Source organism: Mesorhizobium sp. B2-7-1 (genome assembly GCF_006440735.1).
Classification (GTDB): domain Bacteria; phylum Pseudomonadota; class Alphaproteobacteria; order Rhizobiales; family Rhizobiaceae; genus Mesorhizobium.
In genome coordinates, this window is record NZ_VFUA01000006.1 from 56,515 (window position 1) to 114,185 (window position 57,671).

General features: G+C 64.7%; 48 protein-coding genes (1 of these 48 running past the window's edge). 27 read left to right on the top strand and 21 right to left on the bottom strand.

Annotated elements, in window-relative coordinates; all coding sequences use genetic code 11:
* Nucleotides 1-1,319: the 5' portion of a S9 family peptidase gene (locus FJ471_RS04305; protein ID WP_140801918.1), read on the bottom strand. 712 nt of this gene lie to the left of the window's left edge; 1,319 of the gene's 2,031 nt are visible here — the first part of the coding sequence; the start codon lies at nt 1,317-1,319; the stop codon falls past the left edge of the window.
* Nucleotides 1,320-1,524: 205 nt separating this feature from the next.
* On the opposite strand from FJ471_RS04305, the gene FJ471_RS04310 reads away from it, so the two are divergent.
* The 7 genes from FJ471_RS04310 (at nt 1,525) to FJ471_RS04340 (ending at nt 10,154) form a co-directional block, all read left to right on the top strand.
* Nucleotides 1,525-2,517 (top strand): membrane dipeptidase, encoded by a 993-nt coding sequence (locus tag FJ471_RS04310; protein WP_140801919.1) that lies wholly within the window; start codon nt 1,525-1,527, stop codon nt 2,515-2,517.
* A gap of 188 nt (nt 2,518-2,705) precedes the next feature.
* Nucleotides 2,706-4,265 (top strand): ABC transporter substrate-binding protein, encoded by a 1,560-nt coding sequence (locus FJ471_RS04315; protein WP_140801920.1) that lies wholly within the window; start codon nt 2,706-2,708, stop codon nt 4,263-4,265.
* Between the two features lie 50 nt (nt 4,266-4,315).
* Nucleotides 4,316-5,263 (top strand): ABC transporter permease, encoded by a 948-nt coding sequence (locus tag FJ471_RS04320; protein WP_140801921.1) that lies wholly within the window; start codon nt 4,316-4,318, stop codon nt 5,261-5,263.
* Nucleotides 5,264-5,300: 37 nt separating this feature from the next.
* Nucleotides 5,301-6,128, top strand: a complete 828-nt coding sequence (locus tag FJ471_RS04325; protein WP_224666539.1) for an ABC transporter permease — start codon at nt 5,301-5,303, stop codon at nt 6,126-6,128.
* Nucleotides 6,125-7,105 (top strand): ABC transporter ATP-binding protein, encoded by a 981-nt coding sequence (locus FJ471_RS04330; RefSeq protein ID WP_140801922.1) that lies wholly within the window; start codon nt 6,125-6,127, stop codon nt 7,103-7,105. The genes FJ471_RS04325 and FJ471_RS04330 overlap by 4 nt, the downstream gene beginning before the upstream one ends.
* Entirely contained in the window at nt 7,102-8,112 is a 1,011-nt protein-coding gene (locus FJ471_RS04335; RefSeq protein WP_140801923.1) for an ABC transporter ATP-binding protein, read from the top strand. Before FJ471_RS04330 ends, FJ471_RS04335 begins: the two co-directional genes overlap by 4 nt.
* A 14-nt stretch (nt 8,113-8,126) precedes the next feature.
* Nucleotides 8,127-10,154 (top strand): CocE/NonD family hydrolase, encoded by a 2,028-nt coding sequence (locus tag FJ471_RS04340; protein ID WP_140801924.1) that lies wholly within the window; start codon nt 8,127-8,129, stop codon nt 10,152-10,154.
* Nucleotides 10,155-10,177: 23 nt separating this feature from the next.
* Here FJ471_RS04340 and FJ471_RS04345 read toward each other — a convergent pair whose 3' ends face one another.
* The 16 genes from FJ471_RS04345 to FJ471_RS04420 all read right to left on the bottom strand — a co-directional run bounded on the left by FJ471_RS04345 (nt 10,178) and on the right by FJ471_RS04420 (nt 28,108).
* Complete coding sequence (locus FJ471_RS04345) at nt 10,178-10,810, bottom strand: TetR/AcrR family transcriptional regulator (RefSeq protein ID WP_140801925.1); 633 nt, start codon at nt 10,808-10,810, stop codon at nt 10,178-10,180.
* Between the two features lie 81 nt (nt 10,811-10,891).
* A complete protein-coding gene (locus tag FJ471_RS04350) occupies nt 10,892-11,416 on the bottom strand; it encodes a hypothetical protein (protein ID WP_140801926.1) in 525 nt (174 codons plus the stop codon).
* The gene (locus tag FJ471_RS04355) at nt 11,409-14,288 is read right to left on the bottom strand and encodes a sarcosine oxidase subunit alpha family protein (protein ID WP_140801927.1); all 2,880 of its coding nucleotides are present in this window, start codon (nt 14,286-14,288) and stop codon (nt 11,409-11,411) included. The genes FJ471_RS04350 and FJ471_RS04355 overlap by 8 nt, the downstream gene beginning before the upstream one ends.
* Nucleotides 14,285-14,554 (bottom strand): sarcosine oxidase subunit delta, encoded by a 270-nt coding sequence (locus FJ471_RS04360; RefSeq protein WP_140801928.1) that lies wholly within the window; start codon nt 14,552-14,554, stop codon nt 14,285-14,287. Before FJ471_RS04360 ends, FJ471_RS04355 begins: the two co-directional genes overlap by 4 nt.
* Nucleotides 14,555-14,567: 13 nt before the next feature.
* Entirely contained in the window at nt 14,568-15,821 is a 1,254-nt protein-coding gene (locus FJ471_RS04365) for a sarcosine oxidase subunit beta family protein (protein WP_140801929.1), read from the bottom strand.
* Nucleotides 15,822-16,198: 377 nt separating this feature from the next.
* Nucleotides 16,199-18,073 carry an alpha/beta fold hydrolase gene (locus FJ471_RS04370; protein ID WP_140801930.1) on the bottom strand — a complete coding sequence of 625 codons (1,875 nt, stop codon included), beginning with the start codon at nt 18,071-18,073 and terminating at the stop codon, nt 16,199-16,201.
* Nucleotides 18,073-18,960 carry a branched-chain amino acid ABC transporter permease gene (locus FJ471_RS04375; protein WP_140801931.1) on the bottom strand — a complete coding sequence of 296 codons (888 nt, stop codon included), beginning with the start codon at nt 18,958-18,960 and terminating at the stop codon, nt 18,073-18,075. Before FJ471_RS04375 ends, FJ471_RS04370 begins: the two co-directional genes overlap by 1 nt.
* The gene (locus FJ471_RS04380; protein ID WP_140801932.1) at nt 18,957-19,748 is read right to left on the bottom strand and encodes an ATP-binding cassette domain-containing protein; all 792 of its coding nucleotides are present in this window, start codon (nt 19,746-19,748) and stop codon (nt 18,957-18,959) included. The genes FJ471_RS04375 and FJ471_RS04380 overlap by 4 nt, the downstream gene beginning before the upstream one ends.
* Nucleotides 19,745-20,470 (bottom strand): ABC transporter ATP-binding protein, encoded by a 726-nt coding sequence (locus FJ471_RS04385; protein ID WP_140801933.1) that lies wholly within the window; start codon nt 20,468-20,470, stop codon nt 19,745-19,747. Before FJ471_RS04385 ends, FJ471_RS04380 begins: the two co-directional genes overlap by 4 nt.
* A gap of 117 nt (nt 20,471-20,587) precedes the next feature.
* Nucleotides 20,588-21,835 (bottom strand): ABC transporter substrate-binding protein, encoded by a 1,248-nt coding sequence (locus tag FJ471_RS04390; RefSeq protein WP_140801934.1) that lies wholly within the window; start codon nt 21,833-21,835, stop codon nt 20,588-20,590.
* 47 nt (nt 21,836-21,882) lie between these two features.
* Nucleotides 21,883-23,043 (bottom strand): acetylornithine deacetylase, encoded by a 1,161-nt coding sequence (gene argE / locus FJ471_RS04395; protein ID WP_140801935.1) that lies wholly within the window; start codon nt 23,041-23,043, stop codon nt 21,883-21,885.
* A 41-nt stretch (nt 23,044-23,084) separates the two neighbouring features.
* Nucleotides 23,085-23,981, bottom strand: coding sequence for an amidohydrolase family protein (locus FJ471_RS04400; protein WP_140801936.1), 897 nt, complete (start codon nt 23,979-23,981; stop codon nt 23,085-23,087).
* Between the two features lie 185 nt (nt 23,982-24,166).
* Nucleotides 24,167-25,234 (bottom strand): branched-chain amino acid aminotransferase, encoded by a 1,068-nt coding sequence (locus FJ471_RS04405; protein WP_140801937.1) that lies wholly within the window; start codon nt 25,232-25,234, stop codon nt 24,167-24,169.
* 65 nt (nt 25,235-25,299) lie between these two features.
* Complete coding sequence (locus FJ471_RS04410; protein ID WP_140801938.1) at nt 25,300-26,319, bottom strand: succinylglutamate desuccinylase/aspartoacylase family protein; 1,020 nt, start codon at nt 26,317-26,319, stop codon at nt 25,300-25,302.
* Nucleotides 26,320-26,567: 248 nt separating this feature from the next.
* The gene (locus FJ471_RS04415) at nt 26,568-27,485 is read right to left on the bottom strand and encodes an AraC family transcriptional regulator (RefSeq protein ID WP_140801939.1); all 918 of its coding nucleotides are present in this window, start codon (nt 27,483-27,485) and stop codon (nt 26,568-26,570) included.
* Nucleotides 27,486-27,787: 302 nt separating this feature from the next.
* A complete protein-coding gene (locus tag FJ471_RS04420; protein ID WP_140801940.1) occupies nt 27,788-28,108 on the bottom strand; it encodes a DUF1330 domain-containing protein in 321 nt (106 codons plus the stop codon).
* Between the two features lie 128 nt (nt 28,109-28,236).
* Here FJ471_RS04420 and FJ471_RS04425 point away from each other — a divergent pair, with 128 nt between their 5' ends.
* The 3 genes from FJ471_RS04425 to FJ471_RS04435 all read left to right on the top strand — a co-directional run bounded on the left by FJ471_RS04425 (nt 28,237) and on the right by FJ471_RS04435 (nt 30,331).
* A complete protein-coding gene (locus tag FJ471_RS04425; RefSeq protein WP_140801941.1) occupies nt 28,237-28,686 on the top strand; it encodes an Lrp/AsnC family transcriptional regulator in 450 nt (149 codons plus the stop codon).
* Nucleotides 28,687-28,800: 114 nt separating this feature from the next.
* Entirely contained in the window at nt 28,801-29,571 is a 771-nt protein-coding gene (locus tag FJ471_RS04430; RefSeq protein WP_181179151.1) for a fumarylacetoacetate hydrolase family protein, read from the top strand.
* Between the two features lie 25 nt (nt 29,572-29,596).
* Nucleotides 29,597-30,331, top strand: coding sequence for an SDR family oxidoreductase (locus FJ471_RS04435; protein WP_140801943.1), 735 nt, complete (start codon nt 29,597-29,599; stop codon nt 30,329-30,331).
* A gap of 25 nt (nt 30,332-30,356) precedes the next feature.
* On the opposite strand, the gene tssH is transcribed toward FJ471_RS04435, so the two are convergent.
* A complete protein-coding gene (gene tssH / locus FJ471_RS04440) occupies nt 30,357-33,170 on the bottom strand; it encodes a type VI secretion system ATPase TssH (RefSeq protein WP_140801944.1) in 2,814 nt (937 codons plus the stop codon).
* A 334-nt stretch (nt 33,171-33,504) separates the two neighbouring features.
* Here tssH and tssA point away from each other — a divergent pair, with 334 nt between their 5' ends.
* The 17 genes from tssA (at nt 33,505) to FJ471_RS04525 (ending at nt 53,761) form a co-directional block, all read left to right on the top strand.
* A complete protein-coding gene (gene tssA / locus FJ471_RS04445; RefSeq protein WP_140801945.1) occupies nt 33,505-34,680 on the top strand; it encodes a type VI secretion system protein TssA in 1,176 nt (391 codons plus the stop codon).
* Between the two features lie 6 nt (nt 34,681-34,686).
* Complete coding sequence (tssB, locus tag FJ471_RS04450) at nt 34,687-35,223, top strand: type VI secretion system contractile sheath small subunit (RefSeq protein ID WP_112095031.1); 537 nt, start codon at nt 34,687-34,689, stop codon at nt 35,221-35,223.
* Nucleotides 35,224-35,226: 3 nt separating this feature from the next.
* Nucleotides 35,227-36,732, top strand: coding sequence for a type VI secretion system contractile sheath large subunit (gene tssC, locus FJ471_RS04455; protein ID WP_140801946.1), 1,506 nt, complete (start codon nt 35,227-35,229; stop codon nt 36,730-36,732).
* A gap of 78 nt (nt 36,733-36,810) precedes the next feature.
* Nucleotides 36,811-37,260, top strand: a complete 450-nt coding sequence (locus FJ471_RS04460; protein WP_181166839.1) for an Hcp family type VI secretion system effector — start codon at nt 36,811-36,813, stop codon at nt 37,258-37,260.
* Complete coding sequence (gene tssE / locus FJ471_RS04465; protein ID WP_140801947.1) at nt 37,247-37,999, top strand: type VI secretion system baseplate subunit TssE; 753 nt, start codon at nt 37,247-37,249, stop codon at nt 37,997-37,999. The genes FJ471_RS04460 and tssE overlap by 14 nt, the downstream gene beginning before the upstream one ends.
* Nucleotides 38,000-38,001: 2 nt before the next feature.
* Nucleotides 38,002-39,876: a type VI secretion system baseplate subunit TssF gene (gene tssF, locus FJ471_RS04470; RefSeq protein WP_140801948.1), complete on the top strand. Its 1,875-nt coding sequence runs from the start codon at nt 38,002-38,004 to the stop codon at nt 39,874-39,876.
* A complete protein-coding gene (tssG, locus tag FJ471_RS04475) occupies nt 39,840-40,907 on the top strand; it encodes a type VI secretion system baseplate subunit TssG (RefSeq protein WP_140801949.1) in 1,068 nt (355 codons plus the stop codon). Before tssF ends, tssG begins: the two co-directional genes overlap by 37 nt.
* Nucleotides 40,904-42,355, top strand: coding sequence for a type VI secretion system-associated FHA domain protein TagH (gene tagH / locus FJ471_RS04480; RefSeq protein WP_140801950.1), 1,452 nt, complete (start codon nt 40,904-40,906; stop codon nt 42,353-42,355). Before tssG ends, tagH begins: the two co-directional genes overlap by 4 nt.
* Before the next feature lie 4 nt (nt 42,356-42,359).
* Complete coding sequence (tssJ, locus tag FJ471_RS04485) at nt 42,360-42,812, top strand: type VI secretion system lipoprotein TssJ (RefSeq protein WP_140801951.1); 453 nt, start codon at nt 42,360-42,362, stop codon at nt 42,810-42,812.
* A 36-nt stretch (nt 42,813-42,848) separates the two neighbouring features.
* A complete protein-coding gene (tssK, locus tag FJ471_RS04490; RefSeq protein ID WP_140801952.1) occupies nt 42,849-44,183 on the top strand; it encodes a type VI secretion system baseplate subunit TssK in 1,335 nt (444 codons plus the stop codon).
* 4 nt (nt 44,184-44,187) lie between these two features.
* Nucleotides 44,188-45,510, top strand: coding sequence for a type VI secretion system protein TssL, long form (tssL, locus tag FJ471_RS04495; protein WP_140801953.1), 1,323 nt, complete (start codon nt 44,188-44,190; stop codon nt 45,508-45,510).
* A 1-nt stretch (nt 45,511) separates the two neighbouring features.
* Nucleotides 45,512-49,054 (top strand): type VI secretion system membrane subunit TssM, encoded by a 3,543-nt coding sequence (tssM, locus tag FJ471_RS04500; RefSeq protein ID WP_140801954.1) that lies wholly within the window; start codon nt 45,512-45,514, stop codon nt 49,052-49,054.
* Nucleotides 49,036-49,578, top strand: a complete 543-nt coding sequence (gene tagF / locus FJ471_RS04505) for a type VI secretion system-associated protein TagF (protein ID WP_140801955.1) — start codon at nt 49,036-49,038, stop codon at nt 49,576-49,578. Before tssM ends, tagF begins: the two co-directional genes overlap by 19 nt.
* Nucleotides 49,579-49,594: 16 nt before the next feature.
* Nucleotides 49,595-50,680 (top strand): DUF2169 domain-containing protein, encoded by a 1,086-nt coding sequence (locus FJ471_RS04510; RefSeq protein WP_181179153.1) that lies wholly within the window; start codon nt 49,595-49,597, stop codon nt 50,678-50,680.
* Nucleotides 50,677-51,690, top strand: a complete 1,014-nt coding sequence (locus tag FJ471_RS04515) for a 3-oxoacyl-ACP synthase (RefSeq protein WP_140801957.1) — start codon at nt 50,677-50,679, stop codon at nt 51,688-51,690. Before FJ471_RS04510 ends, FJ471_RS04515 begins: the two co-directional genes overlap by 4 nt.
* 11 nt (nt 51,691-51,701) lie before the next feature.
* Nucleotides 51,702-52,856 (top strand): PAAR-like domain-containing protein, encoded by a 1,155-nt coding sequence (locus FJ471_RS04520; protein ID WP_140801958.1) that lies wholly within the window; start codon nt 51,702-51,704, stop codon nt 52,854-52,856.
* Nucleotides 52,853-53,761, top strand: a complete 909-nt coding sequence (locus tag FJ471_RS04525; protein WP_140801959.1) for a hypothetical protein — start codon at nt 52,853-52,855, stop codon at nt 53,759-53,761. The genes FJ471_RS04520 and FJ471_RS04525 overlap by 4 nt, the downstream gene beginning before the upstream one ends.
* 14 nt (nt 53,762-53,775) lie before the next feature.
* On the opposite strand, the gene FJ471_RS04530 is transcribed toward FJ471_RS04525, so the two are convergent.
* From FJ471_RS04530 to tssI, 3 genes are read right to left on the bottom strand one after another with little or no spacing between them, the layout of a single operon-like run.
* Complete coding sequence (locus FJ471_RS04530) at nt 53,776-54,855, bottom strand: hypothetical protein (RefSeq protein ID WP_140801960.1); 1,080 nt, start codon at nt 54,853-54,855, stop codon at nt 53,776-53,778.
* A 10-nt stretch (nt 54,856-54,865) separates the two neighbouring features.
* Nucleotides 54,866-55,285: a DUF6484 domain-containing protein gene (locus FJ471_RS04535; RefSeq protein ID WP_140801961.1), complete on the bottom strand. Its 420-nt coding sequence runs from the start codon at nt 55,283-55,285 to the stop codon at nt 54,866-54,868.
* A gap of 8 nt (nt 55,286-55,293) precedes the next feature.
* The gene (gene tssI, locus FJ471_RS04540) at nt 55,294-57,618 is read right to left on the bottom strand and encodes a type VI secretion system tip protein VgrG (protein WP_140801962.1); all 2,325 of its coding nucleotides are present in this window, start codon (nt 57,616-57,618) and stop codon (nt 55,294-55,296) included.
* Nucleotides 57,619-57,671: the final 53 nt, after the last annotated feature.

Genomic DNA, 57,671 nt, shown 5'->3' on the forward strand with positions numbered 1-57,671 from the left:
GCCGACGCCCGCGGACGGACAAGCCATCCCTGGATTTCGAGTCCGTCGCGGGCGCGCCAGGAAAATGGCTCGGCCTTGCCACGGCCTGCCATCGCGGATTGCGCATCGGACGCCACGAGCGAGGCGAGCTCGCGCAGTCCGCCGTCGGCGATCTCGGCAAGGAACGGCGGCCGGTCGTAAGCCTCCGCGATCAAGAGCGAGCCCGCCGCCCCAACCGGCGCGCTGGAGGGCGCCCACTCGCCGCAGGTCAATTCGGTCGACGACCAGCGTTCGATCACCCCTGCACCGGAGGCATCGCAATCGGCCACCACCGTCTCGTGGCTACGGATGCCAGCCATATGCAGGCTGGTGGCGGAGCGCCATTCGATCGACGTGACGTCGATCAAATTGGTCGGAACGATCGCAACCTCGCCGCTCAACGGATCGAGGATCGACAGCTGCCCGGCAACAAGGCCGCGGTCGCTGCAGAAGGCCTCGATGAAGGCGATGCGAGCACCATCGGGCGAGCCGCGAGGAACGCCGATCTGGTCGCGCGGCGTGTGAAGAAGCCTCGCCGATCCCGACTTCGGGTCGATGAGCGAAAGCTTCGCCGCATACCAGCTGCCTTCGCCATGGTCATCGCTGGTCACGGCGGCGATCCTGTCGGTGCCGCACCAGCTCGCTTCCCAGACATTGACGGGCGCCGATGTGAGCGGCGCAGGTTCGGCCTGCATATCCCAGAGCCAGATCCGGCGCCAAAGGTCCTCACCCTCGCCCCAACCGACTTCGGGCAGCCAGGCGGGCGCATCCGTCTTCTGCTTCTGCGCGTAGCCGCCGTGAATTCCAGCCAGATCCGCGCCGGTGCCGGCAACGACAAGCAGCAGCCTTTGGCCGTCTGGCGACCAGTCGATCATCTCGATCCGGCCGGGGACGTCCGCCAGCGCCGTGCCCTCGCCGGCGGACCAGATCTCGATGCGGTCGACGCCCGCCTCGCCACCCGCATAGGCGACCGCCAGGATCTGGCCGTCCGGCGAAAGACTGATTTGCCTGGTCTCCGCATCATTGAGCCGTCGAGGCGATCCATCGCCGCGCCGCACCTGGTAGAGACGGCTGACCGGCGCGCTATCGAGGCCGCCTTCGAAGCTCTGGCCGATGAAAAACATCGCATCGTCGGAGGTGTGGCCGCAAAGAGAGCGGGCCGCGAAGACGTGCCCATCCGGTCCGAAGAGGGCGGCATAGAGGCCCTGTGCCTCGGCGAATTCCGCTGCGGAGCGGAAATCCCCGGACATCCGACCGGCGGCCGGCGCGATCACAGATCCGGAATTCCGCACCCTGCTCATCTCGACTTCCCAATGCCGCGCTCAACCTGGCGCTGTCGCCACGGCAAGCTCACGGCCCCAACCATAACGACAGCCCGCGCATTGTCTAGACACCGGTGTACATTAGATTGGGCCAGGGGCCTGGGCGGCACGATGGGCGGTTGACCCGCCATGATCGGAACGCGCAGATTTCGAAGGCGGCGAAAACAATCCGGACACAGACACGATGAGCCTTGACGACAAAGTCCAGTCGATCCTGAAAAGCGAAGTCGTCTGGGATGCGCATTCCGGTTTCATGCCCGACCCGGCCGCGGACCTGAACAATCTGCGGATCTGGCGCGACGCGGGCGTCGACTATCTTTCCATCGATGTCGGCTTCGATCTCCTGCCCTGGGAAAAGACGGTCGCCACGCTTGCCTATTTCCGGCACTGGATCCTGGCGCGCCCGGCCGACTATGCGCTCGTCTCGTCGACCGATGAAATCCTCGCCGCGAAGGCGCAAGGCAAGCTGGCGGTCACCTTCGACATCGAAGGCATGAACGCGCTGAACGGCCGGGTCGAAATGGTCGAGTTCTACCATCGCCTCGGCGTGCGGCAGATGCTGTTCGCCTACAACCGCAACAACCTCGCCGGCGGCGGGTGCCACGACGAGGACACGGGTCTGACTGCGTTCGGCCGCCAGGTGATCGACGAGATGAACCGCCTCGGCATGTTCGTGGACGTGACCCATACCGGCTGTCGCACCACGATGGACGTGATGGAGTATACGGACCGGCCGGTGATCTTCTCGCATTCCAACCCGAAAGCGCTCTGCGCCCATGGGCGCAACATCACCGACGACCAGATCAAGGCTTGTTCCCGAACCGGCGGCATCATCGGCGTCGTCGGCCTCAACCGCTTCCTCGGCGAGGGCCGCACCGATTCCGAACGGCTGGCCGACCACGTCGAATATCTGATCGACCTCGCCGGGCCGCGCCATGTCGGCATCGGGCTCGATTATGCTTTCCCGGTCGAGGTCGAAGGCATCGAGGACATCATCTCCAGCAATCCGCATTTCTGGCCGAAGAACGAATATCCCGAAGGCAAGACCACCTATTCCACCCCGGGCCAGACGAAAGAACTCATCGAGGTCCTGCTGCGCCGCGGCCACTCGGAACGCACTGTTCGCGACGTGATGGGCGGCAACTTCATGCGGCTGGCGCGCGAGATCTGGAAATAGCGATCGAAACGGCTGTCGCGTCGATCGCACATCACCGGAAAAGGCGTCCCATTCGACGACATATGACGCATTTTTTTCACTAGACATATGTGTATAGCCGGGGCAGGCTGAGGCAAACAAGACCTTTGGAAGGGTCTCCCGCAGCCGAGCCGGCGCTGGCGGGCAACATAAACAAGAGGGGCAGGGCAATGATCAAAGCCGCGAACATCAACGTGACGCGCCGTGGGGTGCTGGCCGGTGCCGGGGCTCTGGGCCTCGCCTCGCTGATCTATTCCACCAAGCGCTCACAGGCGGCCGGCTCGGTTCTCAAGGTGCGCTCATATGGCGATATCCAGACGCTCGATCCGGCCTTTCGTCTTGCCGCGCCCGAAGGCGATATCACCAATGTCATTTTCGCCGGCTTGGTCGTCGCCACGCCCGGTGACAGCTGGGGCTGGAAGCCGATGGCAGTGGAGAAGATCGAGCAGCTCGATCCGCTCACCGTCGCCTTCAAGCTGCGCGACAATATCGGCTTCACCGACGGCTTTGGCCAGATGACGGCGGAGGACGTGAAATTCTCTATCGAGCGCCTCGCCGATCCTGCCAACAAATCCCCTTATGCGGGCGACTGGGCGACGCTGAAGGAAGTCGAGATCAAGGACAAGCTCTCGGGCATCATCCATCTGAACAAGGCGTTCGCGCCGTTATGGACCTCGACCTTGCCGACGCCGTCGAGCACGATCCTGTCCAAGCGCGCCGTGACCGAGGCCGGCGGCAAGCTCGGCGTGAAGCCGGTGGCGCAGTCGGGCCCTTATCTGCTCAAGGAATGGACGCCCAAGCAGCGCACCGTGCTCGTGCGCAACCCCGACTGGAAATACGAGCAGGGCGGCTATGACGAGATCCACGTCCATCCTATCGAGGACGAAAAGACCGCCGAGCTCGGCTATGAGGCGGGCGACCTCGACTACACCTGGACGTCCGTGTCCTCGATCAAGCGGCTGAAGGAAACGCCGCCGGCCGACACCGTCGTGGTCGAGAAGCCATCGCTCGCCTTCGTCTGGCTCGGCATGAACCAGATCGCGGCGCCCTTCGACAATCCGGACCTGCGCCGCGCCGTGCAGTACGGCGTCGACCGCAAGGCCGTGGTCGACGCGGCCTATTTCGGCGCCGCCGCCACCTCCACCGGCATCATCGCGCCTGGGCTCATCGGCCACCGCGAGAAGAACCTCTACGAATACGATCCCGACAAGGCGCGCGAGCTGGTCAACAAGGCCGGCGCCAGCGGCGTCACCGTCACGCTCGACATCCTCAACAAGGCGGAACGCCTGTCGGCGGCGCAGGTCGTGCAGGCGAACCTGCAGGACATCGGCATCAACGTCGAAATCAAGCAGAACGACAGCGGCACGTTCTGGACGCTGGGGTCGAAGCAAAACCCTTATTACAAGAAGCTCCAGATGGTGCTGTCGCGCTTCTCGATGCAGCCCGACCCGAGCTGGGCGACGGAGTGGTATACGACCAGCCAGATCGGTGAGTGGAACTGGGAGCAGTTCAGCAGCGAGGAATTCGACAAGCTGGTCACCGAAGGCAAGATCGAGCTCGACCCGGCCAAGCGCGACGTCATGTACAAGAAGATGCAGGACCTGATGGAGGAGAGCGGCTGCTACGTCTTCCTCACCCACGAGGTCACCGGCGTGATGTACCGTAAGAGTGTGGCGGCCGCCCTCAAGCCGAATGGCGAGCCCTGCTTCGCGGACTTCAAACCTGCCTGACGTGATGGAAGACGACGGCACGGCGCGGGGCGGGATGGCCGGCTCCTGAGATGCTCCGCTATGCGCTGAAACGACTGGGGCTGGGCATCATCATCGTGAGCGTCGCGATGGTGATGCTGTTCGCTATGATCTATGTGATCCCGGGCGACCCGGCATCCGTGGCGCTCGGCCCGCGCGCCACGCCCGAGATGATCCAGGCCTTGCGCAGCCGCATGGGGCTGGACCAGCCGATCTGGATCCAGTTCTTCAGGTTCTATTTCTCGGCGCTGCGCGGCGACCTCGGCACCGAGGTGCTGTCCGGGCGGCCGGTGCTGGACGTCGTGTTCGAGCAGCTGCCCTACACCCTGGCGCTGATCGCGGGCGCGATCTCATGGTCCGTGCTGCTCGGCATTCCGCTGGGCTGCATCGCGGCGGTGCGGCGCGGCGGCTTCGTCGACCGCGTCATCGGCATCCTGTCGGTCGCGGTGATCGCGGTGCCATCCTTCGTCATCGCGATCTATTCGCTGCTGATCTTCGCCGTCGCCCTGCAGTGGCTGCCGGCCATCGGCGCCGGCGAGCCCGGCAATCTCGCCAGCCAGCTGAAACATCTTGCCCTGCCTTCGCTGGCGATCGGCGTCGGCTGGGTCGGCTACATCGCGCGCATGGTGCGTGCCTCCATGCTGGAAACGCTGGAAGCCAGCCACATCCGCACGGCGCGCGCTTTCGGCCTGACCGATCGTCGCATCACCTATTCCTATGCCTTGCGTATCGCCATCCTGCCGACCGTCACGCTGCTCGGCGTCGGCATCGGCAACATGGTGTCTTCGGCCGTCTTCGCCGAGATCGTCTTTGCCCGCCCCGGCATCGGCAAGCTGGTCTACGAGGCGATCTCGGTGCGCAATTATCCGGTCGTCACCGGCGCCGTGCTGGTGACGACGGTTTTCTTCGTCGTCGTGAACGCTCTCGCCGACATCCTCATTGGTGCGTTGGACCCCCGTGTCAGAACAAGTCTTAATTGACCGGCCATCGCGGCAGCGCGTCGCCAAGATCGGCCGCGTGCTTCGGCGCATCCTTCGCGAGCCGCTCGGCGCGTTCGGTCTCACCCTGGTCGTGATCGTCGTTCTGTCGGCTGTCTTCGCCGACGTGCTTACCAGCTATTCACCGACGAAGCTCGCGCCGGCCGAGCGCTTCGCGCCCGCGAGCCTGCAGCACCTGCTCGGCACCGACCATCTTGGACGCGACCTGTTCTCGCGTGTGCTCCATGGCGGCCGCATCGCGCTGGCCATTGCGCTTGGCGCGACCGGCCTGTCGCTCATCGGCGGCATCGTGCTCGGGCTCATCGCCGGCTACGGGCCGCGCTGGCTCGACAATCTGATGCTCCTGCTCTTCGATGCCATCAAGAGCTTCCCGACCGTGATGCTGGCGCTCACGCTGGTCACGCTGACCGGACCTTCGCTGCTTGCGGTGCTGATCGTGGTCGTGCTGGTCAATGTGCCCGGCTATGCCCGCATCATCAGGACACAGACGCTTGTCCTGAAGTCGGCCGAGCATGTCATGGCGGCGCGCTCGATGGGCGCGAGCACCGCGCGCATCCTCACCATCCACATATTGCCCAACGTCATCGGCCCGATCCTCATCCTCGCATCGATGGACATCCCGGTCGTCGTGGCGATCGAGGCGGGTCTGAGCTTCCTCGGCCTCGGCGTCAGGCCGCCTCTGCCAAGCTGGGGCGCGATCCTGAACGACGGCTTCGTCAACATCCGCGATTCATACTGGATCGTGGTCGCCGGCGGCCTGCCGATCATCCTCACCACGCTCGGCTTCACCTTCCTCGGCGAGACCCTGCGCGACGTTTTCGACCCCCGGCTGAAGAGGCGCGAATGACCGTCCTCGACGTCAAGGACCTCAGCGTCGACTTCGCCACCGAAGCCGGCACGTTGCAGGCGCTGCGCAAGGTGAGCCTGAAGGTGCCGGCGAACCGGATCGTCGGCGTCGTCGGCGAGTCGGGCTGCGGAAAATCGACGCTGATCAACGCCGTTCTCGGCCTGCTCGCCGACAATGGCAGGGTCACGGCAGGCCAGATCCTGTTCGAGGGCAAAAGCGATCTCGTTCATCTCGACGGCACAGGCATGCGGGCGCTGCGCGGTCAGAGGATCGCAACCGTCTTCCAGGACCCGATGGGGGCGCTGAACCCGGTGCTGTCCGTGGGTAAGCAGATGCGCGACATCCAGTACCGCTCCGGACGGTCGCGCAAGGAGAAGGACGCGCTCTCCGTCGAGATGCTGCGCAAAGTCCGCATTCCAGATCCCGAGCACCGACTGGCGCAGTTTCCGCACGAATTCTCGGGTGGCATGAAGCAGCGTATCGCCATCGCCATGGCGCTGCTGATGCGGCCCTCGCTGCTGATTGCCGACGAGCCGACGACGGCGCTCGACGCCACGCTCGAAGTCGCCATCATCGAGTTGCTCAAGGACCTGCAGAAGCAGATCGGCTGCTCCGTGCTGTTCATCTCGCATCATCTGGGCGTCATCGCCGAGCTGTGCGACGAGATGATCGTCATGTATGCCGGCGAAGTGGTCGAACGCGGCTCGACCCGCGACATCTTCCACAACCCGCGACATCCCTACACGAAGAAGCTGCTCGCTTGCGATCCGGCAAGGCTCGCGCGCCGCGAGCCGCGGCTGCCCACCATTCCCGGTACGCTGCCGGACCTGCGCAACCGCCCCAAGGGCTGCGTTTTCCAGTCACGCTGCGAGCTAGCGGACGACGTCTGCTCCACGATGCCGCCCGACACAGCGCTGAGCACGTCCCATGTCGCGCGATGCTGGCACACCGACGAGACGGCCGGAGCGGCCGCATGACGACAGAGCCCCTGCTTTCCGTTTCCGATCTTCGGGTGCGTTTCCGCATCGGCGGCATGATGAGCGCGCTGGCCGGCCGGCGGACGGAAATAGAAGCCGTCTCCGGCGTCGGCTTCACGCTGGAGCGCGGCCAGACGCTTGCGCTGGTCGGCGAATCCGGATCGGGCAAGACGACGCTGGCGCGCGCCGTCGACGGGCTGCAGCCGGCCGCGGGCGGCTCGATCCGCTTCGAGGGCCGCGAGTTGCGCGACCTGCCGAAGAAGGACTGGAAGCCGCTCCGGCGCAAGATGTCGATGATGTTCCAGGACCCGGTCGGCTCGCTGTCGCCGCGCCTCAGCGTCCGGTCGCTGCTGGCGGAGCCTTTCGCCATCCACGGCCTGTCCGGCCGCAGCCTCGATGCCGAGGTCGAGCGCCTGCTCGCCCTGGTCGGACTGCCGCGCGATTTCGCCGACCGTTATCCGCACCAGCTCTCCGGCGGCCAGGCACGCCGGGTCGGCGTCGCAAGGGCCGTCGCGCTCGACCCGGAGCTGATCATCGCCGACGAACCGACAGCCGGGCTCGACGTATCGATCCAGGGCGAGGTGCTCAACCTGCTCAACGACCTGCGCGACCGCATGGGCCTGTCGATGCTCATCATCACCCACAATCTGCACGTGGTCCGGCAGATCGCCGACCGGATGGCGGTGATGTATCTCGGGCGCTTCGTCGAGGAAGGCGAGACCGAGGCGATTTTCCGGGCGCCGCATCATCCCTACACAGCGGCATTGCTGTCCGCGAACCCCGAACCAGATCCGGACAAGGTGCATAACCGCATCGCGCTGCCGGCCGAAGTGCCATCGCTGCTCGACAGGCCTTCGGGCTGCGAGTTCCACACACGCTGTCCGTTCGCGCAAGACATCTGCCGGACGCAGGCACCCACCCCGTCCGCGCTCGGCTCGAGCCGGCTCACCTGTCACTTCCCGCTCAATGCCGGCCCAAGCGCCGTCGAGGCAATCGCCGCAAGTTAAAGAAGGTCCGTCCGATGAAAGACATCCGCGTGGTCACCGATTTCCCGCGCAAAGTCCGTGAGATCGAGAACCTGTGGATCCCGATGCCGGACGGCGTGAAGCTCGCCGCGCGCATCTGGCTTCCGGAGGACGCCGGGGCCGATCCGGTGCCGGCCATCCTCGAATACCTGCCCTACCGTAAGCGCGACGGAACGGTGGAGCGCGACGCGCTCACCCATCCCTATTTCGCCGGCCACGGCTATGCCGGCGTGCGGGTCGACATGCGCGGCACCGGCGACAGCGAAGGCGTCTGCAAGGGCGAATATCTGAAGCAGGAACAGGACGATTGTCTCGCCGTCATCGAATGGCTGGCGGAGCAGCCTTGGTGCTCGGGCGCGGTCGGCATGATCGGCATCAGCTGGGGCGGCTTCAACGGGCTCCAGGTCGCCGCCCGTCGCCCGCCGGCGCTGAAGGCAGTGATCTCGCTCTGCTCCACTGACGACCGCTATAACGACGACGTCCACTATCTCGGCGGCGCGCAGATGTGCGACAATCTGTTGTGGGGCACGACCGCCTGGGCAATCGCCATGACGCCGCCCGATCCGCTGATCGTCGGCGACCGTTGGCGTCAGATGTGGGAGGGTCGCCTCAACGGCAACGGCATATGGATGCAGGACTGGTTCGAGCATCAGCGCCGCGACGACTTCTACAAGCACGGCTCGATCTGCGAGGACTATGCCGACGTTGAGATTCCCGTCTATGCGGTCGGCGGCTGGGCGGACGGTTATCCGAACCCGATCTTCCGCATGCTCGAAAGCCTGCCGGGCGTCCGCAAGGGGCTGATCGGCCCGTGGGGCCACAAATATCCGCATTTCGCCATGCCGGGGCCGCGCATGGGCTTTCTCCAGGAATGCCTGCGCTGGTGGGACCAGTATCTCAAGGGCATCGACACAGGTATCGCCGACGAACCCATGCTGCGCGCCTGGATGCAGGACCCGGCGGCGCCGGCCGCGATCTATGACGAGCGCCCCGGGCGCTGGGTGGCGGAACCGTCCTGGCCGGGTCCCGGCGTCGGCCAGCACACCCTCGCGCTCTCGCCCGGCAAACTCGCCGAAGACGCCGGCAGCGACGATGTCCTGACGATCCGCTCGCCCTCAACGGCGGGGCTCTCCTCTGGCGCGTGGTGCGGCTACGGCGTGCTGCCGACCTTGCCGGTCGACCAGCGCATGGAGGCCGGCAACGCGCTCGTCTTCGAGACCGAGCTGCTGGAGGAAGCCGTGGAAATCCTCGGCTTCCCGGAATTCGAAGTGAAGCTCGCCTCGGACAAGCCGGTCGCGCTGATCTCCGCGACCCTGTCGTTGGTGCAGGAAGACGGCGCCGCCTCGCGCGTGAGCTACGGCGTCCTCAACCTCACGCACAGGCATGACGATCTAGATCTCAAACCGATGACGCCGGGCGAGGCCGAGGCGGTGCGCTTCAAATTGCGCTGCTGCGGCCAGCGCTTCGAGAAAGGCCAGCGCATCCGGCTCGCCATCGCCACCGGGCATTGGCCGATCGTCTTCCCGGGGCCGGAGAACGCGACGCTTTCGATCTATTGCGCCGGCAGCAGACTGATCCTGCCGGTGCGCAAGCCGCAGCCGCTCGACAAGACGCTCGCGGCATTCAAGGGGCCGGAAAGCGCCGCGCCGATGACGCAGGAAGTGATCAAGGCGGGCGAGCCTTTCCGGCGCGAGGTGACCACGAACCAGATCACCGGCGAGGCCACCTACACAGTCGTCATCGACGGCGGCACGGTGCGCCATCCGCATACCGGGATCACCCTGTCGCAGAGACAGACCGAGATCTTCATCGTCCACCCGGACGATCCGAACTCGGCGCGCGGGACCGTGACCTGGGACAAGACCTATTCGCGCGGCGACTGGAACGCCCGTGTTTCGGTCTCCGCCACGGTGCGCGCATTGCGCGATGTCTGGCGCATGGAAACGCATCTCATCGCCCGCGCCGGCGAGGAGGTCGTGGTCGACCGCGAGGAAGTCAAGGAATTTCTACGCGATCTGAATTGAAGTGATCGCGGAACGGGGAGCGGTCAGCCGGGGCTTTTCAGCAGCATCTTTTCGGCGAAGGCCTCGACCTCTCCTGCACGAGGCTCTTCACCGGTGTGCGTGAGCAGGTAGGCCGGCGTCAGGAAAAGACGGTTGCTGACCGGCTCGACGATCTCGAGCGAGTAGTAGCCGATCTGCGTGAAATAGAGCACGCGCGCCCGCACGAACGCTTCCGTGTCGGCATAGCCGTGCCGCGAGAACATCGCGCGGACGGCGTCGACCCGCGTATCGTCTTCCTCGCTGACGATCCGATGCACATTGGCGGACTGGCGCGACCAGGCGCGCACGGCGAAATCCAGCCGCGGATTGAACAGCGATTCATCCAGCCAGCACTCGAAGACATTGAGCACCGCCTGCGTGATCGACGCGGCCGGCCGGCCGGCCTGCTCGACGATGAAACGCGTGTTGTTGTTGCGCCAGTAGTCCAGCAGTTGGTCGAGCAGGTCCTGGCGGCTCTTGAAGTACCAGTAGAAACTGGAACGGGAAACGTTCAGCTTCTGCCCCAGCGCAAGCACGCGCACCGCTTCGACGCCTTCGGAGATCAACGTCTCCAGCGCGAGGTTCATCCAGTCCTCGCGCGTCACCTTTGTATTGCCGATCAGACCGGACCGCCGCATGACTTCATCAGCATTGGAATCGGAGAACATAGCGGGCCGGCCAAGTTTGAACGCCGGCTAGATAGACCTGAAACCACCCCACTACAACACTTGCGCTTGTTCGAACCACTCCCAAAGATACGGGGCAAGGCCGCGGTCGACGTGGAGCCGCGCCCGATCGGAGTCGCCGAACCGGTAGAAGAGAACGCCGGCGCCGGCAAAGAGGATCGAAGCCGAGCGGCTTGCTGCCCCCGGATCCAGCGCCGTGCCCCTGGCGATCAAGCGGTCCAGGCCGGGTCCCTCGATCTCGAACACATGCAGTCCGGCGTCCATGACCGTGACCGCGAAACCGGCGGCGTGCCAGCCGGCCACGATGGGGAATGGCTGTCCCCCGACCGCGAGAACGCGGTCGCGCGCGATCCGCACCATGTATTTGTTGCCGTTGGCAATTGCGCCGGCTCCGACACCTTCGCCAGCAAGCCCGGAAGCCTTCGACCAAGCCGCAAGGTCGCCGCTGACCAGAAGCTGGTTCAGCCCGCCAAGCGTTCGCACGCTGACGCTGCCTTTGCTAAGCGTAGCAGTGGCGAAGTCGGGCGCCGCCGGCCACTTTTCGGCAAGGTTACGCATGGAGCCGACTCCCTTCCGGATCGAAGGCGCAAGGCGCGACGATCGTCGCCTGCCGCACAACGCCAAGATGCTGAACGTCGATGGTCTCGCCGTGCCGCGCCGCGCCGCGTTCGATGAGCGCCAGGCCAACCGGACGTCCCAGGGTTGGGCTCTGATAACTGGAGGTGACGAAGCCGATGCTTCTGAGCCGGCCCTCGCGCTTCTCCACGCCATGCGCGCCGGTCGCCAGCGGCGCCTCGCCTTCGCGAAGCGCGAGGCCGACGAGCTGATTGCGGTCCGCGCGGTTCCCCGCTTCGGTGAAAAGCGAGCGCCGACCGACGAACTCGCTGGCGCGTTTGGTCCGCGGTCCGGCGACGCCCAGATCATGCGGCATGGTGGTCCCGTCGGTGTCCTTTCCGATGACGATATATCCCTTCTCGGCGCGCAGGATCATCAGCGATTCAAGCCCGAGCAGCACGGCGTCGAAGGCGCGGCCCTCCTGCTGCATCCTTGCCCACAGCGCCTCCGCCCGATCGGCGCGGATGGAGATCTCGTAGCTGCGGTCGCCGGTGAAGGAGACCCTGGCGACGCGAACCTCGTTGCCGGCAAAGCGGCCGGCGGCGACGGCCATGTGCGGCAGGCTGGCATCGTCAAGTGCTGCGCCCAGGTCGAGCGCTTCCACGACCTGGCGCGCATTCGGACCCGAAACGGTCAAGGTCGCGTATTGCGCGGTGGCATTGTGGATATAGACCGCGTCGCGGCCGAAGCGGTCCTGCCGCCATTCCTCGAGGCGCGCATGGACCGCGGTGACATGCGACGACGAGCAGGAGACGATGAAGCGATGCTCGTCCAGGCGAACCAGGACGCCGTCATCGAAGACGACGCCGTTTTCCGACAGCATGAAGCCGTAGCGGCAATGGCCCGGCTTCAAGGTCGACATGGTGTTGTAATAGATGAAGTCGACAAACTCGGCCGCGCGCGGGCCGATTACTTCGATCTTGCCCAGCGTCGAGCCGTCGAAGAGCGCCACGGATTGCCGGGCGCGCCGCGCCTCATCCTGGATCGACGCGCCAGCTTCGCCGCCGCCATAATAGGCAGGCCGCAGCCAACCGCCATATTCCTGGAACACCCCGCCTGCCGCACGGTGGGTTGCCTCCAGCGGCAGGCGGCGGACCGGAGCGTGCATGCTGCCGCGGCGCGACCCGACCAGGCTGGCGAACGGGACAGGCGTGAAGGGCGGGCGGTAGGTCGTGGTGCCGACTTCCGCGATGCCGCGCCCGGTGATGTCAGCGAGCAGCGCCAGGCCGTTCAGGTTCGAGGTCTTGCCCTGGTCGGTAGCCATGCCGAGCGTGGTGTAACGCTTCAGGTGTTCGACCGAGACGAAGTTCTCCCGCGCCGCGAGCTCGACGTCCTTGGCGGTGACGTCACTCTGGTAGTCGATCCAGACGCGGCCCTTGGTCTTGGGTTTCGGCCACAAGCTGACGACGCCGAGCGTTGCTTCCGCTCCCGTGCCGCGAGGCGCCGACGACGATGAGCGGAAGTCACCGGTGGCCGCGGCGCCGCTGGCCAGGGCATCCGAAAGCGAGACCGCGCCGGCCACGGCGCCGGCGACGCCAATCCCGTCGACGGCTTCGCCGGGGATGAAGGCCGCCAGTTGATCGCTCCAGGCGAGCTTGCCTTTCGCCTGCGAGAACAAATGCACGGTGGGTGTCCAACCGCCGGAGACAAGCACGCAGTCGGCCGCAAGCGTCGTGCCGTCGTCGAGCAGTACACCCTGGACAGCATTGCGCCCGCGCGCCGCCATGATCGTACGACTCGCCAGAACGCGAACACCTGTTCCCGCTTGCGCGCCGCCCTCACGCCGGCAATCGACCACCGTCACCGAAGCGCCGGCCGCCGCGAGCGCCGAGGCCGGCTCATAGGCGCTGTCGTTGTTGGTCGCGACCACAATCTCGCGGCCGACAAGCACGCCATGCCGGCGCAGATAGCTGAGCGCCGCATCGGCGGACAGGATTCTCGGAAGGTCGTTGTTGGCGAACGGCACGGGACGTTCGATCGCGCCCGTCGCAAGCACGATGCGGCGGGGCCGCACGCGCCAGAGCGTGTCCGGTCCGCCGTCGGAGTGACGCTGGTTGAGCGCGACCAGATTGTGGTCGTAGAGGCCAAAGGCGGTCGTATCGCTCAGCACCAGCTGACCGCCGCTCTTCAGTTCGGCGACCGTCGCGTCGACCCACGCCTTGCCCTCGACGCCATCGACTTCCCCGGCGCGGTGACGCAGCGACCCGCCGGGATGCGTCCTGTCGTCGACCAGGACGACCGAGTGTCCGGCCGCTGCCGCGCTGGCAGCCGCGGCCAGGCCGGCGGGCCCGGCGCCGACCACCAGGACGTCGCAATGATGGTTGACCTGATCGGAGACCTGGCGCGGCTTCCAGTCGCTGTCGACGACGCCAAGTCCGGCCATGGCGCGGATGCGCGGTTCGAACAGGTGCCAGTCCGGCCACATGAAGGTCTTGTAGTAGAAGGCAGCCGGCAGGAAGCGCGCGAAGCGATCCAGGACCGCGTTGCGGTCGTTCTCGGCCGTCGGCGAAGCGTTGACGCTCCTGACCTTGATGCCGTCGACGGCTTGCACGGTCGTGGCGCGTGCATTCGGCACGCGGCCGACCGCGCTCCCGACATCGACCAGCGCGTTGGGTTCCTCGACGCCGGAGCCCCAGATGCCGCGCGGCCTATGGTATTTGAAGCTGCGGCCAACCACGGCCTGGCCGCTGGCGAGCAAGGCTGAAGCGATCGTATCGCCCGCAAAACCCTCGACGCGCCTGCCGTCGAAAGTGAAGCTCAGCGGGCGGTCGCGGTCGATGTCGCTGCCGCCGGCGGTGAGACGGGAAGCGCTCATGCGCCGTGCTCCGCTTCGCCGAGCACGGAAGAACCCGACACCTTGTGATTGACGCTGTCGCGGCTCATGGCGAAGAACTCGCCGCAGGTCAGATGCACCCAGATCTCGCGGGTCGGCCCCTTCGGATTGTCGCGCATGTGGAGATAACCGGCCCAGCGCTCGGCGGTCACCTCGCTGCCGTCCGGCCTCAGATTGCCGGCCTCGCCGCCATAGTGAAACTCGCTTTCTTCGCGCGGCCCGCAGAACGGACAGGGAAAGAGCTGCATCTTTTCTACACCTTCAATGGGCGATGCCGGAGCCGGCGGCCTCGTCGACCAGGCGGCCGCGAGCGAAGCGGTCGAGATCGAAGGGCCGGCTGATGTCGTGATGCCTGCCGGTGGCAAGCAGATGCGCAAGCAAGGTGCCGCCGGCGGGGATCGCCTTGAAGCCGCCGGTGCCCCAGCCGCAATTGAGGAAAAGGCCGGGCAGCGGCGACTCGCCGATGATGGGCGAGGAGTCCGGGACCACGTCGACGATGCCGGCCCATTGCCGCATCATCTTCAACTGGCCGAAGATCGGGTACATTTCGAGCATACCGGCGATCACGCCTTCCAGCACCGGCAGATTGCCGCGCTGGCCATAGGACGGGATGCGGTCGAGCGCGCCGCCGATCACCAGTTCGCCCTTGTCCGACTGGCTGACATAGACGCCAGTGTCGGGCGAAATCACCACCGTGTCGATGATCGGCTTGACCGGTTCGGACACGCAGGCCTGCAGCGCATAGGAATTGACCGGCAAACGGAAGCCCGCCTTCGCCGCCAGCACCGACGAATGGCCGGCCACCGCCATGCCCGTACGCTCCGCCCGGATCGCGCCGCGCGAGGTGACGATGCCGCGGCAGCGCCCGTCTTCGATGATGAAGTCGGAGATTTCGCAATTCTGGATGATGTCGACACCGAGACGGCTCGCCGCCCGTGCGTAACCCCAGGCGACGGCATCGTGGCGGGCGGTGCCGCCGCTCGGCTGCCAGGTGCCGCCATAGACGGGGAAGCGTGTGCCGGGGCTGAAATTGTAGATCGGCACGACGCGACGCACGTCCTCGACCGAGAACAACTCGCAATCGATGCCGTTGACCTGGATGGCGTTGACCGACCGCGCGGCGGTTTCCATCGCGGATTCGCTGTGCGCGAGCGTGAGGATGCCGCGCGCGGAAAACATCACATTGTAGTTCAGGTCCGTCGAAAGGCTCTTGTAGAGGCTGTGGGCCAGCCCGTAGATCGCCGCGCTTTCCGGGTAGAAGTAGTTCGAACGCACCACCGTCGTGTTGCGGCCGGTATTGCCGCCCCCGATCCAGCCCTTCTCCAAGAGCGCGACGTTGGTGACGCCGTGATTTTTGGCGAGATAATAGGCAGTGGCGAGGCCGTGCCCGCCGCCGCCGATTATGATCGCATCATAGCGCGGTTTCGGATCAGGAGAGCGCCAGGCCTTTTCCCAACCGGTCTGACCGGCGATGCCTTCCTTGAAGAGCGAAAGGGCCGAGTACTGCCTCGTCATGCGCCCAAACCGTCGTCACAGGCCGGAGGCATCGCTCCACCGCAAGGGCTTGGCCGCCGTGTCTCCAGCTCGAACATGTGCATCGATTGCCCCTTACGATAACCCGCTTTGCCGTTGGTGCCGAACACCCGTGGCCAGCCCGAAGGGCACACTTAGCGCGAATGTACACCTGTGTCCATTCAAAGCGTATGACAGGCTTGCGCGCGTTTCACAGATTTCGGGCATTGGCCGAACGAGACCGGTAAGCGCCGGCACGCTCATCGGAGCCACTCCGGCGAGCGCTCGACGAAGTGCGGCGAAGGCTTCCGCATGCAGTGCTCCTCGAGGCTGGACCGCTTTAGTTTGCGCCCGACACTCGTGGCGTCCGGTTCAAGACGTCAGGCGACCGCGTCGGCGTCATGCCGACTTCTTGCTTCGGCCGTGCCCAGGAAAGCGGCGAGCTTTTCGTTGAAGATTGCCGGCTTCAGCAGGAAAGGCGCGTGCTTGCCGTCCTGGATGTCGTCCGGCTCGCCGGTCCACTGCTCCAGTTTGAGGTCCCGGAAATATTGATGGTTCAGGAACGGGTCGTTCGAGCCGTTCAGGATGGCGAACGGCACCGAGGCCGAGCGCAGGAAGCGCATCTGCCGCGGCCAGTCGACGATCTGGAGCTTGCCCAGCGTATAGGCGCGGGCACGCCCGTCGGTCCGCCGCACGGCGCGATGGAGATGAGCCGTCTGCGGTGCCTTCGGACCGGTCGTCGACGCGGCGAAGTCGCGGCTCTCGGCCGGCGACAGGAAGGTCTTACTCGCCAAAACGAAATGGCTGGTCGCGTCATAGGCGCGCCCGACATCTTCCGGAACGACCCTGAGCGGCGGCGTGCCGGAAATGGCAAGCGCCCTCATCGGATAGCCGCGGGCCGCGAGCTCGATAGCGATATAGCCGCCCAGCGACCATCCGAACACAAAGGGGTTTGCCGCGCCGAGCGCCTTGAGCACGTCTTCGGCCACGTCGGCGAAGGCCTCGACGCTATAGTCCTTTTCCGGATCGGCGTTGTCGGACACGCCGTGACCAGGCAGATCGAAGGAGATGACGCGATAGCGGTCGCGAAACGCCTTGAACTGGTTGGCGAACACCTCCTTAGCGGAGGAGTTGCCGTGGATGAGGAGAAGCGCCGGCTTGTCGCCGCCGGTGTCGGCCACCGCGATCCTGCCATGGCGGGTGGCGACGATCGTCTCATGCGCTCCGGTCATCGCTTGCCGTTGCCCGAGGCCGAAGCGGCGGCGCAGCCTGGCCGTCGCCTGCGAACGCACCACGTCGAGCGCTTCACGAAATGTCTGCAGCAATGCCCACAACCCGCCCGGATAGAAGATCAGGATGACGATCAGCAACAGCGACATGATGATGTTGCGCCAGGCGCCGTAGGCGGCGAAGACCTCCGACACCATGGTCACGAAGAAGGCCGCGAGGATCGGACCCCAGATCGTTCCGGCGCCGCCGAGCAACAGCATCGAGAGCAGCAGGCCAAGCAGCCCGAGGCCGAAATTGTCGGGAGAGGCAACCCGCATGTAGGAGCCGTAGAAGCCGCCGGCCACACCGCTCAGCGCGGCGCTCACCGTCAGCGTGAACAGCCGGGTGCGCGTTTCCGACATGCCGCGGGAGATGGCGTAGTATTTATGGTCTCGCATGGCCACGATGGCGCGGCCGAAACGCGAGTGGGTGATTTTGTAGAGGATGATGGTGGAAGCCACCAGCATCAGCAGGGCCAGGTAGTAATAGCCGACCTTGCCGCCGCGGTTGAAGCGATAGCCGAAGAGCTCGAGCGCCGGCAGGCTTACCATGCCCGATGTGCCGCCGGTGATGTCGGATTGGCTGATGATGATCTGGTAGAGCACCTGCGAGGCAGCGATGGTCACCAGGATGATGTAGATGCCTGAAAGCCTGAGGATGGGCAGCGTTATGAGGGCCGCGACAAGCCCCGCGGCGACCCCGGCGAACGCTATGCCCAGCCATGGTGACAGGCCGAGGGTCTGGCCGACCAGCCCGAACGCGTAGGTGCCGATGGTGAAGAGCGCGACATGGGCGAAATTGAACAGGCCGCCATACCCAAGGCTGAGGTCCCAACTCGAGGCCACGATGCCGAACACGAATGCCAGCACCAGGAGATGCCGCAGATACATGTTTGAAGACAGCAGCGGCACAAGCGCCAGCACGGCCAGGACGATCAGGACCGGGATCAGCCCCGAACTGCGGGCGAAGGACGGGCTGTACCGCATCAGACGGATTTCCTGTATCGGCCGAACAGGCCTTCTGGCTTGGCGACGAGCACGACGATCATGATGGCGAAGAGCACCGTCGGGCTCCAGTAGAGGCCGACGAGATAGGTCATGACAGCCTCGAGCAGGCCAACGATGAAGGCCGCGTAGATCGGACCGGTGAAGCGCGCGATGCCGCCGAAGATCACCACGATCAGCGCTTTCATCAGCGGGTCGGAGCCCATCGAAGGGTTCATGAAGCGGATGGAGCCGATCAGGATGCCGGCCAGCGCCGCCAACGCCGCCGACAGACCGAAGGCGATGGCGTAGAGCCGCTCGACATCGATGCCCATGAGCTGCGCCGCCTCGCGGTTCTGCGCCACGGCGCGCATGGCGCGACCAAGCGGCGCGCGCTGCAGGAACACGCCGAGCGCCGCCAGGATGACGATCGCCAGCGCCACCACCGCCATCTCGTTGCGGGATATGGTGATGCCGAGGATCGACATGTCGCCGCCGAGCAGCGGCGAGAGCTGCTTGTTGCGCGGACCCCAGACGAGGTTGATGACGTTTTCCAGGATGGTCGCGCCCGCCAGCGTGGTGATGACGGATTTCACCACGATGTCGGGGCTTCGTTCGAAAGGCTTGATGAGGAGGTAGTAGACGAGCATGCCGATGACGAACATGCCGATGATGGAGACCGCCGCCCCGGCCAGCAGACCGGCGCCCGAGGCCTCGGTGCTGGCGATCTGCCAGGCGATGTAGGCGCCGAGCGCGATGAAGGTGCCGTGGGCAAAATTGAAGATGCCGAGCGTCGTCCACACGAGCGCCAGCCCGGTCGCCATCAGCGCATAGAGAGCGCCCAGCACGATGCCGCCGAGCAGGATCAGGTTAAGCGTCTCAAGGGTCAATGGTGATCCTCGCCGAACATCAGTTTCATGATCTCTTCATGCGTTGGCATGTCCGCCTTCTCGATGCGGCGCGAGATGCGGCCGTGGTCGAAGAGGTAGAGCGTGTCGATCAGTTCCTCGAGGAAGGCGATATCCTGATCGACCACGATCAGTGGCACGCCGGATCCCCGGATGGTCTGGATTGCCGATGCGAGTTCCCCGCGCAGCTTGGGCGACAGCCCCAGCGTCGGCTCGTCGAGGATGAGAAGCTTCGGCGCCGCCATCAGCCCGACGCCTATGGCCACCATCTGGCGCTCGCCGCCTGAAAGGAAGCGTATCTTGTGGCCGAGCCGCTCGTGCACCCGGGGAAAGAGCCGGAAGACCTTGTCCAGCGTCTCCGCCGCATTGGCGCGCCCGCGGGAAGCGTAGGGCGCGATCGAGAGCGTTTCCGCGACGGTCATGTCCGGGAACAAAAGGTTTCCCTGCGGGACATGGATCAGCCCGGCGCGCGCCACCGCTTTCGGGTCCATCCGGCGCCGGGTTATGGCGTCGTAGTTGAAATTGCGCCAGCGCCGGCTGCCGCGCGCGCCTGGACGGTTGAGCTGGACACCGTCGAAGAAAATGTCGCCATCCCACGGATCGATGATGCCGGACAGGGTTCTCAGGAACGTCGTCTTGCCGTGGCCGTTCGGGCCGAACAACCCGACGCTTGCGCCCTGCGCCAGCGAAAGGTCGATCTTGCGGAATATCTGCAGCGGCTCGTAGCCACCGTCGAGGGCCCTGACATCGAGGAGAAGCGTGTCCGTCATCGTGCCTGCCCCAGATAGGCTTCGATCACTTTCGGATCGGCAACGACTTCGGGCGGAAGCCCCTGGGCGATCACCCGGCCCTGGTCGAGGACGATAAGCCGGTCGCAGACCGACATCAGCAACGGCAGGACGTGCTCTATGAGCAGGATGGCGATGCCGCGCTGGCGCAGCCCGAGAATGAGCGCCTTCATGTGCTCGATCTCGCCGGGTGTCAGGCTCGACGCCGGCTCGTCGAGCAACAGCACGCGCGGCGACATAGCCAGGGCGCTGGCAATCATCAGTATCTTGCGGAAGAAGATCGGGAGAGTTGCGGTCGCAGCGTTGTGCAGCGTCTGGGGAAAGCCCACCATGTCGAGCACCTCGATCGCGGCGATCTCGTCCTGCTTCTGCCCTTGCCTCTTGCCGCTATGCTCGATGGCCACCAGCACATTGTCGATAGCGCTCAGCGAGGCGAAGATGCTTTCGCGCTGGAAGGTGCGGGCGATGCCGGAGCGGCTCACCGCCTCCGGCGCCACGTTCTGGATCTCCTTCCCCTCGAAAACGACGCGGCCGCTGTCGGCCGGAAAGGGGATGTTGGTCAGAATGTTGAACAGCGTGCTCTTGCCGCTGCCGTTCGGCCCGGCGACGCCGAGTATTTCGTTCTCGGCCAGCGCGAAGCTGACGCCGCCCACGGCGCGCAAGCCGCCGAAGGACTTGGTGAGATTTTCAGCCGTAAGGATCATGCAAGACTGCTTTGACGAAAGCGGAACGCTGTTGGGCTTCGGTGCCTTGAAGAAGTGCCGGCGCGATACGTCGCGCCGGCAAATCGGACATTTAGGATGCCGACCGGAAGGCTTCTGCTACTGCTTGATCCAAGGCGGAAGCTTGAAATCGCCCGTAGCGTATTTCTTCGGCCCGATCAGGAAGCGCTTGCCGTCCCAGATCTGGTAGAAGGTCACCGGAATGTGGTTCTCGTCCTGCACGGCGAGATGCGTTGCCGGGTCGAATTCCACCGGCCCCGGCGCGGCGTCGAACTTGGTTTCGCCGAGCGCCTTGCCGATCGCGTCGTGATCCTTGGGATCGCCGACCTTCTCAAGCGCGGCGAAATACATTTCGGCCTCTTCGTAGAGAGCCGAGCCGTAGACGCCTGGAGCAACCTTGTACTTGTCCTGGAACTTCTTCAGCACTTCCTGCCCACGCGGCCAGCCGGGCGAGTCGATGGCGCCGCCGATCAGGTTGTAGAGGACGCCATTCGACTGTTCCTTGGTCAGGTCGACGAATTCTGGCACCGAAGGCGCGTATTGCAGGAACACCAGACTCTGGGTCGGCTGTTCGAGGAACTGTTTCAGGAACAGCGCGGAGTTCGAGGGCTGATAGTCGGTGTTGACCACGAGGTCCGGCGGGTCCTGCCGCACCTTGGCAAGGATCGCGCGCCAGTCGTTGACGGGGCCGAACGGCACCATCTCGTCCACGGTCACGGTCCAGCCGGCGGCGGAGAAGGACTTCTTCATGCCTTCCGAGATGACCTTGGAATAGGGGTTGTCGGACGAGATCATCGCCAGCTTCTTGCTCGCCGGCTTGAACTTGCCATCCGCGATCAGCCCATCCAACAGGAGAAGCACGTCCGTCTCGTAGCCCTTGTAGGACGGCGAGAGCGACCAGCAGCAATTGTAGTTGCCCGGATCTTTGCTGACGATGCCGGCAAACGAACCGGACGGACCGGACGAGATATAGGGCATGTTGGCATCGGCGAAGAGATCGACCTCGAACAGCGACAGGCTGGCATAGCCGGTCAGCACGACCTGCACGCCGTCGGTGTTTATGAGGCGCTGCGCCGCGCTGCTGACATTGTCGGGCGATCCGTCCTTGACGTCGGCCGAGATGATCTCGAACGTGTGGCCGGCCACGCCGCCCTTGGCGTTCCGCTCGTCGACGGCGAGCTCGACGCCCTTGACGAAGTCCGCGCCGTCGGAGGCCGAAGGCCCGGAAAGCGGCGCGAGCACGCCGATCTTGACGACGTCGGCTGCCGCCACGCCCATTGCCGTGCCCAAAGCCGACGCGCCCAGCGCGCCGACGAGAAGCAATTGTCTCAGTAGTCCCCTCTGCATGAGATCATTCCCCATTTTTGCGATGTTCAGTTCCACGGCATGCCCTCTCAGGCATGACGCGCATGGTCAATCAGCCGGTCGATGAAGCCGACACAACGTTCGAGCTGTTCGACGGTGATCCATTCGTCGGTTATGTGCGCCTCGCTGTCGCGCCCCGGGCCGCAGAGGATGGTCGACATGCCGGCGGACTGGAAGATGCCGGCCTCGGATCCATAGTTCACGGCCGTCACCTCGTTGCGGCCGGCAAAACGCTTGGCAAGCGTTTCGGCGTGCGAGCCCGCGTCGGGGACGAATGGCGGAACGTCATAGGCGATATTGGTTGCCACGGCCGAGCCGGCGAAGCCTTCCTTCATGGCCGGAACGACCTTGCCGTCGCTGAACGCCCGGAACCTTTCGACCAGCGTCTCCACGACGCCGCCGCTTGTCGCCCGGACATCCCACTGGAAGGCGCAATCGCCAGGTATGGCGTTGCGCGCCGTGCCGCCCTGGACGACGCCGACGCTCACCGTCGTGTAGGGCACGTCGAACGGCGACCCGGCCTCGGGTGCCGAACGAAGTTCGTTCGCGTAGGAGCGCAATTCTCCCATCAGGTCCATGGCGTGGAAGATGGCGTTCACGCCGAGGTCGGGGCGCGACGAATGACAGGCCTTGCCGGTCACGGTGGTGAGCAGGCCGGCGCTTCCCTTGTGCCCGCCGACGACGCCCATGCCGGTTGGCTCGCCGACGAAGACGGCAAGTTGCGGCGGTAGGGTCTTCGCCATGTGCTCGATGATGCCGTGCACGCCCAGGCATCCGACCTCCTCGTCATAGGACAAGGCGAGATGGATGGGCGCGGCAAGCGGCTCCTTCAGCATGGCGGGTATGCCGGCCAGTGCGCAGGCGATGAAGCCCTTCATGTCCGAGGTGCCGCGGCCATGCAGCCTGTCGCCGTCGCGCCACATGTCGAACGGATCGCGCGACCATTCCTGTCCGTCGACCGGGACGACATCGGTATGGCCGCTCAGCACATAACCTGGGCGATCGGCCGGCCCGATCGTGGCGAACAGGTTGGCCTTGGTGCCGGTCGCATCGGGGATGATGACGCTCTCAACCCCGAAACCGGCAAGGTAGGCCTTGATGAAGTCGATCGCCTCCAGATTCGACCGGCTGCTGACGGTGTTGAACCCGACCAGCCGGCCCAGGAGCTCGATTTCGGAAGAATGTGCCATTGTCTGTCCTGGTCCGTCCGGTTCGGCGCAGCGATTGCCGGTCAAAGCCTGTAGAAGCGCTTGGCGTTGTCGTGGAACAATTGCGATTGCTCCTGTGGCGACAGGACGGCCCCGATCTGCTTGAAGGTGTCATAGATCTGGTCGAAGCTCATCTGGATCTTCGAGACCGGATAATCCGTGCCGAACATGCTGCGCTCGGTGCCGAAACAGTCGATGCAATGCATGGCGACGTCGCGCACGCTTTCGAGCGTCCAGTTGCGATCATAGGCGCCCGGGTTCGATATCTTGATGGCGATGTTGGAACAGGCGGAGATGTGCTTCAGGCCGTCGCGCCAGCGCTGCATGCCTTCCGGATCGCGGTCGATCGGGCTGCCGCAATGGTTGATGATGATCTGCAGGCCGGGAAGCGCCTCGGCGATCTCCCGCACGACGCCGGCCTGGTAAGGATACATCATAAGCTCGAGATTGAGGCCGTGCTCCTGCAGCCGGGCGATATCGCGGCGCCACTGTGGGTTGCGCCCAAGCTCGGGGTCGGTGACGAAGCATTTCTTCGGGTCCGGGTGCCAGCTCAAAATGCCTCGGATGCCGGTCACCCGGTCGAACGCCGCCTGCCTTACGATGGCGTCCGCCGCTTCAGGCTTGCCCAGCGAAGCACCGCCGACATAGCGCGAGGCCACGCCCTTCGACTTGTCCAAGGTTTCCAGCCAGCGGGTCTCCCCTACCGGATCGCCGGCCCACAACGCCTCGATGTGGACCGTGGCGACGATGTTATGTCTGCGGGAATCGCGCACGTAATCGTCCACCAGATAGTCCGTGGCGATCTCGGAAAGACCGGCCACCGCCTGCAACGAAGGGTCTGTGGGCAGCAACCACGGATGCTTGCCCATGGAAAGATCCCACAGGTGATGGTGCGGATCGATGATCGGTCCCGAATACATGAAGACTCCCGGTGTGGGGATGCGGCCAAGCCGGGAAGGTCAGCGTTCACGACTCCTACCGGAACCCGCATGCTAACCGTCCCTGACCGGTCCGCAACCCAAGCGGTCATAGTGATTGCAACAAAAATGCCGGTATTGTCTTTCCAGGACACGATTTTGCAGGAAGGACTCCACCAGCATCCGTCTCAGTCCACGGCGACGGACCAGCCATGCCTGTCGGGCACGGTCCCGGCATGGAGCCCCGTCAGGTGCTCAAACAACTTCGCCGCGACCGGTCCGGTCTGGCCGCCATTGACGACGATCTTTTCGTCGCGCCAGGCGAGCTCGCCCACCGGGGAGATAACCGCAGCAGTGCCGACGCCCCACATCTCCTCCAGCGTGCCGGCCTTCGACGCCGCCACCACGTCCTCGATGTCGATGGGCGCCTCGGCCACCTCCATGCCCCAGTCGCGCATGAGCGCGAGCACGCTGTCGCGCGTGATGCCCGGCAGGATCGAATCGCTCAGTGGCGGCGTACGGATGCGGCCGCCGATCTTGACCATGATGTTCATGGTGCCGACCTCCTCCAGGAAGCGGCGCTGGACGCTGTCCAGCCACAGAACCTGGCTGAAGCCGGCGGCGGCGGCCTCGCGGCCGACCTTGAGGCTCGCCGCATAGTTGGCGCCGGCCTTGGCCGAGCCGATCGCGCCCTTGGCCGCGCGCACGCGCGTCTCCGAGACGAGGATGCGGACCGGGCCCGCGCCTTCCGAATAATAGGAGCCCACGGGGCAGAGGAAGATGAGATAGGTGCAGGTCCTGGAAGGCCGCACCACCATGTAGCCCTCGGTTCCCACCATGGTCTGGCGCACATAGATGGCGTTGCCACGCTTGGCCGGCACCCAGTCGCGGTCGAGATCGATCAGCTTGCGCATCGCCGCGAGCACGAGGTCGGGATCGACCGCCGGCATGCACAACTCGCCGGCGCTGCGGTTGAGACGCGCGATATGGGCCTGCGGCCGGAAGAGATGGATCGAGCCGTCCTCGCGGCGATAGCCCTTGGACCCGTCGAAGATCGACTGGGCATATTGGATGACGGAGGATGAGGGGTGGAGCTGCAGCGGGCCGAACGGCACGATGCGGGGATCGTGCCAGCCACGCCCTTCCGTGTATTCCATCTGGAATATATGGTCGGAGAAGTAGTCGCCGAAGCTCGCCTTGAGATCTTGCGGGATGGGCTTGCGCGCTGCAGCGCGCGTGACGGGAATGTCATGCATGATGCTATGGGTATCCTGATTGTCGATGTGGGCCGCAGGCCGTGCCCGCGCAACCGAAGTGTCGTTCAGGCCGGGGACGCCAGGTGACCGAGGCAGTCGCCGGCCTCCACCAGCGAGAAGGTGCGGATGCAGACGGCGAAACCGCCATGCCTGAAATGGACGGGCACCGGTTCGGCCCAGGGATTGTCCAGATCGTAGATCAGACCGGCAAGCGCGCCGGCCGGCACCTCGTCGCCTAGCGCGAAGCGCGGCTCGAAGAAACCCCGGCGCGAAGCAAAGGCATAGAGGCCCGGATCGTCCATCACCAGCCGGCGGACCTTTCCGCGGCGCTTCGGCAAGGGTGCCGCGGGGGCCAGCACCTTCAGATGCGACAGCACCGAGCGCAGGCCGTTCTCCACCACGCCCAACCCTTCGATATTGACCGTCGAGCCGCCGCCGAACTCCCCGGTGACGAAGAAGACGTTGTTCTGGTGCGCATAATTGCCGATGACGCGGTCTTCGCCGCTCAACGCCCGGATGCTGTCGAAATACACCACGTTCGGCGGGTCGAAGGCGTCGATGAATTCTTCCAAGCGCTGCTTCTGCGCGGGATCGGACCAGCGCGGCGCGAGCAGCGTCGGCAGGTATTGCAGCGAGCTGCCGCCGGCGTGGAAATCGACCAGGTAGTCCGAGCGCGGCAACAGCTCGGTGGTCACGTAATGGGCGATCATCTCCGTCGCCGTGCCGTTGCGCTTGCCCGGAAAGGTGCGATTGAGGTTGATGTCGTCGATGGGCGAGGTGCGGGTGCCGGCGACAAAGGCCGGATAGTTGACCGCCGGAACGACGATCAGCCGTCCCGAAAGCCGGGAAAGGTCGAGCTCGCGAACCAGCCGCGCCAGCGCGATCGGACCCTCATATTCGTCGCCATGGACGCCGCCGGTCAAAAGGATAGTCGGCCCTTCGCCGTTCTTCGCGACCGCGATGGGGATGGCGATGTGGCCATAGGCGGAGCGATGCACGGAATGCGGCAGCCGCAGCGTACCCGTCTGCAGCCCATCGCGATCGAAGTCGATATTCGTTCCGATCATGGACTTGTCGTCGCTCATCGCATCTCTCCCATACTTCATCTGCCCTTCATCTGCATCGGCCGGCGAGCGTAGGGCGAGCGGGAAAGGCAAGTCTTGCGCGATAGGGCCTAAAGCGCGTCGCGATCCTTCAGATTCGCTCCATGCGCTTTAGGTTCTTGATTTCATGCATGTCTTTGTCCCGAAACCGGTTCCCACTTTCGGGCGACATGCCTTAATCTTTCGCAGATCGGCCATGGCCGGCGCCCGTCGGAACCTGGCCTATCCCTTCAGACGAGCTCGCGCCGCCAGCGCAGCGGGGTCAGGCCGGTAGCCTTGCGGAAACAGGTGGTAAAATGGCTCTGGTCGGCGAAACCGCAGGTAAGCGCGACATCGGCCAGTTGCAGCTTCTGTTTCCTCAGCAAGTCCTTGGCGCGATCGACGCGCCTGTGCACGATGAAATTGTGCGGGGTCTGGCCTGTGGACTGGCGGAACATGCGCGTGAAATGCCGAACGCTCCACCCGGCCAGACGGGCGAGATCGGCCAGCGCGATTTCCTCCTGCAGATGGGCGTCGATGTAATCGCAGACACGCCGCCATTCGCGCGAAGAGAAGGCGCCTGTCGCCGGATGCGGCGTCCCGGCTTGCGCGAGGATGAGAACCTGGCAGATCAGCGCGAGCACCATACTGTCCGCGAGCATGCGGCCCAGCGGACCTCCCGGATCGCCAAGCGTCCAAAGCTGCTGAAGAAGCGTGCTCACCACGGCGTTGGGCGCAGTCGAGCCGGAAAGCGGCTCGAGCGCCGATGACAGGTCGTCGGGACATTCCGGACCGAGCAGGCTCCTGACATGGTCGACCGGCACCGCCAGTATGACGAGCTTGCGGGGGCCGCCGACGCGCCAGCGGCTCTCGACGTTGGGCGGCACGATGATGAGATCCCCGGTGCGGGATTTCCCCCCTGCCCACCCGGCCCCCATGTTCCAGTCGTAGGAACAGGCCGGCGCCGACAAAGGCGTGGATATGACGACTTCCTCCACGGCCGGGTCGGCAAGCTCATGCCTTCCCTGCTCGACCAGTATCATGCTGGACCGTCCGGTGCCCTGGATGGTGCGGTGCTGCTGGGGAAAGGCGGAATAGGAGGACTTGCGGTAGAATTCCGCATAATTCTCATACGCTCCCGGCGCGAACTGCAAATCCTCGGTTCTCATGACCGGCCTCCAACGAGCCAGACCCTGCCGTGCAAGTTCGACCTGAAGCGGGTCGGCGTTTCAAGGAAAACTCGCACTGCTCCGCTCGCGTTTGTAGCATGAACTTTTCCGGGGATCGCAAGATGCGTTCCCCGGACCGTGCTTTAAGTTTTTGTTTTTATGCATGTCGTTATCCCAGAACCGCTGCACACTTCTGGGCGACATGCATTCTGTTTTTATGCATGTCGTTACCCCAGAACCGCTGCACACTTCCGGGCGACATGCATTGAGGACGCACTTTGCCGGCTCAACGGACCGGTCGCTCAGACGAGCGGATCGGGAGCGGCGCTTTCGCCGCGACCCTGCTGCAGGATCATCCGTCCGCGATCGGAAGAGGCACGGCGGAACTTCGACGCCGCCTGGTAGTCGGTGTCGTTGTACCAGGCCTGGGCCGTGGCTTCGTCCGGAAATTCCAGGATGACCATGCGGTCGGTGAAAGCCTCGCCCTCGCAGGTGATCACCGGATCGCCCCGCGTCAGGAACTTCCCGCCGTACTTCTTCAACGTGGCAGGGGTGAGCGCGGTGTACTTCTTGTACGTCTCGGGATCGTGGACCCTCATCGTGCAGATCATATAAGCGGCCATGGCCTCCTCCTTGATTTTCAATCGAGCTTATAGCTTTATCAAAGCGCAATCACGATAAATTTCGGTTGTTATCGCCTGCTTTTCGCGCATAATCGCCAAGGTTGGAGGAAATTGTAGCTGAAAGCGCCATGATTGCACTGGATAGTATCGACCATCGCATCCTGCGCGAGCTGCGGCAGGACGGCCGCATCTCGACGGTGGATCTGGCCGAGCGCGTCGGCCTTTCGCCCACGCCCTGCGCGCGCCGGCTGAAGCGCCTCGAGGAGACGGGCGTGATCCAGGGCTATGCGGCCCGCATCAATCCGGCGGCGCTGGGCCTCGGCGTCTGCGTGATGGTTTCCGTGCGCCTGGGGCAGCAAGGCCCCGAAGGTGCCGGCCAGTTTCTGGACGAAGTGACGAAACACCCGGAGATTACCGAATGCCTGCTCGTGACGGGAAACATCGACTACCTGCTGCGGGTATGGGTGAAGGACATCGCAGCGCTTCGCGAATTCATCAGCAACGTGCTGCAGTCGATCCCATCGGTGGCCGAGACGTCGACGATGGTGGTGCTCAACCCAGACGAGACCAATCTTTAGGCCAGGAAATGTTGGTGCAGGAAACATAGCTCGCCAAGTGGTCTATGGCGGCTTACGGCGAGTTGATCCGGCAATCGGCGAGCGAATTGTCGGACGGGAATGGAGGGAGCTGACATGGCATTCGATATTGTTGGGGCGGCACAAGCGCTGGTGCGCGGCCATCGGGACAACACGCAGTTCGTGACGATCGAGGGGCTGTCGGACCTTGCCTCCGCCTACAAGGTGCAGGACGCCTATGTCGGAGCGATCATCGGCGACGACCGCGTAGCCGGGTACAAGATCGGCCTGACCTCGCACAGCATGCAGAGCATGTGCGGGATCGACCATCCCGTCGCCGGCGCCGTTTTCGGGCGGCGGGTTATGCACAGCGGAGCAAAGCTCTCGCTGACCGGCTATGGCCATCTCGGCGTGGAGTTCGAGATCTGCGCCCGACTCGGCCGCGATCTCGCGCCGCGCGCCGCACCCTATACGCGCGACGAGGTCGCCGCGGCGGTCGATGGCGTCTGCGCGGCGGTCGAGGTGGTGGACGATCGCCATGCCGATTATTCGGTATTGGACGTGCGCTCGCTGGTCGCCGACAATTCGTGGAATGCCGGCGTGGTGCTGGGCGATTTCGTCGTCCCGCCCGCCGCGCTGGAGAAGGTCGAGGCGATCGTCTACCAGGACGGCGTCGAGATCGGCAGAGGGGTCGGCGCCGATGCGCTCGGCCATCCCTATGAGCCGCTGGCCTGGCTGGCCGACCATCTGGGCGCCTCCGGCAGGGGCATGAAGGCGGGCGACATCGTCATGACGGGCAGCATCGTGCGCACGCGCTTCCCCGACAAGGCTTTTTCCTATCGGTTCGACATTGCCGGTCTTGGCAGCGTCGAGGTCAGCGGCGCCTGAGCCGCGGCATCATCGGAGAGAACGGATGGATCTTGGATTGAAGGGCAGGAACGCGCTCGTGCTGGGCGCTTCGAAAGGGTTAGGCCGCGCCGTGGCCAAGGAGTTGCTGGACGAGGGCGCGCGCGTGGCGATCTGCGCCCGCACCGCCGCAGCGCTGGAAAAGACCGCCGGCGAGATCGGCGCGACCGCGCTCGTCTGCGACCTGGCGAAGCCGGGCGCGGCGACGGAACTGGTTGAGCGGGCCAAGGCGACACTGGGCGCGCCGGACATCGTGGTGGTCAACACCGGCGGCCCGCCGACCGCGCCCTTCGACGAGATCACCATCGAGCAATGGCGCGCCGCCTTCGACAATCTGTTCATGAGCGCGGTGGAGATCGTGCGGGCGGTGCTGCCTTCGATGCGCGAGAAGAAATGGGGCCGCGTGCTGTTCGTGACCTCCATCGCCGCGAAGGAGCCGATCAACCGCTTCGCCCTGTCCAACTCGCTGCGCGCCGGCATCCACGGATTGATCAACACGCTGAGCAAGGAAGAAGGAGCCAACGGCATCACCTTCAACGCGCTGATGCCGGGCTATACGCTGACCGAGAGGCTGGCGGATGCGAAGCTTGACCTGGAAAAGGTGAGCCAGGCGATACCCGCCAGGCGCATCGGCCGCCCCGAAGAGTTCGCGGCGCTGGCAGCCTTCCTCGCCTCCGACCGCGCCTCCTACATCACCGGCCAGGCCGTCGCCTGCGACGGCGGCGCGCTCTGGTCCATCTGAGGGCGGCCTGCCTCACAATGGAGGCCTATTCGAACGAGTAGGTAAATCCTTCCGGCGACGCACCCACGGTGACTTTCGCCATCTTCTTGCCCTCGAGCGAGCGGTTGAGCACGCCGCGGCTCAGTTCCGGCAGCAGCGTGTTGGTGAGGATGGCGTCGATCATGCGCCCACCGGATTCGATCTCGGTGCAGCGCGCCTTGACCAGGTCCATCACGCCGTCGCCGATCACCAGTTCGGCGTCATTGGTGGCCTTGAGGCGCTTGGCGATCTTGCCGAACTGGTGACGGGCGATCGCCTCGATCATGGAATCCGACAGCGGGTAATAGGGTATCGTGACGACGCGGCCGAGGAAGGCAGCCGGAAAGACCTTCAGCAGCGGGGCGCGCAGCGCGGTGTCGAGGTCGTCGATGCCGGTCCGCACCGTGCCGTTCTTCGTGCGATCCATGATGACGTCTGAACCGACATTCGAGGTGAGCAGGATCAGCGTGTTCTTGAAGTCGATGCGGCGGCCTTCGCTGTCGTCCATCATGCCCTTGTCGAAGACCTGGAAGAAGATCTCGTGCACGTCGGGATGCGCCTTCTCGACCTCGTCGAGCAGGATCACCGAATAGGGTTTCCTGCGCACGGCCTCGGTCAGGATGCCGCCCTTGCCGTAGCCGACATAGCCGGGCGGCGCGCCCTTGAGCGTCGAGACGGTGTGCGCTTCCTGGAATTCCGACATGTTGATAGAGATCAGGTTCTGCTCGCCGCCGTAAAGCGTCTCGGCCAGCGCCAGCGCGGTTTCGGTCTTGCCGACGCCGGAGGGGCCGCAAAGCAGGAACACGCCGACCGGCTTTTCCGGCGCGCCGAGGCCGGCGCGGCTGGTCTGCACGCGCCTGGCGATCATCTCCATGGCGTGATCCTGGCCGACGACCCGCTCGGACAGGGTGGCAGCGAGCTTCAGCGCTTTCTCGGTCTGGCTGGACAACATCCGTCCGGTCGGGATGCCGGTCCAATCCTGCACCACGGCGGCGACCGCGTTGCGGTCGACTGATGGCAGGATGAGCGGTGTCTCGCCTTGCGCCGCGGCAAGTTCGGCCATCAGCTCGCGCAGACGCGCGAGGTCGGCGGCGGCTTCATCCGCCGGTTCGGCGGAAGCCGCTTCGGCTTTCGCAGCCTTGGCCGCCTTGGCTTTGGAGGTCTTCTTGGTCGCGCCGGCCTTGCTCTCGGCAATCTTGCTTTCGGGGGTCTTTTGCTCGGGCGCCTTTTCCGCGCCCTCCGCCTCCGCGGCACCGTCCTCGGCTGCCTCGTCGAGCGGAACACCCTCGCCGCGCAATTTTGCGCGCAGGTCCAGTATCTCGGTGACCAGCGCCTTTTCCCGGTCCCAGCGTGCCTGGGCGGCGGCCAGGCTGGTCTCGGTTTCCGCCAGTCCGGCGTCGACGCGGGCCTGCCGGTCGACGACATCGATGCCGATCGCCGCCTCGCGGCCGATGATGCCGCTTTCGACCTCCAGCGCCTGGCGCCGGCGCAAAATGTCCTCGACTTCGGCCGGCGTCGCATGCTGCGAGACCGCGACGCGAGCGCAGGCGGTGTCGAGCAGGCTGACGGCCTTGTCCGGCAATTGCCTGGCCGGGATATAGCGATGCGACAGCGAGACCGCCGCCTCGATCGCCTCGTCCAGAATCTGCACCTTGTGGTGCTGCTCCAGGACGCCCGCGACGCCGCGCAGCATCAGCACGGCCACCGCTTCCGAAGGCTCGTCGATCTTGACCACCTGGAAGCGACGGGTGAGCGCCGGGTCCTTCTCGATGTGCTGCTTGTATTCGGCCCAGGTCGTGGCGGCGATGGTGCGAAGCTCACCGCGCGCCAGCGCCGGCTTCAGGAGATTGGCGGCATCGCCGGTGCCGGCAGCACCCCCGGCGCCGATCAGCGTATGCGCCTCGTCGATGAACAGGATGATCGGCACCTCGGAGGCCTGGACCTCGTCGATGACCGCCTTCAGCCGCTTCTCGAACTCGCCCTTGACGCTGGCGCCTGCCTGCATCAGCCCGACATCGAGCATGCGCACGCTGACATTCTGCAATGTCGGCGGCACGTCGCCCTGGGCGATGCGCAGCGCAAATCCCTCGACCGCCGCCGTCTTGCCGACGCCGGCCTCGCCGGTGAGGATCGGGTTGTTTTGCCGGCGCCGCATCAGGATATCGACGATCTGCCTGATTTCCGGATCGCGGCCGACGACGGGATCGATCTTGCCGTCGCGAGCGCGCTGGGTGAGGTCGGTGGCGTATTTCGCCAGCGCCGAATCCCCGCCAGGACCGCGTTTCATCGGCGTTTCGCTGGCGCGCTCGGCGGGCGGTGAGCCGGCTTCGAGCGAGCCTTCGGTGACGTCGGCGAAGCGGGAAACGACCCCGTCGGCGTCGATCTTGTCGAACTCGGCGCTGATCTTCGACACCAGGCCTTCCAGCACCGGCGTCTTCAGGCAGGCGAGCAGGATATGGGCGCTGCGCACCTCCTCCACGCCGAACTCGAGCGTCGCCAAGTTCCAGCCTTCCTGGATGGCGTGGAAGATGTGGTCGGAGAATTCCTCCACCGAGGTCGCGCCATAGGGCAACTTGTCGATGGCGCGGGTCATGTCGGCCGTCAGCCGGCTGGCATCGATACCGGCGTCGGCGACGATCATCTGCACATCCGAGCGCTCGGACAGAACCAGCTGCTGGATGAAATGGACGAGCTCGACATAGGGATTGCCGCGCAGCTTGGCCGTGTCGGCCGCGGCCTTGAAGGCGCGCACCCCCGTGGCGTTGAGCTTGGCGACCAGTTCCTTACGCTTGAAACTCTGCGATGACCGGCGCTGTTCCATCGAACCTGCTCCCGCAACCTGCCGACCGTACCCTGCCATATAAGCGGCTGCTTGACAAAGCCGGGTGACGGATAGGGCGTTTGAATCCATCCAGGCGGCACCGCCCGGTTACACAAGCCTTGCAAACTCATGGCAACAAACACCGGATTGCTGCCCGGGCTATGCGAGCCATTTCACATACCGGGTCCGGCAATCGCGCAATGGGTTTGGCCCGAAGAAAACGGTCGCGTTTAGCTTCCGTTAGTTTTTGCGCAGGTGCTCAATTGTCGTCGCGTGAGGCCGGTGATAACGTTACGTCACATAGGGGTCTCAGGGCCGCTGGCTGGGGGTTGGTGTGATTGATCTCGCACTCTGGCTGAATCCTCTGAACGGTGCGAATCCGTCGGGAGAGGACTTGCGCAACGACCCGGCCTTTCATGAGCTGGAGCGCCTGGCCGAACCTCAGCTCAAGGTTGTCCATGACGGCAACGGCAAGCCCACGTCGCAATCCAGCCCGGTCGACTGGGCGGCAGTGCTTGAACAGGCCGAAGAGCTGCGCTCCCGCGGCCGGGACCTGCGCCTGCTGGTCATCGTCGCGCGGGCCTTGGCCAGCGAGGAAGGGCTGGCCGGCCTCGCCGAGGGCCTGACGCTCATCGCCGGGACCTTCGACCAGCATTGGGACACGATGCATCCGGCATTGCGGGCGAACGCGGCGCCGCGCGACGCCGCCTTGCGCCGCATCAATGCCTTGCTCGATCTCCAGAACGCCCAGGGAGGCCTGCTCACGAGCCTGCGCGGAACCATTTTCTTTTCGCCGCGCCAGGTCGGACCGATCAGCGGACGTGATCTGGAACAGGGCGCGCTCGACGAGCGCGTCATGCTGCAGGAAGCGGCCTCGGGGCTGAACGCCGCCGAGAGGGGGGCACTGGTAAGCGCGCACAATCAGTTGCTGAACCGGGTGCGCGCCGGATGCGCGGCGCAAATCGATCAGGCCGGCGAGGCGATGACGTCGATGCTGGCAGACCTACGTGCCGCGATCGGCGCCCTCGAAGCGGTGGACGCCGCGCTCAACGCCCGCATCGAAGGCCATGGCGCCACCGTTCCGGAATTGAAGAAGTTCCTGCAGCGTTTGCTGACGACGCTGGAGCGGAGTTCCGGTGCCGGCGGCACGGCGAACGGTGCCGCGAAGCCCGCTCCGCAGGCGGCAGCGGAACCAGCAATGCCCGCCCGCAACGGTCATGGAGCCGAGACGATGGCAAGTGGGGCAAGCCCTGTGGAAGCAAGCACCGGTCTGCCGGATCGGATCACCTCGCGTGACGAAGTCGTCAAGTGCCTCGACCTCGTCGTCGCCTTCTACGACCGCACAGAGCCGTCCAGCCCCATCCCGCATCTTGCCCGGCGCGTGCGCCGGATGGTGCACATGGATTTCGTGGAACTGATGGAAGATCTCGCCCCGTCGGGGCTGAAGGAGTTCCGGCAGCTTGCCGGTGTTCCCGATCCCAAGAAGCCGGCCCAGAAGGATGAAAGGTAGAAAAGCATGCCAGCAGAGAGCAAAGCGAAGGTCATCGAAAGAAACCGCGCGCCGCGCGTGCAGATCGCCTACGACGTCGAAACCTACGGCAGCCCGACGACGATCGAACTGCCGTTCGTCATGGCCGTGATGGCCGACCTTTCGGGCGCTTCGCAGACCAAGGAAGCGTCGAAATCGGTCCTCGACCGCAATTTCGTCGAAACCGACGCCAACCGCTTCCCCAAATTCATGGAAGCGATGGGGCCGCGCGTGAAGGCCCGGGTGAAGAACACCCTGCCGCAGGCCGAAGGGCAGGAACGGGACGAAGAGCTCGCCGTCGACCTCACCTTCTCCAAGATGGGCGACTTCGCGCCGGACAAGGTCGCCGAGCAGGTGCCGCAGCTGGCCGAGATCCTGAAGATGCGCCGTCAGCTCGAGGAGTTGCTGGGCTTCATGGACGGCCGCGTCGACGCCGAAAAGCGCATTGCGCAACTTCTGAACAACGAGCCGCTGCTGAGCAAGATCGCCACTCAGGCGATGGATGACGGCAAGGGCGAGGAGTAAGTCATGGCCGAACAGCAAAAGACCGCAGCCGCCACCGCCGAGGCGGAAGCCATCGATCTCGGCGAATTCAGCGGACTCCTTGAGAAGGATTTCAAGGTCAAGAAGGATGACAGCGAAAAGCTGCAGCAACTGGTGCGCAACCTGGCGCTTGCCGCGCAATCGCGCTCCGAGACCACGACCATCTCGTCCAATGCTATCAAGTCTATCAAGTCGCTGATTGCCGGCATCGACAAGATGCTGACGACGCAGGTCAACGAGATCCTGCATGCCCCGGAAGTGCGCGAGATGGAAGGCACCTGGCGCGGCCTCTGGTACCTGATCAACAACACCGAGACGGATACCAAGCTCAAGATCCGGGTGATGAACATCTCCAAGGAGCAGCTGGCCGACACGCTGGAAGACTATGAAGGCCAGATGTGGGATCAGAGCCCGATCTTCAAGAAGGTCTACACGGACGAGTATTCGATGCTGGGCGGCGAGCCGGTCGGCTGCATCATCGGCGCCTATGAATTCTCCAACCATCCGCGCGATGTCGGCCTGCTGCGCAATATTTCGGGCGTCTGCGCCTCGGCGCACACGCCGTTCATCGCGGCCGCCTCGCCGCGGCTGTTCCGCATGGACAGCTGGCAGGAACTGCCCAATCCGCAAGACCTGCAGATGATCGTGAACAACCCGGCCTATGCCTCCTGGCAGTCGCTGCGCGAAAGCGAGGACGCACGCTATATCGGGCTGACCATGCCGCGCGTGCTGGCGCGCCTGCCCTATGGCTCGGAAACCGTTCCGGTGAAGGGTTTCACCTTCGAGGAGGAGGTGGGCGGCGACCACAACAAATATGTCTGGATGAACGCCGCGTTCCCGATGGGCGTGAACATCAATCGCAGCCACAAGCTTTACGGCTGGGGCACGCAGATCCGCGGCGTCGAGAATGGCGGCACGGTGCTTAACCTGCCGGTGCACGCCTTCCCGACCGACGACGGCTCGATCGCGATGAAATGCCCGACCGAGGTCGCCATCGACGACCGGCGCGAGGCCGAGTTGGCCAAGCTCGGGCTGATGCCGATCCTGCACCGCAAGAACACCGATCTTGCGGCCTTTATCGGCGCGCACTCGCTGCAGGACGACGAGACGCGCGCCGGCCGGCTGGTCGATCCGGACGCGCAGGCCAATGAGCGGCTCTCCGCCAATCTGCCCTACCTCTTCCCGGTGTCGCGCTTCGCGCATTACCTCAAGGCGATTGCCCGCGACAAGATCGGTTCGTTCAAGGAACGCACCGACATGGAGACCTGGTTGACCGAATGGATCAACCGGTACGTGCTGGCCAATCCAGCCTTTGCCGACGACAAGGCGCGCGCCAAGCGCCCGCTTGCCGCGGCCGAGGTCCAGGTCGACAGCGTCGAAGGCCGGCCCGGTTACTACAATGCCCGTTTCTACCTGCGTCCGCATTACCAGTTGGAAGGCATCAACGCCTCGCTCCGGCTGGTGTCGGAACTACCGTCGGTGAAGGGCTGAAATCGTTAAGCGTAGTCATCTTGTTTCGTTTGAAAGCGGTGGAGAAAGACAATGCCTGATAGAGCCGATGCGCCTTCGATGAAGATCGACGGTTTCCTGAAAGTCCCGGATATCAAAGGCCCGAGCAAGCGCGACGGCCACGAAGACGAGATCGAGATCCATGGCGTCGATTACAAGATGATCGCGCCTTACGATCCCAATTCGCTGTCGCGGCGCGGCCGCGTGTCGATGGGAATGATCAAATTCTTCAAGCATTACGACAAGTCGTCGCCGTACCTGAAGAAGGCGCTGTTCGAGAACAAGGCGCTGGACGAGGTGGTGTTTTCGGCCCGCCGCACCATCGACGGCGAGACCAGCGACTATCTGGTCGTGACGCTTACCGACGCTTCCGTCATGGAGTACGACATGCGGCAGGCCCACGACGAGGCGGACCTGATCGAGGAAGAAGTCAGCTTCGCCTACAAGAAGATCAAGTTCGTCTACGACAAGGACGACGAGATCGAAATGGATGTCTATGTCGGCAAGTGAGGCCAAGCGGCCCGGCGCGAAAGCGCAGCTCGCCGGCAGCTCCCGGGCAAAACGCGAGGCGGTCCAGCCCTCCCTCTGGGACCGCCTCGTCAACGATCTGCCCGGGCTGACGTCGGAGATCGACGGGCTGCGCCGTCTGCTGGAAGAAGAACTCGGCGCCGAGCGCGTCGAGGCCCTTCTTGCAGGAAGCGCGCGCGTCATCGATGCCGATGCCGAACTGACAGCCGAGCAGAAACGACGACTGCACCGGCTGGTCTTCCAGACCGAGCATCGCACCGAGATCGAAAGCCGCGGCGTGGTGGTGTCGGCACGCGTGCTCAGGGAAGCGGTCCGGCGCGACATCGAGGCCCTGTTCAACACCGAGCGTTTCGAGTCCGTGCCGATGCTTTCCGATGCCGAGCACGAACAGCCCTTGGACGAGCTGCCGCCACTCGCCGATTTTCCGGAGGTGCGCCGAAGCGTCGTCAACTATGGCGTGCCGTCGTTTTCCGGCCGCTCGTCGCGCGATTTCGACCGCGATACGCTGGCGCGCGAGATCCGCGCGGTGCTCGCCACCTTCGAGCCGCGTCTCAAGGAAAGCGCCACGACCGTCAACGTCACGCTTGGCGACAAGACCGTCGGCCTCAAGATCGAGATCGACGCGGTGCTGATCATGACACCGACGCCGGAACGCATGCGGCTGCGCACCACGATCAATCTCGACAACGGCCTGGCACGAACCGAATTCCGGGAGACCTGAGGATGGATCGGGTCTTCGTGGAGTATTACGAAGAGGAACTGACCCATATCCGCGCGCTGGCCGCGGAATTCGCCGACATGCATCCGGCGGTCGCGCGCAACCTTTCCCTCGACACGGTCCCCTGCCCCGATCCCTATGTCGAACGGCTGCTCGACGGCGTGGCCTTTCTTGCCGCGCGCACGCGGCTCAAGGTCGACGCGGAGCGCTCGCGTTTTTCGCGCGCCGTGCTCGACGTACTCTATCCGGACCTGGTGACGCCGGCGCCGGCGACGGCGATGGCCGTGCTGAAACCTGGACAGCAGGTGCAGTCGATGATCGCTGGCCACGCCGTCGCGCGCGGCACCCGGCTGGTTTCCGGCCTGCATCCAGGACTTTCGACCCGCTCGACCTTCACCACCGCGCAGGAGGTCACGCTGTGGCCGATCGCGATCACTTCTGTCAGCTATTTCCAGGACCGCAGCGCGCTGGCCGCCGCCGGCATCGCCCAGATCGGCGGCGTGCGCGGCGAAGCGGCGTTCCGCATCGCGCTCGCCCGGACCGGCAAAGGCAAGCTCAACGAATTGTCGCTCGACCGTCTCGACCTCTATTTCGCCGGGCGCGCCAAGGCGCCGCTCATCTTCGACGCGCTCTTCGGCGCGTGCTCGGCCGTCGGCGCGCGGGCGGAAGGCAAGACCAATCCACTCACCGCCCTGCCCGAGCCCGAAATGATCGGGATCCACGACGACGAAGCGCTGATGCCGCGCACTCGCCCGACATTCGAGGGATACCGGCTGCTGCGCGAATATTTCATCATCCCCGAGCGCTTCCACTATGCGCGCGTGGCCGGCCTGCAGCCGGTGGTGCGCAAGTGCGATGGGGGGATAGAGATCATCTTCCTGTTCCGGCGCCCGGTGCCGGAACTCGCCGATGTGACGGTGGCCGATTTCGAGCTGTTCGTGACGCCGGTGATCAATCTCTTCGAACGCGAGTGCAACGTCATCGAGATCGATCCGCGCCGGACGCGCCAGGTGCTGCACGCCGACCGTACCCGGGCGCGTGACTTCGAAATCTTCCGCGTCACCCGCGTGGAAGACGCCGACGCTGAAGGCAACGAGGCGGTCATTCCCGAATTGTTCAGCCTGGGGCAGAACCGCGGCAGCGGCTGGGTCTATTCGACGGAGCGGCGCCCGCGCCGGGCCACAGAAGACGAGCGGCGCGACGGCCTGACCCGCACCTCGTACACCGGCGACGATGTTTTTATCGCGATCTCGCGCCCGGCCGGAAGCCCGGCGAACCGGCCGCTCAAGCGGCTCGACATCATGGCGCTCTGCACCAACCGCGACCTGCCGATCCTGGACGACACGCCGACGCTGACGCTGGAGACTGCCGATCCGGTCGAAGCGGTGCGGTTGCTCGGCGCGCTGCGGCCGCCGCAGCCGGCGATCCCGGCGGCGCTGCCGGCCGGCGCCGAAGGCGAATCCCGCGCCGACAATCTCGCCTGGCGGCTGGTGGCGCAGCTCTCGCTCAACTTCCTCAGCCTCGCCAAGGAAGGCCGCGGCGTCGATCCACTGCATGCGCTGCTTGACCTCTACGCCGACCGAGGCGATCCGAGCCTTGCCCGCAACGTGCATTCGATCACCCGCATCGACTCGCGCCCGGTGATCGAGCGGCTCAAGATCGACGGGCCGATGTGTTTCGGCCGTGGCACCGAGGTGACGCTGCATGTCGACCAATCGGTGCTGGCGGGTCAGAGCACGCTGCTGCTCTCGGGTCTGCTGGCGCGGCTGTTCGCCCGCCATGCCGGGATAAATGGTTTCGTGCGGACGCGTACGCGGTTGCTGCAGAAGCAGGAGGATGTGCCATGGCCGATGACGCCCGGCAATCGCTACCTGATCTAGCGCAGCCGGTTTCCAACAAAGCCGAGGAACTGCCGGAGGGCTTCGATTTCTTCGAGCTGCTGCGCCGTCTCGAGCAGCGGCGCGGACTGTTCGGCCATTCCGGAAACGCGGACCGCGAGCCGGCAAGGCTCGGCCAGCATGTGCGCCTGAGCTTCTCGGCCAGGGACGTCGTCAAGTTCCAGAACGCCACGGAAAAGGCTCCGGCAAGGGTGACCGTCGCCAATCTCGGCCTGCTCGGGCCGGAGGGGCCGATGCCGCTGCATCTGACGCGCTGGGTGCTCGACCGGCTGTCGCAGCGCTGGTTCACCGGCGCCGACGCCGAGCAGACCAGCGACACGACCTTCGTCGACTTCGTCAACATCCTGCAGCATCGCATGATCGCGCTCTATTACCGCGCATGGGCGGACGCGCATCCCGCGGTGCAGGTCGAACGTTCGGTCGGCGGACGCGTCCGCGCCATGCTGGAGGCCATGGCCGGCATCGGCCTTCCCGGCACGCAGGATCCCGAGCTCGACACGGTGCGGCTGCGTCAGGCCGGATCGCTGGCCAACCAGGTCGACGGCGCCGAGCGTCTGACGCTGTTTCTCGCCACCGCCTTCAAGGTGCCGGTGCAGATCAAGGAATTCGTCGCCGCCTGGATCACGATTCCCGCAGCGCTGCAGAGCCGCATCGGCAAGGCCTATGCAACGCTTGGCAGCGGCGCGACGATCGGGCCGCGCGTCTTCAGCCGGCAGAGCAGGATCGAATTGCGCGTCGGTCCACTCGGCCTCGACGACTTCAAGTCCTTCCTCCCCGGAGAACGGCGCCTTGCCCTGTTCAAGAAGGCGGTGCGCGACATGATCGGCGAGGCGCTCGATGTCGACCTCAGGATCGTGCTTGCGCGCGAGGCGGTGCCGCCGCTGAAGATGGGAACCATCCAGCTCGGCCGGACCTCCTGGCTTTCGCGCCCCGCCGAACAGGGCGATGCCGACGATCTCAGGTTGCGCACCATCGTCGGCTGGCGGCCGGAAATGGCGGAGGCAGCCGCATGAGCCTGCTTCTGACCCTGGAACAAGGCCCGCGCTCGCAGGCGGTCAGGCAAACCCGGCTGGACGAGGGCGAGCTGGTGATCGGCCGCAGCGCCGATGCCGGCTGGCAGATCGACGACCCGGACATGTTCGTCTCACGCGCGCACTGCAAGATCAGTGGCGGGCGTGATGGCTACTACGTCACCGACACGTCGAGCAGCGGATTGTTCATCGACAATTCCGAGAGCCCTCTGGGGACCGGCAGGTCGACGCGGCTGCAAAGCGGCATGCGGCTGCGCATGGGCGATTACGTGCTCCATGTCGAGGTGCAGCCCAGCGCCAGCCATACGTCGATCGGTCAAGCGCCGATCGCCAACGCCGCCCCGGCGTGGTCGTCGCCACAATCGCGGACGCCACCCAGCATCGGCGGTGACGATTTCTTCTCGGCCAAGGTCGAGGAAGAGCCGCAGCGGCCGCGCCCGGCCGGGTTGCCCAATCCATTCGAGCAGCCTGTGCCCGGAGCTTACGATCGCGCCTCGATCCAGCGCAGCTCACCCGCCTTCGACGACCCGTTCAGCCTCGATCCGGTGGCGACGCCGGCCTCGAACGACGAGCCCGCCGCCGGCGGGCCGGACCCTTTCGGCTTCGGCGAGATGCCATCGCGCAACGATATCGCCGAGCCCGCGCCGAAATCGCCCGGCTTCGACGATGATTTCAGCTTCGGGCCAGCCGCGACGCCTGCTTCCAGCAACGGCACCGATCCAGCTGGTCGAGTCGAGCGCCCCGCCGAGAAGGCCGCCCGCCCGTGGGAGATCCCGGTTCAGGCGCCCGAACCACCTGCCCCGCCGCCTCGTCCCGTTCCCGCGCCGAGGCCGTCGCGCCCGACGCAACAGGCGCCCGGCGACATGGCGTTGCGCGCGGCGTTCCTGCGCGGCATGGGCGTCGAGGAGGCGGATTTCCCCGGGCGCGACGCGATCGCCGAGATGGAAAAGTTCGGACGGGAATACAGGCTGATGCTCGACGGTCTGATGCAGCTGCTGCGCAAGCGCGCCGAGGAAAAGGGAAGCGCGCGCGTCGCACAGACCATGGTCGGCGCCTCCGAGGTCAACCCGCTCAAATTCCTGCCGACGGTCGAGGATGTCATCGTCACCATCATCGCGGAACGCAGCCCCGGTTTTCTCTCCGGCGAGGCGGCGATCGGCGACGCGGTCAAGGACCTCGCGCAACACCACGTGCGCGCTTGGCGCGGCGTGCAGGCGGCACTTCGGCGCATGATCGACCGTTTCGATCCGGCCGCCATCGAGGAAGAGCTCAAATCCAATTCCGCGATCGGCAATCTGCTCGCCGGCGGACGCAACGCCAAGCTGTGGGAGCTTTACCAGAAACGCCATCGCGACATCGCCCAGAGCGCGGAATCGAGCTTCCTGGGCGAGATCGGCGCAGATTTCAGGGATGCATATGAAGAGGAGTAGGGACATGATCGACAGACGCGAATTCATCATTGCCATCGGCGCCACAGGGCTGCTTGCGGCTTGCCAGAGCGGCCCGCCGAAACCATCCGTCATCTCGGTCAACGTGACCGGCGGCGCCGGCATGAATCCGGGACCGGGTGGCGGCGACCGGCCGGTGACGGTGCTGGTGATGCGGCTTGCCAGCACCGGCAAGTTCAACTCGGCCGACTATTTCGCGTTGCAGGGGGGCGCCAGCGGGGTGCTCGGGGCCGATCTGATCGGCATGGACACGATCTCGGTGGCGCCGGGCAAGACCGCGGCCAAGACCATCACGGTCGAGCCGAACGCGACGGCGCTCGGCTTCGTCGCGCTGATCCGCGAGCCTGGCGGACGCAACTGGCGCACGACCAAGTCGGTTTCGCCGGGGTCAAAATTCACCATCAATGTCGGCCTCGGCAAGGGCGGCATTTCCGGCTGACGGCGAGACAACCACGGCAGTGCAGAGAGTGGCAGCATGAGCGACGCAAACAGGGTGCTGTGGTCGGAGGGCCTGTTTCTCAGGACCCAGCATTTCCAGCAGCAGGACCGGTTCTTCGAAGGCATGGTGCGCGGCGCCTTGCAGGCCGGCCAGCTCCACACGTTCGGCTTCCAGCAGCTGACGCTCGACCAGTCGCTGCTCGATGCCGGCCAGGTGTCGATCGTGTCCGCCCGGGGCATCTTCCCGGACGGCACGCCCTTCTCCATTCCGGAGCTGATGGATGCGCCCAAGCCATTGCCGGTCACGGCCGACACCGGCGCCGGGCCGGTGCTGGTGGCGCTGCCGCTCGAGCCGCCGGGCGGCGTCGGATTCGATCCGGCACATGCCGCATCGACGGGGGCACGCTACCACGGCAAGATCGTCCCGGTGCGCGATGCCGTGCAGGGCGGCGCCGATCCTGAGGAGATCGAGGTCGCCCGGCCGCAAGCGGTGCTGCTGGCGCCCGGCAAATCGGTCGGCGGCTACACCGCGCTGCCGGTCGCCGACATCAAGGGCGTGCGCGCCGATGGCGGCGTCTCGCTCGACCAATCCTTCCTGCCGCCGACACTGATCACCGGCGCCGTCCACTGGTACCGGCAATTGCTGCAGGAGGTGGTCACCGGCCTCGACCAGATCGCCGAGGCGCATGGCAAGATGGTGATGGGCGGGGCCGGGCGCAGCGTCGAGGATCTCTTGATGCTGCACCTCGCCAACGCCGCGCGGCCGCGGCTTGCGCATATGCTGGCGCAGGATGTCTTCCATCCGGCCGAGCTCTATCTCGAGCTTGCCGGCCTCGCCGGCGAGATGGCCACCTACGGTTCTAGCTCGCGGCGGCTCGGCGAATTGCCGGCCTACGACCACATGGCGCCCGGCCCAGCCTATATGGCGCTGGCCGACGCTCTGCGTTCGCTCATCCTCAGCCTGCGCTACATCGAGCCTAAGTCGCGCGCGCTGCCGGTCATGCGGCACGCGACCAATGTGTGGAAAGTGCGCATCGACAACCCGAAGCTTCTGGTCGCCAGCCGCATCGTCATCCGCGTCGGCTCCGAGCTTTCGGAGGACGCGCTGCGCAAGATCTTCGTCAATCAGGCGACGGTCGGCTCGGCGGACCAGTTCGAGGGCCTGTGGAAGTCGCGCCTGCCCGGCATTCCGCTGAAACCGCTTCATTCCCAGCCGCGCGAGATTCCCTATGACGGCGACCGGCTGTGCCTGGAGCTGGACCAAAAGAGCGAGCACTGGGCCTCGCTGCTCGACGCCCCCGGCTTCGTCATCGGCGTTTCCGGTGTGCTGCCGAGCGAGCCGCAGGTCGACTGCTATTCGGTGAACAGGTGAGCCCATGAGCCGGGATGATCCTTTCGGACTGTCGGAGGATCGCGAGCGCACCCGCATCCGGCTGACCGGTGCCGCGCCCCGGCCGATGGCGCCGCTGGCGCCGGGAGCGCCGGTCAAGCGGGCGCGCGCCCATCCCAACACGCTCATCAACATCTTCGCGCCGCTGCTCGAATTCGCACCCGAGCTCGAAAGCGCGCTGGCGCCGGAGAACCCGGAAGTGATGCGCACGCGCCTGCTCGACGAGCTGGTGCGGGCGCGCGACGCCGCGGTGGCGGCGGGCTCTTCGCTGGAGCGCGCGGACCAGGCGGCATGGGCGGTGGCGGCACTGCTCGACGATCTCGCGCTCAACACGCCATGGGGCGGCGCCAGCGCCTGGCCGCGCCAGCCGCTGGTCGTCATGCTGCGCGGCGACGTCGATGCCGGCACCCAGTTCTTCACGCGCCTCGACGAGCTCGAGCGGCATCCGAACCGCGACCGCGAGATGCTGGAGCTGCAATATTACTGCCTGGCGCTCGGCTTCCGCGGCAAGTACCGGGTGCCCGGCCGCGCCGGCGACCGTTCGCTCAATGCCGTGCGTGTGGCGGCGGCGCGCTTCCTGCGCAACGCCGATGCCGAAGATGCGCCGCTGTCGCCGAACTGGAAAGGCGTGATCGCCTCCGACGAGCCGCAGCGCTTCATCGTGCCGATCTGGGTGATGGCGCTTGCCGCCGTCGTCGTCGCCGCCGCCGCCTATATCGGCCTGTCGATGGGCCTGAGCAGCCAGGCGGTCGAGCTCTCCGCGCTCGTGCGCACCTTGCCGCCAGCCACGCGCGGCGACGTTACCCGAGCCGCGCCGCAGCAAGATGCGCCCGAACCGCCGCAGCCGGTCGATTTCGCACTGCTGCCGGAATTCAAGGCCGAAGCGCCGGACAATCTCAAGGGCGCGCTCAGCGGCACCGAGAGCGTCTCGCTGGCCAAGCTGGTCATCCAGTCCTCCAATCCCGAGCTCTTCCAGTCTGCGCGGCCGACGCTGACGGAAGGCTACGAGCCGCTGATCGCGTCGATCGCCAAGGTGATCCTGGACAACAAGGAGCTGATCGGAAAAATCACCGTCGTCGGCCATACCGACAATGTGCGCCTGCAAAAGTCCAATCCGTTTGCCAGCAACCAGCGTCTGTCGGAAGCGCGCGCCGAAACCATAGCAAAGCTTCTGGTGCAGGGCGGCGTGCCGGCGGAGAGCATCTCGTCCGAGGGGCGCGCCGAAACCGATCCGGTGACGGACAACTCGACACGTGAGGGCCGCGCGCTCAACCGGCGCGTCGAGGTCCTGGTCGAGAAGAGGCTCTGAGATGTTCATCCTGCGCTTCCTCTGGGCCGTCATCACCTCGCGATTCCTGTGGACGCTGATCGGCATCGCGCTGCTTTCGCTGCTGATCTGGGTGTTCGGCCCGATCGTGCAGGTCGGCCCTTACGCGCCGTTCGAATCCGACAATGTGCGCATCGCCATCATCGCCGGGCTGATCATCCTGTGGCTGATCTGGCTGATCATCGCGCAGCGCCGCGCGATACGCGCCAACCGCATGTTCGTCGCCGAGATCGCGGCGCCCGTCGCCGAAAAGCAGCTCACGCCCGGCGAGGAGAGCGTCGCGGCCGTCGGCGCCAAGTTCGGCGAGGTGATGGCCGAGCTCAAGCGCCGCAAGCTCGGCGGCCGGAAATTCCTGCGCGAGATGCCCTGGTACGTGATCGTCGGTCCGCCGGCGACCGGCAAGACCACGGCGCTGCGCCAGTCCGGCCTCAATTTCCCGATCGACCTCACCGACGATCTGCAGGGCGTCGGCGGCACGCGCAACTGCGACTGGTTCTTCTCGGAAAACGCAGTGCTGATCGACACCGCCGGCCGCTACGTACAGCAGGAAAGCCAGCCGGATGTCGACGCGACGGAATGGCTTGGTTTCCTCGATCTCCTAAAGAAGCACCGAGGCCGGCGCGCGCTCAACGGCGTCATCGTCGCGCTGTCGATCGACGCGCTCTCGGAGGGCGACGAGGCGATCAAGGCGCATGGCAGAAAAATCCGCCGCCGGCTGGCGGAGCTGAACGATCGGCTCGAGATCCGCCTTCCCGTCTACCTGATGCTGACCAAGGCCGACCTGATCAAAGGCTTCGAGGCCTTCTTCGGCGGCTTGTCGACGACGGCCCGCGAGCAGGTGTGGGGAATGACTTTCCCACTCGACGCCCGCGTCAATGCCGGCACGATCCAGACGGAGCTCGCCAGGCTCGCCGCCGAGTTGGAGCGGCGGCTGGTGCCGCGGCTCGAAGACGAGGACAAGCTCGGCCAGCGCGCCGAGATCTTCCGCTTCCCGGCGCAGCTTGCGAGCCTGTCCGAGCCGATCCAGGTGCTGGTCGAGGCGATGTTCGGCGAGAGCCGCTACGAGGAGGCCGCCTGGCTGCGCGGCCTCTATCTGACCTCGGCGACGCAGGAAGGCGCGCCGATCGATCGGCTGACCGCGGCGTTGTCGTCGTCCTTCGGCCTGCCGCCGCGCCGCGCCATGCCGGCGGCGCGTGTCGAGAAGCGGAGCTTCTTCCTGCGCAATCTTCTGACCGAAGTCATCTTCAAGGAAGCCGGCCTCGGTACATTCGATCCGCTGGCGCAGCGCCGCCGCGCCTGGATCTGGCGCGGCGCGGCCGCGGCCTGTGCGCTCGCCGCGCTGCTCGCCGGCGGACTGTTCACCTGGTCCTATCTCGACAACCGCAATGCGATCACCGAGCAGGCCGGCCAGTTCGAAGCGCTGCAGCAGCCCCTGACCGACGTCGCGGCGATGCCGGCAGCGGTCGAGCAACCGACCATGGACGGCGCGCTGGCTGCGATGGACGCGGTGGCGACATCCCGCACCCCACCGCCGGACGCGGTCCACAATCTGCTTGGCCCGACCGCCTCGGCCGAGCTCATACGCGCGCAGACCGACACCTACGACCATGCGCTACGCAACGTGCTGGAGCCGCATATGGTCGCGCTGCTGGAGGCCACGATGTGGCGGCAGATCCGCGATCCGGATTTCATGCTGGGCGCGCTGAAGACCTACCGCATGATGACCGGCCTTTCGCAGATGGACACCGATTTCGTCCAGAACTGGTGGGTGAACAGCCTGCCGCAATTCGCGCCGGCCGCACCCTTCCCGACCGCGGATGCCGAGGAGCACCAGCTCGCCGCGATCCGCCGCATGGCGGTCGACGACAGCTACATCGCGCCGGACAAGGATCTGGTCGCCGAGGCGCTGAAGACGGTATGCACGATCTCGCTGCCGGAGCGTGCCTACAAGCAGCTTCTGGCCGACCCGGAAGTGGCGGCCGTCAAGGAATGGGTGCCGGCCAATTTCGCCGGGCCGAACGGCGCCAAGGTGTTCGCGCGCCGCTCCGACAAGACACTGCGTGTCGGCGTTCCGGGCCCCTACACCTATGCCGGCTTCCACGATGCGATCCTCGACCGGGTCGAGGATGTCGCCGGGCAGGCGGCGCTCGACCGCGCCGTGTTTGCCGGCGGCTGCTCGGAGAATTCGGAGACATCGGTCTCGGCGCTGTCGGAAGACATACTGAAGCTCTATTACGACGACTACATTTCGCAGTGGGACAGTTTCCTGCGCGACATGCGGCTGGCGCCGCTGACCGACCTCAACGTCGCCAGCGAGAACCTCAAGGATCTCTCCAGCGCCGACTCCGCGCTGAAGCGCCTGCTGACCGCGGTGGTGCAGGAGACCGACCTGACCCGCTCCGACGATGCGGCGGCCGACGACAAGAGCGGCACCGCAGCCAAGACCGGGTCGAAGCTGCTCAGCAAGCTCGGCAAATTGGGCAAGGTGGTCAAGACTGGCGCAAAGCTCCTGCCGCGCGCGGGTTCGGCCGACCAGGTCGACATGACCGGCAGCCTGGTGGCCGAGCATTTCAAACCGCTCAAGGGCACGATCGCCCAGGTCGACGGCCAGCCGCCGGCGCTCGACGCCGCCATCGTGGCGCTGACGGCGCTATCCAATGTGCTGCAGACCGTCACCGCCAACCCCGATCCGCAGGACGCCATCAAGAAGCAGGGCGGCCTTGCCGAACTGACAGGCGCGGTTGCCAGGCAGGCGCAGATCCTGCCTTCGCCGATCAACGACTGGCTGGGCGGCATTGCCGGCGACACGAGCGGCCTGTCGCAGAAGGCCGTCACCAATGAGCTCAACGCCATCTGGCGCGCCGACATCCTGCCCTTCTGCCAGGCAGCGCTCAACAACCGCTACCCGTTCAGCCCGGAAAGCGCGGTCGACGTCAATGTGCGCGACTTCCAGCGCCTGTTCGGGCCGACCGGGCTGATCGACGCCTTCACCAACGACCATCTGATTAACTATGTCGACACCGCCAGCGAGCCGTGGAAATGGCGCGCCGATTTCGGCCTCGATCCGGCGGCGCTGGCAGCCTTCGAGCAGGCGCGCCACATCCGCGACGATCTGTTTCCGGGCGGCACCGGCCCGGTGATGAATTTCACCCTGGAGCCGAAGGACCTGTCGCCCAATGTGGCTCGCATGACGCTCAACCTCGATGGCCAGACCATGGAGTACTACAACAACGCGACAAGGCCTCAGCCGATGACCTGGCCGGGCAAGGACGGCACCGGCGTCATCTCGCTCGCCTTCCAGCCGGTCGACGGCTCGCCCGAGGTGATGCTCAACGAGACCGGCAGCTGGGCGTGGCTGAGGATGCTGCGCGGCGGCCGCTTCAACGCGACCAAGCTCACGGACGTCTACAGCCTGCGGCTCGGCGCCAAGGGGATGTGGGCCGATTTCGAGCTCAAGGCGGCCAGCGTCGAGAACCCCTACACGCTCGAAATGTTCAAGAAGTTCACATGTCCGCCGCAGATCTGATCCTGCCCGGCTTCTACGGCAAGATGCCCGCCGCCGGTGATTTCGTGACGCGGCGGCTGCCGGGCGATTTCGTGCGCATGTGGGATCGCTGGCTGGCGCAGCACATCGTGCCGCTGTTCGGGTTAGAGACCTGGCCGACAGGCACGGCGCTGCGCTTTCTCAGCGGCCCTGGTTCCTTCGGCGCCTCGGCCGGCATCGTGCTGCAAAGCGCCGACAGGGTCGGCCGGCAATTTCCATTGAGCGTTGTCGCAAGGCTGCCGGAGGCGTCCCTCAAGCTGGCCTATGCGGATGCATGGTTCGAAAGCATCGAGACCGCCGCCCTCGCCGCGCAGCAGGGCGAGCTGGCGCCCGACGAGTTCGACGCGGCGCTGGCTACCCTGCCCGTTCCGCTTGTCGACGGCGGGCTCGATGTCGTCGACAACCTCGTCATGTGGACGGCGCATACGGATATTTTCGACATCGATCCGCAGGCGCCGCAGCCGACGCTGGAGCAGATCTTCGCGGCGAGTTGGGAGACCAACTGATGCTGGGTCAAATCTGATGTTCGTCAGCCAAAACACCACGCCGTTTCTCGCTGAGACTTTTCCGTATCAGGACAAGCATTGCGCCAAGTTCTGCGTCGCGGTCGTGCGCGCGACATACGACGTCGACGAACATGGCAACTGCACGCCGAGCAAGCAGCAGTCGCCTTTCGTCTACGCCGATACCCATTACGGCGACCCGGAATTCACCTCCATCCGCGTCGAAACCGACTTCGCTCCGATCAAGCCCAAATGCGAGGTCCTGCTCGACGCGGTGGCGATGGCACCGCAAGGCAGGCAGGCAGAAGAAATCGAGGTGCGCCTCGTCGGCCCCGGATTGGACAAGCGCGCGGTGGTGACCGGCCAAAGGCGCTGGTTCAGGGGCGGGCTGGGCATCCAGGCTTCACGGCCGACACCCTTTGTTTCGATGCCGCTGGCATGGCACCTTGCCTTCGGCGGCACCGACCGAACGGACCCCGACCCGGCGAAGCATCGCAGCGACGCCATCAACCCGATCGGCAGCGGTTACCTTGCCGGTCAGGGCAATATCGACGGCACCCCGCTGCCATGTGTCGAGAACCCGCAATCGAGAATGCGTATCTGGAACGACCGGCCGCATCCCGTCGGCTTCGGGCCGGTGCCGCGCTTTGCAAAGGAGCGTGCGCGCTATGCCGGTACCTATGACAAGCACTGGATGGAAAACGTCCTGCCATTCCTGCCGCAGGATTTCGATGACCGGTATTTCCAGGCCGCGCCCGAGGACCAATGGCTCGAAAGGCTTTCCGAAGGCATGATGTTCGGCTGCGCCGGCATGAACAAAGGCGGCATCTTCAAGGTCAAGCTGCCTGCGCTGTCGGTACCGGTGCGCTTCATGTACGACGACAGGACCGAGCACAAGGTGGCGACACCGGACACTCTGACCATCGTGCCGCATGAAGGCAGGATTGTCCTGGTGGGGAGAGTCGGCACGAAGCTGCCTCGTAAGTTTGTGAAGCTGCAGCAGGTCAAGGTGGGCAGGGATCCGGAGCCCATCTATCCCAAGCCGCATTACGCCGGATTGAAGGAAGCCGTGGCGGCACTGGCCAAAATGCGCAGGAGACGATGACCGCGATTTCCTGCATCAGTCTCGTCTGCCCTGTCGGCTACACGCCGGCAAGCGCTGCCGCCGCAATGCGGGCACGTATACCGGTATTCGAAGAACTGATGTATTTGGACAGAGGCGGTCAGCCGCTTCGCGGCGCCAGGGTCGAGGCTATTCCACCAGAGACGCGCGGACGCGACCGTCTTCATGCCTTAGCCCGACTCGCCATCGAGCAGATCGATGGTGAGGTTGCGGCCCTGCTTCCCTGGGGCGAGATGCCCTTCCTCCTGTGCACGCGCGACGCCGACATGCCCGGCGCGCGCATCAACGGCATTTTGGCCGGGCTAATGGCGCCAAACGGGGCGCCGCTGGCTGGAAGACGCTCCTTCCACATCACCAATGGACAAATCTCGGCGTTTGTTGCGGTAGAACAGGCGCGCAGGCTGTTGAACGAGCGCAATGCGGAAGCTTGCCTCATTATGGCGATCGACAGCCTGATCGACGCTCGCTCGCTAAGTTGGCTCGACAACAGGATGAGATTGAAGACGAGCCAGGTAACGGATGGCCTCATTCCCGGGGAGGCGGCCTGCATTCTGATCGCCAGCAAACGCCCGATCGTCAGTGGATCTCTGCGGTTGCGAGGGCTGGGCTTTGCGATCGAAACGGCGACCGCCGGCAATGAGGACCCATTCCGGGCAAATGGCCTCAGCGCGGCATTGAAAGCCGCACTTGCGGAGGCCGCCGTGCAGATGCACGAGGTTGCGTTTCGGCTGAGCGATGTGGCGGGCGAGTCCTACGCCTTCGAGGAGTTGGTGCTGGCGCAGGTACGCAACATGCGCCAGCCACGTCTCGAAGAGCAACCGGTGTGGCACGCCGCTGATTGCATGGGTGATTGTGGAGCGGCGGCCGGGCTCGTTCAATTTGCCTGGGCGGAGCAGGCTTTCAAGCGCGGATATGCGCCCGGCGAACTTGCGGCGCTGCACGGCAGTTCGATGGCGTTCGGCGGCCGAGCTGCCGCCTTGGTTTCGACCTGAGGGGAGCGAGGATGACGAAGAACGTCTTTGCCGGAACATGGGAAATCGCTGCCGAAAACGGCATGAACAAGTCGATCGCTCGGTTCCCTGACGTCTGCATGTCGCCACCCTCGCCCCCCGCTGGGCCGATCCCAATTCCATATCCGGATACCTCGTTCTCGAACAATCTGAAGTCCGGTTCTTCCACGGTGCTGATCGGCGGCAACGGCGCCGCGCTGGCCCAGAAGTCATATTACAAGGAGCCTGTTTTGGGCGACGAGGCCGCAACTCGCACATTTGGAGCGAATATCCTGACGCACCAAATAACGGGTAAGACCTACTTTCAGGCTTGGTGCATGGACGTACTCTTCGAAGGCAAGAATGTGTGCCGGCACCTGGACATCACCACAAGCAACCATGCCTGTCCGCCAAGCACCACGGTGCCACTGCCATCTGCGGAGATGATGGCAATGCCTGCCCAGCAAGCGCTTGACGAGGACAAATGCCCATGTTGCGGCGCACCGTTGCATCCCTATCAGAAGGGAGACGATGGGAAGCCGCTGAAGCCGATCTCGGAGAAAGATTACTACGAGAAGAAAATCAAAACTATTGAAGACGCAACGAAGGCAAAGCTAAATAAAAAAAATGCGGCAAGAGTTCAATACAAGCTTGACGCCTTGAAGCAAGCCCGCGCCGATGCCGACAAGCTTATCGCCATGAAAGAGGCTTCACGTCAAAAGGTAGCAGCCGCAAAAGCGGCAGGCGCGAGCCCGTCCGACGCTGCAAAGGCGGGATGTCCAAATGTCACAGAAAAGGACGGTCAGGGGTGCGGAACATATTTCGACACCCAGGACGTTAAGTACAGCAGCCCGGTGATGGTTGGTGCGACAGGGCAGATCCCACTCGACACGGTAAAGAAGCTGGCGAACGCCGACTTCAGTTCAACTCAGTACCACAGGGTGATCGGCAATACGGGTCCGACACCGAAGGACACGGCGATCCAAAAATGGGAGGAAGCGAACCAGCCTCATAAGGTCGGAGCCGATGACATCATGGATCATAAAACACCAAAACAGGCTGGAGGGTGCAACAGTGCATATAACACCGCTCCGCGGTCTTGGTACAATTCCAACCCTGATTGCGCTGAAATCGAGAAGCTTCAGGGTCAGTTGGAGACTCTTCAATGAGACGATTTGAGGCTCTCGCCCACTCGCTCATAATCGACCCTCCGCTGAGCGAAGCCGAGATAGCCGAGCTGCGGGTGGCGACCGACCCGTGGAAGGCCCTGGCCTACCTCGTACATCGCGCAGCAAACGGTGATTTTGCTGAGATCGGCAGAATCGAAGCTCTGATGCGCTCCTACGACAGCGCTCTGTTCTGGAGCGCGGCCACAACCTTTGCAGGTATTGCCGGTCCGTGGAGATCAGTAAGGGCAATCGCCGAAAGCTTTCGCGCGGAGCGCCATCGCTACGGGGTGCAGTACTATATCTCCAACATGCTCATGTATTCCTGCAACCCAGCGCATGCCGAGTTGTTGCTGGAACTTTACGAAGCAGGAGAGGATGACGAGATTCGCGATCACATAGCCAGAAATCTGTCGCTGCTGTTTGAACGTGACATCGGTCCAGTTTTTTTCGGGGCGGTCGAGTCCGACAAATATCCGCTTGACGATGATGACGACAGTTCCGAGGCTGTCGACTACGCCGGCCTAGGATATGTGGAGCTTTTCGCAAAGGTTCGGGACTTTGAAGGTTATCGCAGAACCGTCCTCGATGCTCGCGAGGCAGTTCAAGCGGCAGGCATTCGGCCTGGCAGCGCTGTGTTCGAAGGCGAAGAACTTGATGCACTGCGCCTGACCAAAACATATGCACGGCAGATGGCGACTGATTCCGTAACGGCCAACAGGGCCTTCGAAGGTCTGCGGCTTTTGTCCGCCATGGTGGGCTTGAGCTGCCTAGGCATTGTCAATGATTCCGGTAATCTCAGTCCGCTCGGCGCTTCCGCACTTACCGAAGACCTTATCGATTCCCCCTTGATCAGTGGGATGGCGCCAGGCCGTCGATACTTCGTTGGGCACCCAATTCCGAGCTGAAGCAACCCTCCTTGTCAACCTCGAGCGGGCTGGTCGAGCCCCTCGCGCCATGCGTCCACCTTGTCTGGCAAGGCAAGCCTGACCACGCGATCCTCGAACCGCTTCGCCGCCACTGGCCCCAGTTCCGACGGATCAGAGGTAAAAAGTTTGGTTTCTTCACGAGCTTCCGGATAGAGGTCCAGAAACGCCCCGCGAGCTGCCACGGCAACATTCGGCTCTCGCATCCGTTCGATCAGCCAGGGCAGCACGGATCGATCGCCGAGCATGCCGATGCCACGTACGGCAACAGGCGCGGTGTCGGAAGACTTCATCAGTCCACCCAGCCAGGCGCGCACCTCTTTTTCCGGTCCCGCCTTGACCGCAGCGCGTAAAGCGGCCAGCGCGTCGAGACCGCCGGCGGCGGCCGCTTTTCGCAACTCGGCGCGCGCGAGATCGGCGGAGCTGATTTCCACCAACGCCCACCCTGCCCAAAGCCGCACGGCATCGTCTTGAGCCTGCATTGCAGCCTTCATCTCCTGCGCAAGGTCGGTGCGTTTCAGCCTTCCAGCCAGCCGCAGGCTGAGCGCACGTGTGTCCGCATCCGGGTCGCGGACGAGCCGCCCAAGCAACTGCTTCGGATCGACATCATGTGCAACGCAAGCTGCAACGCCGAGATAGCGCAGAAGCGCGTCATGTGCACCCAACCAATCCCGTACGAGTTTCCCGATCTTCTGTGGCTTGTGCCACGCGAGCGCACCGACCAGCCCTTGCCGTTCCTCCGCTTGACGCGCGGCCTCTATCGAGGTCTCTAACCGCTTTGCGTCTGCCTGCTCGATTGCCATCCAACCTGAGACGAAGAACTCGCCCTTCTCCGGAAAATCCTCAAGCAGTCGATCCGCAAACGGCCATGCAGCGGCGCCGGCGATACGAAGACCGTCGAGGTTGATCTCGACGCGCTGGCCGATCTCGGCGATCACCCCTTGGTCCACCGGGTCCTCCAGCGACAGCGTATCGCGTTGCGCCCACAGGAAAGCCGTCTGCTCAACATGCTGGCGCACCACCTCGGCAGAGATGCGATGCGGCGGCGTAAAGGTCCGGGTGGCCAGCGACGTCATGGAAGCGCGATCAGTTCAAGTTGATCGAACCGCCGCGGATGCGCTGTGTGCCGCTGGCATGGCTGACAATATGCGCACCGCGGATTGTAATTCGGCCGTCTTCATCCATGATGATCGTAGCCTTGCCGCAGCGCAGCTCGATCCTCTCCTTCGCGGTGATGATGACGCTCTCTCCGTCGCGAACCACTTGCGGCGCTGAAGCACCCGGCTTCACGACGCGACCGACGATTAGCGGCTTGCGCGGATCTCCCTCCTGGAACAACAGCGCTACCTCACAGCCGATCATGTCCACCGTAAGTTCACAGAGACTTCGTGCCGGCAGCGCGGTCTCTTCCAAATTCCCAGGAAAAACCACAAGCGGCGCCTCGTCGCCGAATCCCAGAAAGGCGCCGATGACGACGCCCTGTATGCGTTCCGTGACCTTGCCCATCACAGCCCTCAGTTCTGATTGATCTTCGAACCCTTGATGACGACGTCGCTGGACGCCTTGATGATGATCTTGCCGGATCCGTTCACCGATATGTCCTTGCCCTCGATCGCGATCGTGCCATCCTTCTTCATCATAATCTTTGCTGACCCGGTCTGGATCAGAATCTCGTCGCCGGCATCGATCACCAGCTTCTTGCCTACTTTGATCGAGCTATCTTCGCCGATGTTGATAAAACTGCCTTTCGCTATGCCCAGCGAATGGGCGCCACCCACACTCGTGGAATCATCGGCTCCGATACTGGCGCTGCGCGCCGCGCCAACGCTGAAAGACTGAGCGCTTCCAACGGTGACACTTTGATCCGTGCCGACATTGACCGTCTGCGCCGCACCGATGTCCCAGCCGTCCGCGGCGCCGATGCTGTGGCTCTGGTTGATGCCCACGGTGACCGACCGCGATGCGCCAATCGTGTTCGCTTGCGAAGCGCCCACGGTCCTCGCTTCGGCAGCCCCCACCGTATCCACGCGCGCGATACCCACCGTGACCGTCTGGTTCAGACCCACCGTCTGCGAATGGTTGGCGTCGATGTTTTCGGTCGAGTTGGACACGACGTGGATGGTCTCGTTCGCCTGGACGGTCAGCGAGCGGTTCGCGCCCACCGTCTCCGTGTCGTTCGACCCGATATTCGTCGTCTGGTCGACGCCGATCTTGACCGTCTTGTTGTTGCCGACATCCTCGTCGAGGTTGTGGCCGACGGAGTGCTTGGCGTCGTGGTCGATGCGGTCGGACTGGTCATGCTGCACCAGCTTGTTGCGGTCGTGCTTGACCAGCAGGTGGTGGTCCTTCTGGGCCTGGAAATTGACCAGCTCGGAGCCCGCCTTGTCCTCGAACATCAGCTCGTTGTAACCGCCGCCGCCTTTCGAGGAATTCGACTTCCAGCCCGACTGCGTGGCGTTGCCCGGCAACCCGTAGGGCGGCATCTGCGACGCGTTGTAGACGCGGCCGGTGATGATCGGCAGGTCCGGATCGCCCTCGATGAAGTCGACGATGACCTCCTGGCCGATGCGCGGGATCTGGATGAAACCCCAATTGCTGCCGGCCCAGGTCTGCGAGACGCGTACGAAGCAGGAGGAGTTCTGATCCTTCTTGCCGAGTCGGTCCCAGTGGAACTGCACCTTCACCCGCGCATATTTGTCGGTGAAAATTTCCTCGCCCGAGGGGCCGACGACGGTCGCCGTCTGCGGGCCGCGCATGATCGGGCGCGGCGTGATGCGCGGCGGCCGGTAGGGCAGCTTGGTCGGCGACACACCGAGCACCACCTTGAAATTCTCGTTATGGGCCTCGTTCTGGGTCCGGTAACCAGGGTCGAACAGCCGGTATTCGGCGCTGACCACCAGATAGTCCTGGTTCTGGTCGTCGCGCGGGAAGCTCTCCAGGGTGAATTTGCAGCCTGAAAAAAGGCCGCGCACCGTGCCCACCGCCGTGCTGTGCTGGTGCACCGCCTGGAGTTCCTCGCGGCGGATTCCGGCGATCTTGTCGCCTCGTCCGACATCGAGATGCGCGCCGGGCTGGCGATAATTTTCGCCGGAGGCCTCCTTGTGGGCGAAAGGCTGGGCGGATTTCGCCATCAGGTCGGCGCCGGGCTTCTCGAAATCGTAGTCCGTATGGGCATAGGCGCCCGGGCGCACCGCGCTGCCCGGAATCCATTCGGTGATGTATTCGACGTCGCGCCGCGAGCCGTGGCCCTCGAAATTGTAGAGCACCTTCTCGTAGCCGGGTGCTGGCTTCAGCTTGCTCGTAGCATCGCAGAGGACGAGCGTGTGCTTGCCCTCGTCATGCTCGAAGAAATAGAAGATGCCTTCGTGCTCGAGCAACCGCTGCACGAAATCGAGATCGCTCTCGTCGTACTGAACGCAATATTCGCGCTGGGGATAGGACCCCTGCAGCCGCTTCTCGAATTTGGCGATGCCGTATTTCGAGAAGATCTTCTCGACGATCTCAACCGCTGTCATGTTCTGGAAGATGCGGCAGTCGGTGGTGTTGCCGAGGAACCAGAGCCATGGCCTGACCGTCGCCTCGTAGAAGGCCAGCCGGTCCTCGATGCGGGTCAGCTTGAAATCCGACACGAGGCCGCTGAACCAGCGCTTCGGATCGGATTCGCCCTCGACCGAAACGACGCCGCCCAGCATCTTCAGCGGATCTATGTCGCGGTTCTTCGAGACGAAGCCGGCCGTATAGGCGAAACAGCGGCTGATCTCATCGCGGCCGATGAGATGGGTGAAGGTCAGGTCGGCGCCAGCCGGCGTCTTTACAACCGTGGCACGTTCGTTCGGCATGGGTCGTGCCCCTCCTCGACGCGGCCGCCAGTGTGATGGTTTGAAACCCCCGC

Excerpts from the sequence above, each read along its gene's own strand:
- FJ471_RS04360 (WP_140801928.1), bottom strand. The coding sequence starts at position 14,554 with ATGCAGCTCTTTCCCTGTCCGTTCTGCGGGCCGCGCGAAGAAAGCGAG.
- FJ471_RS04400 (WP_140801936.1), bottom strand. The coding sequence starts at position 23,981 with ATGTATTCGGGACCGATCATCGATCCGCACCATCACCTGTGGGATCTT.
- tssK (WP_140801952.1), top strand. The coding sequence starts at position 42,849 with ATGAGCGACGCAAACAGGGTGCTGTGGTCGGAGGGCCTGTTTCTCAGG.
- FJ471_RS04420 (WP_140801940.1), bottom strand. The coding sequence starts at position 28,108 with ATGGCCGCTTATATGATCTGCACGATGAGGGTCCACGATCCCGAGACG.
- FJ471_RS04510 (WP_181179153.1), top strand. The coding sequence starts at position 49,595 with ATGTTCGTCAGCCAAAACACCACGCCGTTTCTCGCTGAGACTTTTCCG.
- FJ471_RS04370 (WP_140801930.1), bottom strand. The coding sequence starts at position 18,073 with ATGCGGTACAGCCCGTCCTTCGCCCGCAGTTCGGGGCTGATCCCGGTC.
- tssF (WP_140801948.1), top strand. The coding sequence starts at position 38,002 with ATGGATCGGGTCTTCGTGGAGTATTACGAAGAGGAACTGACCCATATC.
- tssC (WP_140801946.1), top strand. The coding sequence starts at position 35,227 with ATGGCCGAACAGCAAAAGACCGCAGCCGCCACCGCCGAGGCGGAAGCC.
- FJ471_RS04320 (WP_140801921.1), top strand. The coding sequence starts at position 4,316 with ATGCTCCGCTATGCGCTGAAACGACTGGGGCTGGGCATCATCATCGTG.
- FJ471_RS04430 (WP_181179151.1), top strand. The coding sequence starts at position 28,801 with ATGGCATTCGATATTGTTGGGGCGGCACAAGCGCTGGTGCGCGGCCAT.
- FJ471_RS04365 (WP_140801929.1), bottom strand. The coding sequence starts at position 15,821 with ATGACGAGGCAGTACTCGGCCCTTTCGCTCTTCAAGGAAGGCATCGCC.
- FJ471_RS04350 (WP_140801926.1), bottom strand. The coding sequence starts at position 11,416 with ATGCGTAACCTTGCCGAAAAGTGGCCGGCGGCGCCCGACTTCGCCACT.
- FJ471_RS04435 (WP_140801943.1), top strand. The coding sequence starts at position 29,597 with ATGGATCTTGGATTGAAGGGCAGGAACGCGCTCGTGCTGGGCGCTTCG.
- FJ471_RS04355 (WP_140801927.1), bottom strand. The coding sequence starts at position 14,288 with ATGAGCGCTTCCCGTCTCACCGCCGGCGGCAGCGACATCGACCGCGAC.
- FJ471_RS04405 (WP_140801937.1), bottom strand. The coding sequence starts at position 25,234 with ATGCATGACATTCCCGTCACGCGCGCTGCAGCGCGCAAGCCCATCCCG.
- FJ471_RS04380 (WP_140801932.1), bottom strand. The coding sequence starts at position 19,748 with ATGACGGACACGCTTCTCCTCGATGTCAGGGCCCTCGACGGTGGCTAC.
- tssJ (WP_140801951.1), top strand. The coding sequence starts at position 42,360 with ATGATCGACAGACGCGAATTCATCATTGCCATCGGCGCCACAGGGCTG.
- FJ471_RS04410 (WP_140801938.1), bottom strand. The coding sequence starts at position 26,319 with ATGAGCGACGACAAGTCCATGATCGGAACGAATATCGACTTCGATCGC.
- FJ471_RS04520 (WP_140801958.1), top strand. The coding sequence starts at position 51,702 with ATGACGAAGAACGTCTTTGCCGGAACATGGGAAATCGCTGCCGAAAAC.
- FJ471_RS04460 (WP_181166839.1), top strand. The coding sequence starts at position 36,811 with ATGAAGATCGACGGTTTCCTGAAAGTCCCGGATATCAAAGGCCCGAGC.
- FJ471_RS04310 (WP_140801919.1), top strand. The coding sequence starts at position 1,525 with ATGAGCCTTGACGACAAAGTCCAGTCGATCCTGAAAAGCGAAGTCGTC.
- FJ471_RS04425 (WP_140801941.1), top strand. The coding sequence starts at position 28,237 with ATGATTGCACTGGATAGTATCGACCATCGCATCCTGCGCGAGCTGCGG.
- argE (WP_140801935.1), bottom strand. The coding sequence starts at position 23,043 with ATGGCACATTCTTCCGAAATCGAGCTCCTGGGCCGGCTGGTCGGGTTC.
- tssB (WP_112095031.1), top strand. The coding sequence starts at position 34,687 with ATGCCAGCAGAGAGCAAAGCGAAGGTCATCGAAAGAAACCGCGCGCCG.
- FJ471_RS04525 (WP_140801959.1), top strand. The coding sequence starts at position 52,853 with ATGAGACGATTTGAGGCTCTCGCCCACTCGCTCATAATCGACCCTCCG.
- FJ471_RS04385 (WP_140801933.1), bottom strand. The coding sequence starts at position 20,470 with ATGATCCTTACGGCTGAAAATCTCACCAAGTCCTTCGGCGGCTTGCGC.
- FJ471_RS04530 (WP_140801960.1), bottom strand. The coding sequence starts at position 54,855 with ATGACGTCGCTGGCCACCCGGACCTTTACGCCGCCGCATCGCATCTCT.
- FJ471_RS04335 (WP_140801923.1), top strand. The coding sequence starts at position 7,102 with ATGACGACAGAGCCCCTGCTTTCCGTTTCCGATCTTCGGGTGCGTTTC.
- tssE (WP_140801947.1), top strand. The coding sequence starts at position 37,247 with ATGTCGGCAAGTGAGGCCAAGCGGCCCGGCGCGAAAGCGCAGCTCGCC.
- FJ471_RS04535 (WP_140801961.1), bottom strand. The coding sequence starts at position 55,285 with ATGGGCAAGGTCACGGAACGCATACAGGGCGTCGTCATCGGCGCCTTT.
- tagF (WP_140801955.1), top strand. The coding sequence starts at position 49,036 with ATGTCCGCCGCAGATCTGATCCTGCCCGGCTTCTACGGCAAGATGCCC.
- FJ471_RS04340 (WP_140801924.1), top strand. The coding sequence starts at position 8,127 with ATGAAAGACATCCGCGTGGTCACCGATTTCCCGCGCAAAGTCCGTGAG.
- tssL (WP_140801953.1), top strand. The coding sequence starts at position 44,188 with ATGAGCCGGGATGATCCTTTCGGACTGTCGGAGGATCGCGAGCGCACC.
- FJ471_RS04515 (WP_140801957.1), top strand. The coding sequence starts at position 50,677 with ATGACCGCGATTTCCTGCATCAGTCTCGTCTGCCCTGTCGGCTACACG.
- tssG (WP_140801949.1), top strand. The coding sequence starts at position 39,840 with ATGGCCGATGACGCCCGGCAATCGCTACCTGATCTAGCGCAGCCGGTT.
- FJ471_RS04315 (WP_140801920.1), top strand. The coding sequence starts at position 2,706 with ATGATCAAAGCCGCGAACATCAACGTGACGCGCCGTGGGGTGCTGGCC.
- FJ471_RS04390 (WP_140801934.1), bottom strand. The coding sequence starts at position 21,835 with ATGCAGAGGGGACTACTGAGACAATTGCTTCTCGTCGGCGCGCTGGGC.
- FJ471_RS04415 (WP_140801939.1), bottom strand. The coding sequence starts at position 27,485 with ATGAGAACCGAGGATTTGCAGTTCGCGCCGGGAGCGTATGAGAATTAT.
- FJ471_RS04330 (WP_140801922.1), top strand. The coding sequence starts at position 6,125 with ATGACCGTCCTCGACGTCAAGGACCTCAGCGTCGACTTCGCCACCGAA.
- tssI (WP_140801962.1), bottom strand. The coding sequence starts at position 57,618 with ATGCCGAACGAACGTGCCACGGTTGTAAAGACGCCGGCTGGCGCCGAC.
- tssH (WP_140801944.1), bottom strand. The coding sequence starts at position 33,170 with ATGGAACAGCGCCGGTCATCGCAGAGTTTCAAGCGTAAGGAACTGGTC.
- tssM (WP_140801954.1), top strand. The coding sequence starts at position 45,512 with ATGTTCATCCTGCGCTTCCTCTGGGCCGTCATCACCTCGCGATTCCTG.
- FJ471_RS04345 (WP_140801925.1), bottom strand. The coding sequence starts at position 10,810 with ATGCGGCGGTCCGGTCTGATCGGCAATACAAAGGTGACGCGCGAGGAC.
- tagH (WP_140801950.1), top strand. The coding sequence starts at position 40,904 with ATGAGCCTGCTTCTGACCCTGGAACAAGGCCCGCGCTCGCAGGCGGTC.